Genomic DNA, 56,401 nt, shown 5'->3' with positions numbered 1-56,401 from the left:
CTCGGTGCGCCAGACGGCGTAGTCGGCAGGCGCGCCGGGAACCAGGACACCGGCGTCGTCGCGGCCGATGGCGCGCCAGCCCCCGCGTGTGTGGGCGGTGAAGGCGGCACGGGCGGAGACCCGGTGTTCGGGCGTGCGGTGGAAGGCAGCGGCCCGGACGGTGCCCCAGGGGTCCAGCGGGGTCACGGGACTGTCCGAGCCGAAGGCGAGGGGCACTCCGGCGCGCAGCAGTGCGGCATACGGATTGAGGGTGCGGGCCCGCTCGGCGCCGAGGCGCTGGGCGTACATGCCCTCCGAGCCGCCCCAGGCCGCGTCGAAGGCGGGCTGGACGGAGGCGGTGAGGCCGAATTCGGCGAAGGCGGCGATGGTTTCGGGTGTGAGCATCTCGGCGTGTTCGACACGGTGGCGGGCTGCGCGTACGCGGGCGAGGCCGAGCGTGTCGGCGGCGGCCCTGACGCCGTCGGTGACAGCGGTGAGGGCGGCATCGCCGATGGCGTGGAAACCGGCCTGGAGCCCGGCTTCGGTGCAGGCGGCGACATGGGCGGCGACGGCCGCGGTGTCGAGGTGGGCGGCGCCGGTGTGCGGGGCGTCGGCGTACGGGGCGTGCAGGCAGGCGGTGTGCGAGCCGAGGGAACCGTCGACGAAGAGGTCACCGGCCGCGCCGATGGCGCCGAGTTCGCGGATGCGCTGTGCGTCCTTTGCGCTCGCGACCTGTTCGGCCCAGTAGCCGACGACGCGCGGGCCCGGCTCCGCCTCGGCCAGCTTCAGCAGGGAGGTGAAGTCGTCCTCGTCGGAGATGTCGGGGCCGGCGCATTCGTGGACGGTGCCGATGCCGAGCGAGCCGGCCCTGGCGAGTGCGGCGCGCTGGGCGGCGGCGCGCTGGGCGGGGGTGATCGCGGCGTGGGCGGCGGCGCGTACGGCGTGGTGGGCGGCGGCGGTCAGCGGCGCGTCCGGGTGGTACCCGGCGAGATCGGTGATGCCGGGGACAAGGTCGAGCAGGGCGGTGGTGACCACGGCCGAGTGGACGTCGATCCGGGGCAGATAGAGAGGGCGGCCGCCGGCCGCCCGGTCGAGTTCGGTGCGGGACGGCGGACGCTGCTCGGGCCAGCGCGTGGCGTCCCAGCCGTGACCGAGGAGGACCTTCTCGGCGGAGTGTGCGGCGCTGTGCTCCCGTACCAGATCGAGCGCTTCGACCAGGGTGCGGGCGCCGGACAGGTCGAGGCCGGTGAGGGCGAGGCCGGTCGCCGTGGTGTGTACGTGTGCGTCGGTGAACGCCGGAGTGACCAGAGCCCCTTCCAGGTCGATCACCTCGTCGACTCCGGCGGCGAAGGCGTCGGCGGCGCCTTCCGAGCCCACCCAGCCGATATGTCCTCGCTCGACGACCATCGCGGTGGCGAAGGGGTCGGCGGGGCTGTGGACTTCTCCACCGCGCAGCAGCACGGTGCGGTGTTCGGCCTGGGGGGCGGTGCTGTCGGTCATGGGAACAGCCTAGATACGCGGCGGGCGTGCCTCGTACGGGGTGGAGAGGACGACGGTCGTACGGGTGGAGACACCGGACAGCGAGCGGATGCGGGTGAGCAGGTGCTCCAGCTCGAGCGGGGTCGCGACGCGCACCTTGAGGATGTAGTTCTCCTCGCCCGCGACGCTGTGGCAGGCCTCGATCTCCGGCACGTCGGCGAGGCGTTCCGCGATGTCGTCGGGGGCACTGGGGTCAAAGGGCTTGACCGAGATGAAGGCGGTGAGCGGCAGCCCGACCGCCTCGGGGTCGACGACGGCGGCATAGCCGCGGATGACGCCGCGCTGCTCGAGGCGCCGGACGCGCTGATGCACCGCCGATGTGGACAGGCCCGTGGCCTTGCCCAGGTCGGTGTAGCTCATCCGCCCGTCCGTGACGAGCAATTCCACGATCTGACGATCCAGCTCCTCCATGCGGATCAACCTATTGCCCCAGGTCCCTTCCGGCACAGTCGGCGGCCACACGGAGAGGCACCTGCGGCGGGCATGTGACGAATGCCACAGGTTTGCCGACCGGTCCGTCGTGATCACGCGGTTGCCTGGCTGGCGCGTGGGGAATTGCTTGCTTTGGTCGAGGCCGCAAGTGCCTGGTCGGCCCACCCGAGGGGGAGAATCTCCATGCAGAACCTGAAGAACAGCGGACGTACCGAACCGGAGCCTGTTGATTCGGCCGATCCGGCTGAGATCGACGAGCTCGACGCGTACAACACCTTCGAGATGTACCGGGTGATCTGCCCGGACTGCGCGCAGCCGATCGCACTGCTGGCGGACGAGGACGTCCTGCCGGAGCATGCACTGTGCCCCACCCCGTGGAATCCCTTCGGGTTGACCGTGTGCGCCGGTACGGGGCGTAGGGCCGCCGAGGCGCGTCCCGCGGACGAGACGCTCGAGGTCCAGGAGCAGGACACCGCACTGCTGTTGACGCTCCCTGAGGGGCTCGACTGGCGGACCCAGCCCTTCTCCCATGTCGGCGGTCCGGGCTCGCGTCCGGTCAAGGTGCCGCATATGCGGCGTGCGGCCTGAGCGGTCCGAGGGCGAGGCCCCGGTAGGTCACCAGTAGCTTCCCTGCACCATGGCGGCAAGGCCGGCGTGGTGCAGGATCAGGCTGTCCGGGTCCTTGGACACCTGTACCTCACCGAAGTGGATCTGCCGGCAGGCCACCCGGAGCATGACGATCGCGTGCCGCAGCGCGGCGTAGAGAGTGTGGAACTCCATGTCGCGCGGGCGGTGGCCGGTGAGCTGTTCGTAACGGCGCTCTACGGCCTCGCGGCGCAGGAAGTCGGGCAGGCCCGTTTGGCCGAAGCCGACGGTGAGGTCCTGGAAGAACCGGTGGAGGTAGACGGTCCAGCCGAGGTCGACCTCGCGCGGGGCGTAGGCGGCCATCTCCCAGTCGATTACGGCAGCGGGCTCGAACCCGTCGTAGATGACGTTGCCGATGCGGGCGTCGCCCCAGTTGCGGACCGCCTCGCCCTCGTCCTCGGGCCACTGCGCCTCGAGCCGGTCGAAGGCGCTCTCGATGAGCGGTGAGCGTGGCAACCCCTCCACCACCCAGGCGTAGTACGCCCGTTGGGCATCGACATGGCGGCGCAGCGCGCTGCTCTCCTGTCGTGGGACCGGGTGCTGGTCGTGCAGTCGGGCGATCAGCGAGATCGTGGCCTCTTCCAGCTGGGCGCGCTCGGCGTCGCTCGCGGCATGCAGCCAGTTGCCCTCGTACGTATAGGGCATGACGTCGGGCGGAACACGGCCCTCGACGCGCTCCATCACGAAGAACGGCGCTCCCAGCGCCCCGGGATGCTCCTCCAGCCACAGCACGCGCGGCACGGGTATGTCGGTGTGCTCGGCAACGTCCCGCATGGTGCGGTACTGCAGCGCCATGTCGTACACCGGGAAGATCGTGTACGCGGCCGGGTCGGCGGCGAGCCGCAACGCGCAGGCGCGCACGGGTGGTTCGGGGTGCTCGATGTCGAAGAGCAGTGTCTCGCTGGACATGCCGTTGGACTCGGGGACCCGTACGCCCGAGACCTTGGCGCCGGGCAGCCGGGCATCCAGCCAGGCGGTGAGACGGCGGGCGAGTTCTTCGGGGTCGCGCGTGGTCGTGCGAGGGCGTGGTGCCGTTGCCATGGCGGTACTCCTCACTGTCGGTGCGTCCAATTGCGCTGTGCCGTGGTGAACAGCGCATTCGGCGGTGGCCGTCGCTTCCGCACGCCCTCTTCATCCACTGGCGCCGGCATCCGCCCGGGCGGCTAGCCGGCCACCGAGTCATAGCCGCTGAAGCCGCTCGGGTCGTGGCGGCCGAAGGTGCCGCGTTCGAAGATGCCGTGGCCGGTCCGCCCGTCGAGGGTGAAGCGGGCCGAGTGGTCCGTGACGCCGTAGGTGGCCATCGGGTGGACGGCGGGGTCGGAGAGGTCGTAGCTGCGCCGGTCCCTCCAGCCGCGGCCCTGCCAGGTGCCGTGCTGCCAGTCGGTGGCGGGCGGATAGCCGGCGCCGATGGCGAGCGGTGAGGAGGCGAGGATCTCGACGCCGAGCTCAAGGGGTTTACGGGCCGGGTCGGTGAGGTGGACGACGGCACGTTCGGGGTGGCGGGTGCCGGGGCGGTAGGTGATGTCGGTGTGGGGCCAGCCGAGTTGGATGTCGTGGTGTCCGTCGCGGACGAGGACGGCTTCGCTGAGCGTGCGGTAGCCGTCGGCGTCCTCCTGGGCGATCACCATCAGGAAGCGGTCATCGAAGCGGACGGGGATCCAGAGCCAGTGGAAGCCTTCGGTGCGCAGCTCCTCGGCAGCGCGGCCGCCTTCTTCGCCGGGGATGGGCCGTACACCCCAGCTGCGGTCGCGGGTGCCGGTCCACTCCCCCGCCGCCACCGGTATCTCCTCGCCGGCCGCGCGGATGGTGCCGGTGCAGCTGCCGGCCTGGACGAAACGGCGGCCTTCGAGCATGAGCCGGTCGCCGCGGCGCTGAGTGTGGTGCGGTTCCCACACGGCGGGGAAGTCCGCATGCCAGGTGATGTCGTACGAGAGGGAGCCGGGGTCGTCCGGGTCGGCGTCGCAGTGCAGGGTGAGACGGCGCAGCGGCTCGTCGACGGTGATCCGCAGCGGGCCGACAGTGAGGTTCATCCGGTCGTCGGTGAGTGCGTCGGAGGCGCGTACGGCGTGTATCCGGTCGTCGAGGCGGAGTGTGGCGTAGGCGTCGATGACGCCGGTGTTGGGGTAGACGCCGAGACCGGCCATGAGCAGCGCCCGGCCCTGGTGGTCGAAGACCTGGAAGATGCACCGGTCGTAGGCGTTGCGGTCGCCGGTGACGAGATGCTTCATCGACAGCGGCGCCTGGTGTACGGGGTATTCGTCGAGGGCGATCGGGCGGTCGTCGGACACGGCAGACCTCCTGGGCGGCAGCTGACCTCCTGGACGGCAAGGAAATTGACGGTACGTCAGAAACCTTGCGGGAGGCCAGAGCCCGGCGCCGTACTCGTATTACCGCGGACCGCGTGCGGGTATGGCGCGAACTCGCGCTCGATTCTTCTCGGCGGTAACCCGGCCGGGACGCAGGGCGTTGGCCAGTCATGACCCTGCAGTACGCCACGACAAGTCACGGCCGGCGCCGCCTTGCGACACCCGTTCCGGAAGAATCGGTTCCGCATCCGGCCGATCCGCCCATCTACCGCGAGCTGCTCCGTCAGTGGGCGAGCAAGGGCCGGACGGTGCCGGGGCGCCGCGACCCGGAGTGGAGCAGGCTCGCGGCGCCGCCGGTGTGGAACGGGCGGTTCAGCGCGTCACAGGATCAGCGCGTCTCGGGTCCGGCGAGGTGACGGGCGATGACCATGCGCTGGATCTGATTGGTGCCCTCGACGATCTGCAGCACCTTGGCCTCACGCATATAGCGCTCGACCGGGAAGTCCAGCGTGTAGCCATAGCCGCCGAGCACCTGGACCGCGTCGGTGGTGACGCTCATCGCCGTGTCCGTGCAGAACAGCTTGGCCATGGCGGCCTGCCGGGAGAAGGGCCGTCCCGCATCGCGCAGCCGCGCGGCGGCGAGGTAGAGCGCACGGCCCGCCTCGATCCGGGTGGCCATGTCGGCGAGCATGAAGCGCAGCCCCTGGAAGTCGGCGATGGGCCGGCCGAACTGCTGCCGTCCGGTGGCGTAGGCGATGGCCTCGTCCAGGGCCGCCTGCGCGAGCCCGATGGCGCAGGCGGCGATACCGAGCCGGCCCGAGTCGAGCGCTGAGAGCGCGATCGCGAAGCCCTGGCCCTCCTCACCGATCCGGCGGGAGTCGGGCACCCGTACGGCGTCGAAGTTCAGCTGGGCGGTGGGCGAGCCCTTCATGCCCATCTTCTTCTCGGGTGCGGCGGGGTTCAGGCCCTGCGCGTCGCCGGGGACGAGGAAGGCCGTGATGCCACGGGCACCCTCACCGCCGGTGCGGGCCAGAACGGTGTAGAAGTCGCCGATTCCGCCGTGCGTGATCCAGGACTTGGTACCGGTGATCACCCAGCTGTCCCCGTCGCGCACCGCCTTGGTGCGCAGCGACGCGGCATCCGATCCGGAGGCGGGTTCGGAGAGGCAGTACGCGCCGAGGAGGCCGCCGCCGAGCATGGCGGGCAGATGCTCGGCCTGCTGCTCCTTGGTGCCGTAGCCGGCCAGTGCGTGGCAGGCGAGGGAGTGGACGCTGACACCGAGGCCGACGGTGAGGCGGGCGGCGGCGAGCTCTTCGAGGACCTGGAGGTAGACCTCGTACGGCTGGTCTCCGCCGCCGTACTCGGAGTCGTACGGAAGGCCGAGCAGTCCGGACTCGGACAGAAGAGAGAAGACCTCGCGCGGGAAGTGCCCGGAATCCTCCTCCTCGGCCGCCCGGGGAGCGATCTCCCGCTGGATGATGTCGCGTACCAGGGCGATCAGATCCCTGGACTCCTCGGTGGGCAGTTGACGATCCACCGGCTGCGGGGCGCGATCGGGCATTACGGCGCTCTCCTCCCTGTCGGGCGCTGCGGCGGTCGCGCGCGAAGGGTGTGGGCGCGCCGCCGGTCTTTCTGCCAAGCCGATGCTGCCCTTCCGGATCACGAAAGTGGCTGGACGGCGGCTGTGGCGCGTTGAGTATGCCCGATCAGCGGGCGTGCGTCACGGGCTGCAAGGACTCGTTCCGATACCGCCCGACCGACCGGTGAAATTGGTCCGAACCATTGACCCCACTGGTCTAGTCCTTCTACCGTTCCCCGCAGTGCATGACCGTGTTCATGCCACATAGGCCCGCAGCTCGACAGCACTCCCCACTCGCTCTCCCTCCCCCACGAGGAGACATGATGCTCGGACCACACCGTCCCCGCGCCCGCCTGAGGGCGCTCATCGCCGCCGCCTGTACCGCCGTGCTCGGCGCGACCCTGATCACCGGCGCCCATATCGCCTCCGCGGGCGAGTCCGCCCCCGCCGCGAAGCCCGTATCCGCGCCCGCGGCAGCCGCCGCCGGGAGCAAGGTGGTCGGCTACTTCACCGAATGGGGCGTCTACGACCGCAACTACCACGTCAAGAACATCCAGACCTCCGGGTCCGCGAACAAGCTCACCCACATCAACTACGCCTTCGGAAACGTCACCGGAGGCAAGTGCGCCATCGGTGACTCGTTCGCCGACTACGAGAAGACCTACACCGCCGGCCAGAGCGTGGACGGCGTCGCCGACACCTGGGACCAGCCGCTGCGCGGCAGCTTCAACCAGTTGCGCAAGCTGAAGAAGCTGCACCCGAACCTCAAGGTGCTGTGGTCGTTCGGCGGCTGGACCTGGTCCGGCGGCTTCGGCCAGGCCGCGGCCAACCCGGCCGCCTTCGCCCAGTCCTGCTACAACCTGGTGGAGGATCCCCGCTGGAAGGATGTCTTCGACGGCATCGACATCGACTGGGAATACCCCAACGCCTGCGGTCTGAGCTGCGACACCAGCGGTCGCGATGCCTTCAAGAACGTGATGTCCGCACTGCGTTCGAAGTTCGGCAGCTCCAACCTGGTGACCGCGGCGATCACCGCGGACGCCTCGTCCGGAGGCAAGATCGAGAAGGCGAACTACGCGGGCGCGGCCCAGTACGTCGACTGGTACAACCCGATGACGTACGACTTCTTCGGCGCCTGGGCGGCGCAGGGCCCCACCGCCCCGCACTCACCGCTCACCTCCTACACCGGCATCCCCCAGCAGGGCTTCAACACCAGCGCCGCGATCACCAAGCTCAAGGGTCTCGGCATCCCCTCGTCGAAGCTGTCGGGATCGGCTTCTACGGACGCGGCTGGACGGGCGTGACACAGAAGGCGCCCGGTGGCACGGCGACCGGAGCGGCGCCCGGCAAGTACGAGCCGGGCATCGACGACTACAAGGAGCTCAAGTCCAAGTGCCCGGCCAACGGGACCGTCGCCGGGACGGCGTACGCGCACTGCGGCAGCCAGTGGTGGAGCTACGACACCCCCGCCACCATCGCCGGGAAGATGACCTACAAGAACCAGCAGAGCCTGGGCGGCACCTTCTTCTGGGAGCTCAGCGGTGACACCACGGGCGGAGAGCTGATCAAGGCCATCAACTAGGGCTTGTTGAGAAGTAGCGCCGTCCGCCCGCAGGGCGGGGAGCCGGCGGGCTCCCCGCCCTTGCGCCATGCCGGGCGGCTGTCAGACCAGTCCGAGCTGGGTGACAAGCATGGCCAGGACGACGACAAGGGTCCAGCCGAGAATGTGCTCGAGGACCTTGGAGTCCTCGGGGCCGCCGGTGCGGGTGCGGGGCTCGGCGCGGGCAGCGGTGACGGCGGCGGCGGTCGAAGTCATGGTGCGTCTCGTTCAGTCGTCTGGCGGATGGACGTCCCCCCGTGACCTGACCACAGTGCCAGCGATACCGCCCCCGGGGCAGCGACGTGCGTCACAGCGCCCGGGGCCGGCAGGTGCCTCATCGGATACCGACGGCCTCCAGAGCCCGGCGCTGGGCGGGGGTCGGCTGGGCGTGCCAGTACAGATAGCAGACGCCACCTGTGCCGGAGACCACCTTGCCGCTCGCGTTGTAGCGCTTGGTGCGGAGCCAGATCTTCTCCCACTCGGCGCGCCGGTAGACACGGCGTACGGCGCCGTTGCTGGGCGATGCGGGGTCGTTGGCGATCACATCGCCGTCGGCCGTGAAGCCGATCACGGTCATCAGATGCCCGGAGGTGCCGTAGCCCGCGCCGGTCAGCTCCTCCTTGAGGAAGGACTGAGACGTTATGGCCGGGATTCCGGCCCGGATGAGCGTCTCCAGGTCGGTGAGCGAGGAGAGCCGGGTGACGACCGAGCTCATGTCCTTGAAGGTGGCCGCGTAGGCGGCGTTGAAGGGCCAGTTCCCGCAGCCGTTGTACTGGTAGTCGAAGGTGAAGCGGGCCGCGTGGCAGACCTGCGGGTCGGCGAACGCGGGGTTCACCCAGGCCAGGTCGGCGGCCGACGGCTTCCGGCCCCAGTACTCGATGATCATCTGCGAGGAGGTGGGGCTGCACCAGGCCTCGCCGCCGTTGTCGTACTCCGGGTACTGGCCGACGTGGGTGTTCTGCGAGTAGCGCGGTACGGACAGCTCGCGGGCGAGTCCCGGCGTGGAGGCGGGGACGGTGAACCGGTCCGGGATGTCCGAGGCCATCGCGCCGAGCCGCCACACGGTGGGCGTGAGCCGGGTGCCGGGCTTGCGGTAGAGGGTCAGCCGCAGTTGGTACGAGACCAGCCGCAGCCCGCCGGCCGCATCGTCGATGGAGAAGGTGTCGGTCCAGATGCTGGCCTTGCCGTCGCTCTGGTCGTCGAGGGACGTCCTGCGGATGTCCCCGTCGCCCGCCGCCCAGCGGCCCATCACGAACCAGGGGGACCAGGTGGTGTCGGAGTAGCTGCCGCGCAGCTCGACCTGGAGCCAGGTTCCGGCCGGGGTGTGCGCGTTCCAGGAGGCGATGGCCTCGGTCGCGGGCACCCGCGAGCGATGGACGGGCGAGGTCCAGGTGGCGTACTCCCAGGTCGCGGTGGTGCCGGTGTGCGGATCGGTGTAGTCGGTGCGGCCGGCGGGGGCGGCGATGACGAGTCCGGGGCGGCGGCCGGCGACGGCCCGGGTGCCGGACGCGGTGCCGCAGCGCCAGTCGGTGTACGAGGTCCAGAACTGGTTGTCGACCAGCGGGACGGAGCCGGTGCGGCCGGCCTCCGCGGCCGGTGCGGCGGCCGCCGGTGCGGCGGAGGACAGCGCCCCCGCACCCGCCGCTGCCGCGATCGCGGCGCTCAGCACGGATCTGCGCGAAGTAGGTCTGGGCATGGGACCCCCCAAGTCAGGTGCGCGACAGTGGAGCAACTATCGCGGGTCCCGGCGGACTTCTGCCAGCACTTCGGACCGCGTCGCTCCACCAATATTGGTCTGGTCCACTGACGTGACCTGCGGCGGGGTGCGCCGCACTCACAGGGTGGCGGACCTCTTGGACAGCGGGCCTCCTAGGCTGGCGGGATGGACGACCTCGATCGGCAGGCCACGGCGCTGCGCGCACTTTCACCCTCGTGCGGACCGGTGCGGCTGGTCGCTGTGGACGGCCACGCGGGCTCGGGGAAGAGTACGTTCGCGTCCCGGCTCGCGGCGGCGCTCGGCGACGGCGTGCCGGTGCTGCATCTCGACGACCTGGCCACGCACGAGGAGTTCTTCGCCTGGACGGACCGGATGCTGACCCAGGTGATCGGTCCGCTCTCGCGCGGCAGGACCGCGCACTACGACCCGTACGACTGGAATCTGCGCCGCTTCGGGTCCCCACGCCCTCTGGAGGCGGCTCCTGTCGTGCTGATCGAGGGCGTGGGGGCGGGGCGGCGGGCGTTGCGCCCGTTTCTCGCGAGGCTGTTGTGGATGGAGCGCAGCGCGCAGGAGTCCTGGGAGCGAGGCCGGGACCGGGACGGGAGCGAGCTGTCCGCATTCTGGGACGGCTGGACGATGGCGGAGACACGCCATTTCTTGGCGGACCCTTCTCGTCCGTTCGCGGATGCCCTGGTACGCGAGTGTCAGGAGGGGTACGAGTGGCTCCAGGGTCCTTCTGCGACAGCGTGACCGAACCGGATCATCACGTACAGTTACTGCTTTTACCTGGCATACCGAGCGGTCGGAAATCGCCCTCAAGAGTGCCTCAACTCTGCTTGACCGAGGGGGCGTACAGGTCTTACGTTCTCAATGTGCGGCTTTCCGGAGCCGCCGCAGACGCGAAGCCCCCGGTTGTTCCCCCGTGATCGGGGGCTTCGTTCTGCCCTCTCCCCCTCTTCCCCGGCGCCGCACCCCACTCTCCGCTCACCCTGGGTCACCGTCAGCGGGGCGATTGTCGTGCCCTTAGTCGCACACCCTTTGCGCAGGTACGATGCACCTCGGTGGGGTCAATTCCCGTCCACGGCAAGGTGGTTCAGTACGCTGCCGACGGGCGCCCGCCCGGCGGGACATCACAGGTGCACTTTTTGTGGGGGACCTGATGGACATCGGCACGCAGGGCGCACCGGCCCCGGCCGACCTCGCCTGGGTGCGCGGCGTGGACGCCTACACCATGGGTGCCTATCCGCAGGCGGAGGAGGAGTTCCGGGCCGCGGTCCGGATCGATCCCGAGATGGCCGACGGCTGGCTCGGACTGCACGCCCTGCGCGTCGACACCACCACCGCGCTGCTGCGCATGTACCGCAGCCGCGAGCGCTTCGGCGAGCAGCGCGCCCGCCATCGCCGCACCCTCAACTCCTGGTACTGGCTGGGCTGGTGGGTCCAGCCGGTGCTCGAGAGCCCGCGTGATCTGCTGCTCGCCCACGCCTCCCACTGGCTCGACGGCCGTCATGTGCCGGAGCTGGACCGGGCGCTCGCGGGTCTGCCGCCGGTCGACGCCGACCCCCAGGTGCGCTTTCTGCACGCCTGCCGCGCGTATCTGGTCAAGGACTGGGAGCAGCTCGTACGCCATACCGAACCGCTGATCAACGATCCGCTGCTGGGCATCGAGGCGGGACTCTTCGGCGGGATGGCCCGGGTGCGTCTGGAGATGTACGGGCAGGCCGAGCCGCTGCTCTCCGCCGCTCTGATGCGCTGCCGCAGCGAGCAGCCGCAGCGCAAGGAGCTGCGGTACTGGCTGGCGCGGGCGCACGAGGGCACCGGCCGCAGCGCCGCCGCCCTGCCGCTGTACCGGGCAGTGCACCGGATCGATCCGGCCTTCATGGACACATCGGCGCGGCTGGCGGCGATCGCGGAGTACGACGGGATCGACGGGTACGACGAGTCGGCCGGACTGGCGGCGGTGTCGCTGGCCGGCTTTGGGCAGGACACCGCGGACGCGCAGGCAGAGGGGGACGGTCCGCTCACGGCCGAGGCGCGGCTCGGCCCCGATCCGCAGACCCAGCTCCCGGGTGCCGTGCCGATCGTCCCGCCCGGCGGCATAAGGCCGAAAGCAGTCGTCCCCGCGCAGCCCACTCCGCCGGCGGGCCCGGCGGGCCCCACCGATCCGGTACTGCTCGCCGAGGCGCTCGCGGAGCTGGAGCGGATGGTGGGCCTGGAGCCGGTGAAACGGCAGGTGAAGGCGTTGTCCGCGCAGCTGAAGATGGCTCGGCTGCGCGCCGACCAGGGGCTGCCGGTGCAGCCGCCGAAACGTCATTTTGTCTTCTCCGGCCCGTCCGGCACCGGCAAGACCACCGTCGCGCGCATCCTCGGCCGGGTCTTCTACGCGCTGGGCCTGCTCGGCGGCGACCATCTGGTCGAGGCCCAACGGGCCGATCTTGTGGGTGAGTTCCTGGGCCAGACGGCGGTGAAGGCCAATGAGCTGATCGACTCGGCGATCGGCGGAGTGCTGTTCGTGGACGAGGCGTACAGCCTCTTCAATTCCGGCTACACCAAGGGTGACGCGTACGGCGACGAGGCCCTCCAGGTCCTCCTCAAGCGGGCCGAGGACAACCGCGACCATCTGGTGGTCATCCTGGCCGGCTACCCCGAGGGCATGGACCGGCTGCTCGCCACCAACCCCGGGCTGTCCTCACGCTTCACCACCCGGGTCGACTTCCCCTCGTACCGCCCCCTCGAACTGACCGCCATCGGCGAAGTGCTCGCCGCCGAGAACGGCGATGTGTGGGACGACGAGGTGCGTGAGGAGCTGCGCTCCATCAGCGGCCATGTGGTCGACCAGGGCTGGATCGACGAGCTCGGCAACGGCCGTTTTCTGCGCACGCTGTACGAGAAGAGCTGCGCCTACCGGGATCTACGGCTGTCCGGATATCCGGGCACTCCGACCCGCGAGGATCTCGCCACGCTGCGGCTGCCCGATCTGATGCAGGCGTACGGCGAGGTCCTGTCGGGCCGCGGTCCGGTGGACCGCGACCCGCAGGATCCGCCGCTCTGAGTCGGCGCTACTTCTGAAACACGCCCTCGGCCTCAGCCGACCAGGGCGGTGTCCAGGGCGGCCTCAGGCGCGCGGGGCACCGTCACCCGGTGGGACGGGTCGCGGACCTCGCCGACCAGCATTTCCAGGACGTCCTCCAGAGCGACCAGACCCAGCACTCGCCCCGACGCGTCCGCGACCTGGGCGAGGTGGGTGGCCGCACGGCGCATCACGGTGAGGGCGTCGTCCAGCGGGAGTTCGGCCCGCAGGGTCGCCATGGGTCGCCAGATCTGCTGAGGCACGGCCCGTTCCCTCTCCTCCATGTCGAGGACGTCCTTGACATGGAGATAGCCCATGAACGGGCCTTCGCCCTCCCCGCAGACCGGGAAACGGGAGTAGCCGGTACATACCGTCAGCTCCTCCACCTGGCGCGGGGTGACCGACGGGGCGACCGTCACCAGGGCGGAGCGGGTGATCAGCACATCCGTCACCGGGCGGCTGCCCAGCTCCAGCGCGTCCTCGAGCCGCTCCTGCTCCGCGGGCTCCAGCAGCCCCGCCTGGCCCGAGTCCTCCACCAGACGGTTCAGCTGCTCGATGGTGAAGACCGCCTCCACCTCGTCCTTCGGTTCGACACGGAAGGCCCGCAGCACCAGCCGGGCGCAGGCGCCGAGCGCCGCCGTGACCGGTCGGCACAGCCGGGCGAAGGTGACCAGGCCCGGGCTGAACCAGAGCGCGGTCTTCTCGGGAGCGGCCATCGCCAGGTTCTTCGGGACCATCTCGCCGATGACGAGGTGCAGGAAGACGACCACGGCCAGCGCGATGACGTAACCCAGCGGATGGATCAGCCCCTCGGGCAGATGCGCGGCCTGGAAGACCGGCTCCAGCAGATGCGCCACGGTCGGCTCGGCGACCGCGCCGAGAGTCAGTGAGCAGATGGTGATGCCGAACTGCGCGGCGGCCATCATCTGCGGCAGATTCTCCAGTCCGTGCAGCACCTGCCTGGCCCGCGAGGAGCCCTCCGCGGCCAGCGGTTCGATCTGGCTGCGGCGTACGGAGACGAGCGCGAACTCCGCGCCGACGAAGAAGCCGTTGGCCAGGACCAGGAGTATGGCGAAAAGGAGTTGGAGGACGCTCATCGCACGGCCTCCGGCACGGCCGGGACATCGGCGGTGCGCACCAGGCGCACCCGCTCGGCCCGGTAGCGGTCCACCTGGCGCACCGAGAGCCGCCAGCCGGGGAGTTCTGCCCGGTCGCCGGGGGCGGGGATGCGCCCCAGCAGATCGGCGACGAGGCCCGCCACCGTCTCGTACGGGCCGTCGGGCACATCGAGGCCTATCCGGCGCAGCGTGAGGACGCGGCAGCTGCCGTCGGCCTCCCAGGCGGGGTTGCCGTCCTCCGAGGCCACGGAGGCCAGTTCGGGCTGGGCGTCCGCCTCGTCGTCGTGCTCGTCGCGGACCTCGCCGACGAGTTCCTCGATGATGTCCTCGAGCGTGACGACACCGGCGGTGCCGCCGTACTCGTCGACCACGACGGCGATGGGCTGCTCGCTGCGCAGCCGCTCCAGCAGCTGCTGCACGGGCAGCGTCTCGGGCACGAGGAGCGGCGGGACGGCGACCCGGTCCACCCGGGTGCGCTGCCGTTCGTCCACCGGTACCGCGAGGGCGTCCTTGAGGTGCACCATGCCGACGATCTCGTCGATGCGCTCCCGGTAGACGGGAAAGCGCGAAAGACCGGTCGCGCGGGTGAGGTTGAGGACATCGGCCGCGGTGGCGTCGCTCTGCAGCGCGCTCATCTTCACCCGCGGGGTCATCACATGCTGCGCGGTGAGATGTCCGAGCGAGAGGGTCCGTACGAACAGGTCGGCCGTGTCCTGCTCCAGCGCTCCGGCGCGTGCCGAGTGGCGGGCCAGCGAGACCAGCTCACCGGGCGTGCGGGCGGACGCCAGCTCCGCTGCGGGCTCGACGCCGAGCATCCGCACCAGTCGGTTGGCGACGGTGTTGAGGAGGGTGATGACCGGGCGGAAGACGGTCGAGAAGAGATGCTGCGGGCCGGCAACGAAGCGCGCGACCTGCAACGGCCGGGAAACCGCCCAGTTCTTGGGGACGAGCTCACCGATCACCATCTGGACGGCGGAGGCGAGCAGCATCCCGATCACCACCGCGATCCCGGAGACGGCCCCTTCGGGCAGCCCGGTCGCGGTAAGCGGCCCGCGGAGCAGCCCGGCGAGCGCGGGCTCGGCGAGCATGCCGACGACCAGCGAGGTGATGGTGATGCCGAGCTGGGTGCCGGAGAGCTGGAAGGAAAGCTCCCGCAGCGCCTTGACGACGCGGCGGGCGCGGCGGTCGCCCTCGGCGGCGGCGCGCTCGGCATCGGGCCGCTCCACCGTGACCAGGCCGAACTCGGCCGCCACGAAGAAGCCGTTGGCGAGGATCAGGAGGAACGCTGCCGCGAGCGGCAGAAGAGAGATGATCATGCCGCCGCCTCCTGGGAGGGGGCGGCGCAGGTACTACCGGACGATCCGTCCATTGCTGGAGGGAGTCACTCCTCGTGTCGCAGGTGCCCCGCGGGCCGCTGGGGGCCGGGTGGTGCGGGGCGGGGCGCGCTTGTCGCCACCGTCACCAGAGTAGACAGGTGAGCCGCGGACGCGGCAGGGGCATCGCCGCTCAGTCCTCGTCCGGGCGGGTGCCTCGGCTCTCCGCGAGGGCCCGCAGGGCGCGCGCGTCACTGATGGCGTGCGCCTTGGCGATACCCGGCTGAATGCCCAGTACGGGCAGGCTGGTGCCGTCGCTGAGGTCGAGGAAGACCCAGGGGTCGCCGGGGCGGAGATTCACCCGCAGGATCTCGGCCCACTCCAGTTGGCGCGTACGGGTGAGATTGACGACAGTGACGCCGTTCTCGTCGGCGACGACCTTCGGTCGGCTCAGCAGGGCCAGTACGCCGAAGAAGACCAGGGCGGTGAAGATGAAGCTGCTCCGCTCCCCCGCGCTCAGCTTCTCCAGCAGCAGGGCGATGGCGGTGATCACGGCGAACATCACCACGCCCACGGTCAGCAGAACGACCCGGGTACGGGTCGGCCTGAAGGTGACCGGGAGCGCGGGGACTTGAGGTGCGGCGGCGGGCATGGTTTCCGGCATCCTTCAGAGGCGGCAGGCGTGGATGGCCGTGGTGAGGATCGCCCGTGCGCCGAGGTCGTACAGATCGTCCATGATCCGCTGCGCTTCCTTGGCCGCGACCATGGAACGGACGGCGACCCAGCCTTCGTGGTGCAGCGGCGAGATGGTCGGCGACTCGAGACCCGGGGTGAGGGCGACCGCCTGCTCGAGGTGCTCGACCCGGCAGTCGTAGTCCATCATCACGTAGCTGCGGGCGACCAGGACGCCCTGGAGGCGGCGCAGGAACTGCTGCACCTTGGGGTCGTCGGCGGGCGCGCCGGTGCGGCGGATGACGACCGCCTCGGACTTCATGATCGGCTCGCCGATGACCTCAAGACCGGCGTTGCGCAGGCTGGTGCCGGTCTCCACGACATCCGCGATGATCTGCGCGACGCCCAGCTGGATCGCCGTCTCCACGGCCCCGTCGAGGTGGACGACGGAGGCGTCGATGCCCTCGCCGGCGAGGTGCTTGGCGACGATGCCCTCGTAGGAGGTGGCGACCGTCATTCCGCCGAAGTCGCCGACTCCGGTGGCGGTGCCGGGCTTGGTCGCGTAGCAGAAGGTGGAGCGGGCGAAGCCGAGCTGGAGGATCTCCTCGGCGTTGGCGCCGGAATCCAGCAGCAGATCGCGGCCGGTGATGCCGATGTCGAGCTTGCCGGAGCTGACATAGATCGCGATGTCGCGCGGGCGCAGGTAGAAGAACTCGACCTCGTTCTCGGGGTCGACGAGGACGAGCTCCTTGGACTCCTTGCGCTGCTGGTAGCCGGCCTCATGGAGCATCGCCGACGCAGGTCCGGACAGTGAACCCTTGTTGGGGACGGCGATGCGCAGCATGAGACGGGCTTCCTTTGTTCGCGTGTTCCGTACGGAGTCGGGGGCGGTGCTCAGAGGTGGGCGTAGACGTCGTCGAGGGAGATCCCGCGCGCGACCATCATCACCTGGACGTGGTACAGCAGCTGCGAGATCTCCTCGGCGGCGGCTTCCTTGCCCTCGTACTCGGCGGCCATCCACACCTCGGCGGCCTCCTCGACGACCTTCTTGCCGATGGCATGCACTCCCTTGTCCACCAGCTCGGCGGTACGGGAGGTGGCCGGGTCGCCGTTCTTCGCCTTGAGCTGCAGCTCGGCGAAGAGCTCTTCGAAGGTTTTGTTCGCCATGATGGTCCCAAGCGTAAGGGGTGCAGAAAGGCGGGCGCGCAGCACCTCCGTTGAAGGGTGGTGCTGGGCGGCGGGTGGGCCACTCAGCGCCAGGGTTCGCTGACGGTACGAAGCGTGGTGGCGGTGGCGACGGCGGCGGTGACCGCCTCGTGTCCCTTGTCCTCGTTCGACCCGTCGAGTCCGGCCCTGTCCAGCGCCTGCTCCTCGGTGTCGCAGGTCAGGACGCCGAACCCGATGGGGACGCCGGTGTCGATGGAGACCTGGGTGAGACCCTGGGTGACGCCCTGGCACACATACTCGAAGTGCGGGGTGCCGCCGCGGATGACGACGCCGAGCGCGACGACCGCGTCGTAGCCGCGGCCCGCCAGCACCTTGGCGACCACCGGCAGCTCGAAGCTGCCGGGGACACGCAGCAGTGTCGGCTCGTCGATGCCCAGCTCGTGCAGTGCGCGCAGAGCGCCGTCGACGAGGCCGTCCATGACCTTCTCGTGCCACTGGGCCGCGATCACCGCCACCCGCAGGTCGCCGCAGTTGCGTACGGACAGTTCGGGTGCACCCTTGCCGCTCATGTTTCTCCCTTGACGCTTGCTGACTTACTGGTTGCCGCAGGCGGACGCGCTGGAGGCGTCGAGCCAGGGCAGGTCGTGTCCCATCCGGTCCCGCTTGGTGCGCAGATACCGGAGGTTGTGCTCGCCCGCCTGGACGGGCATCGGCTCGCGACGGTGGACCGTGAGGCCGTGGCGGACGAGCGCGGTGATCTTGTCGGGGTTGTTGGTCATCAGCCGGAGGCTGCGTACGCCGAGGTCCTCCAGGATCTGCGCGCCCGCGGCGTAGTCGCGGGCGTCGGCGGGCAGGCCGAGTTCGAGGTTGGCGTCGAGCGTGTCGCGGCCGCGCTCCTGGAGTTCGTACGCACGAAGCTTGGACAGCAGGCCGATGCCGCGGCCCTCGTGGCCACGCAGATAGACGACGACGCCGCGGCCTGCCTCGGTGATGTGCTCCATGGAGGCCTGCAGCTGGGGGCCGCAGTCGCAGCGCAGCGAGTGGAAGATGTCGCCGGTCAGGCACTCGGAGTGGACCCGTACGAGGACGTCCTCGCCGTCGCCGATCTCGCCGTGGACGAGCGCGACATGCTCGACGCCGTCGACGGTGGAGCGGTAGCCGTAGGCGGTGAACTGGCCGAAGGAGGTGGGCAGATTGACCTCGGCCTCGCGCTTGACGGTCGGCTCGGAGGTACGGCGGTACGCGATCAGGTCCTCGATGGAGATGATCGTCAGTCCGTGCTTGCGGGCGAACGGGATCAGCTCGGGCAGTCGCAGCATCACGCCGTCCTCGCCCGCGATCTCGACGATCGCGCCGGCCGGGCGCAGTCCGGCGAGGCGGGCCAGGTCGACGGCGGCCTCGGTGTGGCCGTTGCGGACCAGCACACCGCCGGGCTTGGCGCGGAGCGGGAAGACATGGCCGGGGCGTACGAAGTCGGACGCCTCGGCACGGCCGCCGGCCAGCAGTTGGAGGGTGGTGGCGCGGTCGGCCGCGGAGATGCCGGTGGTCACGCCGAACGCGGGGCCGGCGTCGACGGAGACGGTGAACGCCGTCCGCATCGACTCGGTGTTGCGCTCGACCATCTGCGGCAAGTCCAGCCGCTCCAGCTCCTCGCCCTCCATGGGGGCGCAGATCAGGCCGCGGCACTCGCTCATCATGAAGGCGATGATCTCGGGCGTGGCCTTCTCGGCGGCGATGACGAGGTCGCCCTCGTTCTCGCGGTCCTCGTCGTCGACGACCACGACGGGCCGTCCTGCGGCGATGTCACGAATGGCCTGCTCCACCGGGTCGAGGGCGAAGTCCTCGACGTTGTCGGTGGAGTACCAGGTGGGTGTCGGCGAGGCGGCGCGACGGGGGTCTCCCCAGGCCGCAGGCTCTGAGGAAGCCTCGGCCGGGGCGGGTGTGGGTGACGGGCGGGAGGTCATGCTGCCACTCCTTCCAGAGCAGGCTTGACGCTCCCGCGGGAGCGCAGCCACCAGTCGCGCATGCCCCACAGGACGAGCGCGAAGTAGACCACGTAGACCAGGCCGGAGAAGGCCAGGCCACTGTTGAAGGCCAGCGGAACGCCGACGATGTCGACGAGCAGCCAGGCGAACCAGAACTCGACCAGACCGCGGGCCTGGGCGACCATCGCGACCAGGGTCCCGACGAAGATGTACGCGTCGGCCCACGGGCTCCAGGACAGCGACGGGTAGAGGGTGAACAGCCCACCGACGGCCAGGGTGCCGACGACCGCACCGGCCAGCAGCACTCCGCGCTCGCGCCAGTCGGCGAAGCGGACGGCGATCGAGCCGTCCTGGGCCTGCCGGCGGCCGCGGGTCCACTGCCGCCAGCCCCACAGGGCAACGCCGATGACCAGCAGCTGCTTGCCGACGCCACCGCTGAGCTGGGCGGAGGAGTACGCGCCGACCAGGATGACGCCAGAGGCGAACTGGGCGGGCCAGGTCCATATCGAGCGCCGCCAGCCGAGCGCGAGTGCGATCAGACCGATGGAGTTGCCGATCATGTCGGACCACATGATGTGCTGGCCGAAGGCCGTGAAGGCCTCTCCGTTGAGCCAGGACAGGGCGCTCACTTGGCGGTCTCCTTGGTTTCTGCGGCGTCCGCGGCGTCCGCGGCGTCTGCGGCGTCTGCGGCGTCTGCGGCGTTCGCGGCCTCGGCGCCGAGCAGTCGCTCGACGTACTTGGCGATGACGTCGACCTCGAGGTTGACGAGATCACCGCTCTGCTTGATGCCGAGCGTGGTCAGCGCGAGGGTGGTGGGGATGAGGCTGATGGTGAAGTAGTCGGGGCCCGCGTCCACGACGGTCAGGCTGACGCCGTCGACGGTGATCGAGCCCTTCTCGACGACATAGCGGGTGAGGTCGGCGGGGAGCGAGATCTTCACGATCTCCCAGTTCTCCGAGGGCTTCCGCTCGACGATGGTGCCGGTACCGTCCACATGGCCCTGGACAATGTGGCCGCCGAGCCGGCCGCCGACGGCCATCGGCCGCTCCAGGTTGACGCGGGAGCCTTCCTCGAGGGCTCCGAGGCTGGAGCGCTTGAGGGTCTCGGCCATCACATCGGCGGTGAACTCGCCGTCGCCGAAGTCCACGACGGTGAGGCAGACGCCGTTGACGGCGATCGAGTCGCCATGCTTCGCGCCTTCGGTGACGACGGGGCCGCGCAGTCGGAAGCGGGAGGAGTCGCCGAGATTCTCGACGGCGGTGACCTCACCCAGTTCTTCAACGATTCCGGTGAACACTCAGCGCTCCTTCGGGGCTTTGGCGGGGGTGGCAGTAACACGCAGATCAGGGCCGACGCGGACGGTCTCCGTCATGTCGAGCCGCAACGCTTCGGTGATCGTGGAGATTCCGGCGTCGGCGAGGGCGGTGCGGCCGGCGCCGAGGAGTACGGGGGCGAGATAACCGACGACCTTGTCGACGGCTCCCGCGGCGACGAAGGCTCCGGCGAGCGTCGGGCCGCCCTCGAGGAGCACGGAGCGGACGCCTCGCTGGTGCAGGGCTTCCAACAGGGCCGGTACGGACAGGCCGTGCGCCTCGCGAGGCAGCCGTACGACATCGAGCAGTCCGGTCTCGGCGTCCCCGGCGACCGCGATCAGCGTGGGCGCGGCGTCGTCGAGGACGCGGGCGCCGGGCTTGACGGCGGTGCCCTCGGTGTCGACGACGACGCGCAGCGGCTGGACGGCGCCTTCGATGCCGCGGACCGCGAGGTGCGGGTCGTCGGCGCGGACCGTGCCGGAGCCGACGATCACCGCGTCGGCCTCGGCGCGCAGCCGGTGGACGTCGGCGCGGGACTCGGGCGAGGTGATCCAGCGGCTGGTGCCGTCCTGCGCGGCGATACGGCCGTCGAGGGTCGCGGCGTACTTCCACAGGACGTAGGGGCGGCCGAGGCGTACGGAGGTGAGCCAGGCGATGTTGCCCGCCTCGGCCTGGTCGGCGAGGAGGCCCTGCTCGACCTGGACTCCGGCGGCGCGCAGCGTGTCCGCGCCACCGGTGGCCTGCGCGTTCGGGTCGCCGACCGCGTACACGACCCGTCCGATCCCGGCCTCGACCAGCGCTTGGGCGCACGGGCCGGTGCGGCCGGTGTGGTTACAGGGCTCGAGGGTGACGTACGCGGTGCCGCCACGGGCACGCTCTCCGGCCTCACGCAGTGCGTGGACCTCGGCGTGCGGGCCGCCGGCGCGCTGGTGGAAGCCGGCACCGGCAGGCTGTCCGGAGGCGTCGAGGATGACGCAACCGACGACCGGGTTGGGGCTGGTGGAGCCGAGTCCGCGGGCGGCGAGCTGGATCGCTCGGCGCATGGCGTCTGCGTCGGCTGCGGTGGCCACCGGGTCCTCCTGCCTCTTCGGGCACGGACTCCGGGGCCTGTCGATGACGACAGAGAGCGGGACAATGATTCACAGCGACGCCGAGGCCGAGCGCACCGATCGCCGAGTACGGCGATCAGCCACTACGGCCGGCGTACCGGAAAGGTCGCCCGCCGCGCACTGCCTCCCATCCGGACTTTCACCGTCGGTCCAGGAATTTCACCTGGTCAACCGGCCGCTGGATGCGGACGGGTCGCGGACTATAACCGCCGGTTCGGAATTACACCGACCCCGGAGTGCGCTGCTGCTGATACAGGGCCAGTGTGCCACGCCCGGCGATGGGCCATGCGAGTGAACAGCTGTGGGCTGACTCACAAGGTCGTGTCGAATGGCTGATTCCGACCTATTGACCACCCTGGTCTAGTCCATTTAATCTCTGCGGCACCTCCGCGGACCGCGGGGTGTCGACCGCCCGGCGGCGGAGTCCAGGCCCTTGCCGCCGCCGGGCTCCCGGGCCGGTCCGACACGCCGGCCCCATGACCTCCATCCTGGTGACGGGCGGTACGGGAACGCTGGGCAGCTCGGTGTCCGAGCGGCCGCGTGAGGGCGGCCACGAGGTACGGGTGCTCAGCCGTCATTCCCGGCCGTACGGCGTCGATCTGCGCGACGGGACCGGACTGGACGCGACGGTCGACGGCGTGGAAGCGATCGTCCACTGCGCCTCCACTCCGCGAGGCGGTGACGACAAGGCGGCTGCGCGACTGCTGGACGCCGCACGCCGGGCCGGCATGGACCGGCTGCCGCTGGGCTGTTACGGCATGAAGCAGCTGACGCCCGAACGGGCTGTCGGCAAGGTCACATTCGAGCGGTTCCTGGCGCAGCGACTGGGTTGATTTCAAGCCTTTCCGGCGATTGAGGACGAACCCGCCGCCGGGCGGGCCCGGTCACAACGATCGCGGCCCGCCGCGCACTTGTGCGCCCGGTGCGAAGAGTTCGTCCTGGGCCGCCTCGCGCGCCGACAGCAGCGCTCCGCTCAGGACCGCGGCGCCGCCGAGCCTTCCCGCCCGTACCTCCGTATGCAGCGGCGAGAGCTCGGCCAGTCGGGCCTCGACCCGGGCGGCCAGCTCCGCGCCGCCCGCATGGCCGACCTCGCCGCCCAGGACCACACAGCCCGGGTCGAGGACGGAGGCGACCGCGGCCGCGCCGAGCGCGAGACGGTCGGCGAGGGCATCCAGGAAGTCGTCCCGGCCGGCCGTCACGGCTGTCCGTACGACCGCCGCGGCCCTCGGTTCCTGGGACTGCGGCACCTCGATGCCGTGCCGGCGGGCGAGCGCGCAGATCGCGGCGGACGCGGCCAGCGAGTGGAAGCCGCCCTCGCAGTCGACCCCGCTCGGCAGTCCCGCCGTGCCGGGTACCGGCAGGAAGCCGATCTCACCCGCGCCGCCCGACGCGCCTCGGCGGAGTCTGCCGTCGAGGAAAAGGGCCGCGCCGATCCCGTGGCCGAGCCACAGCAGCGCGAAGGTGTCGCGGTCGCGGGCCGCGCCGAGGCGCTGTTCGGCCACGGCCGCCAGGTTGGTCTCGTTCTCGACGAGAACCCTCGCAGGCAGCCGCTCCTGGAGCGCGGCGACCAGACGGCGGTGCCAGGCGGGCAGGCCGGAGGTGTCGCGCAGTTCGCCGGTGACCGGATCGATCAGGCCGGGCGCCCCGATCCCGACGCTGTGCAGGCGGGCCGCGCCCGCCTCGCTGGCCGTCCGCTCCAGGAGTGCGACCGCCCGCTCGCCGGCGGGCCCGGTGCCGGTGTCGCCGCCGATGGGCAGCGAGGCCTCGGCGAGGGTGACGCCGAGCAGATCGGCGACTACGACGGTCACACTCTGGGTGCGTACGTCGAGGGCGGCCAGGTGCGCGCGGTCGGCGACGATCCCGTACAGCCGGGCATTGGGGCCGCGGCGCTCGGCGCCCGCCTCGCCGACAACCTGTATCAGACCGGACAGCTGCAGCCGCTCCACCAGATCGGCGACGGTGGGACGGGAGAGTCCGGTCATGGTCTTCAGCTGCCCTGCCGTCAACGGGCCTTCCTGCTGCAGCAGTCGGAGGGCGAGCCGGTCGTTGATGGCCCGGGCGGTGCTCGGAGATGCGGGCATGCCGGAATCCTTCCATCGCTGCCGCCACTATTTATCAGGCAGGTTTCCTGATAGTTTACGCGGGGCTTCTGTGGGGAGGGGCACGGACATGGCCGGCGAAGGGGTCTTCGGACGGAGCCAGTTGAAGCGCGCGCGGTTCGCCGTAGCCGCCGTCTTCTGTGTGCACGGCGCGGTCACCGGCAGCTTCGCCACCCGCATTCCCTGGATCCAGGAGCATGCGGCGGTCGGCGCGGGGCAGCTCGGTCTCGCGCTCGCCTTTCCGGCGCTGGGCGCCTCCGTGGCGATGCCGCTGGCCGGCGCGATCAGCCACCGCTTCGGCGCGCGCAACGCGCTGCGCGGCCTGATCACTCTGTGGACGCTCTCGCTGACCCTGCCGTCCCTCGCCCCGAATCTGCTCTCCCTCTGTACGGCGCTGTTCGTGTTCGGCGCCACGGCGGGCATGTCGGACGTGGCGATGAACGCCCTGGGTGTCGAGATCGAGAACCGCCTCGACCGCTCGATCATGTCCGGGCTGCACGGCATGTGGAGCGCCGGTGCGCTGATCGGCTCCGCGGGCGGCACACTCGCCGCACATCTCGGCAGCGACGCCCGGCTGCACCACGCCCTCGCCGCAGCGGTCCTGACCGCGCTCGGGCTGATCGCCTGTCAGGACGTACTGGACCTGCGCAGCGCGCCCCATGAGGAGCCGCCGCCGCGTTTCACCCTGCCGCCCAAGTCGGCGATCGTCATCGGCGCGGTCGGGTTCTGCGCGGTGTTCGCGGAGGGCGCCAGCCTGGACTGGTCCGCGGTCTTCCTGCGGGACGTACTGGACACCTCGGCCGGTCTCGCGGCCGCCTCCACCACGGCCTTCGCGCTGACCATGGCGGTGGCGCGGCTCGCGGGCGACCGGATCGTGGACCGCTTCGGCCCGGTGCGCACGGTGCGGGTGGGCGGTGTGCTGGCGACCGTGGGCGGGCTGCTGGTGGTCGTGGCGCCTCATCCGGCCGTGGCGATGACCGGCTTCGCGTTCATCGGGCTCGGTGTGGCTGTGGTCGTGCCGCTCGCCTTCGCGGCGGCCGGGCGCAGCGGCCCCAATCCCAGTCAGGCCATCGCAGGCGTCGCCACCATCACGTACACCTCGGGACTCATCGCTCCCTCGGCGATCGGCGCGGTCGCCGACGCGACGAGTCTGGTGGTCTCTTTCGGCCTCGTGACGGCGCTGGCGTGCGGGCTGGTCGCGGGCGCGGGGGTGCTGCGCTCGGCCGGTCGGGAGAGCGCGAGGCCGGGCGTCGCGGACACGGTGACGCGGGCTGATTTCAGCCCCTCCGGCGATTGAGGAGCGGGGTGCGGTGCGGAGCCCCGCCGGCGCGGAACCCCGCCGGTGCGGAGCGCGCGCCGCTCAGCCCGCGATGGAGTCGAGCTGTTCCGCCGCGGGCCGCAGCGCCCAGAGGTCCCCGCCCGGCGGAGTCTCCAGGCGCGGGACCGCAGCCTTGGCCTGCCGGTCACCGGCGTCGGCGGCCGCATGAACCACATCACTCGCCGCGTACCGGTAGAACTCGAGCTCGGGGTGCGGCCAGGCGGCCGCCCCGGTCGCGGCGGGCAGCAGATAGTCGACCGCCTTGAACAGGCTCTGCGCCTGCGGCCCCTGATAGGCCCAGAGGCTCACACCCACGTGCTTGCCGATGGCCGCGAGCCGGGTGTACGCGACCAGGTCGAAGGTGGAGTAGTGCCAGCTGCGGGTCCGGGCGAGCTCCTGCGGCTGACTGCCGTCGGCGGCTATCTGGGGGTCGATCCGCTTGCCGCGGGCGTCGAGGACGACCTTGCGCGCGAGGTCCTTGTCGCCGGTGGCGAGGGCCAGGGCGGCCACCTGCATGTCATGGAACGTGCCGTGGTTGTTCTTGGCCGCCGACTCCTCCTTGCCGAAGGGAGAGTTCACCAGCCAGTCCAGGAAGGACGTGTTCCACGCCCGCATCGCCGTCCGGTCGCCCTTCGACCAGCCGGGCGCCCCGGTGTCGAGGATCGCGATGGCGTCCAGGACGCTGGTGTACTGCTGGGAGAAGTCGATGACGCCGATCGCCCGGCCGTCGTACTTGCAGGGGATGAACTGCCCGTGGTTCAGATTGGGGTTCATCCGGGTCGCCGGGTCCACGAACCAGGTGCGCAGGATCGTCGACGCATGCTCGGCGTACTGCTTCTTGCCCGTGTAGTACCAGGCCAGGCTCAGCGTGCTGACCGAGTTCACGACCTTTCCGATGTCGGGGCGGTCGGTGCCGGTGTCCACCTCGGGATTGCGCTCGCCGTCGCGCTGGACGTAGGGGCAACCCCAAGGATTCTCGGGCGTCTTGGGCTGCGAGGGCCACCAGTAGGGCGCCTGGCTCAGATAGTCGTGGACATCGCCGCCCGGTGCGGGCTTGGGCTTGTCCACGACGGTCCAGGGCCCCTGCCCGAGCCAGCCGTCGGCGCGTGCGACAAGGGCCTGGGCCGCCTTGCGCAGTGCCGGATCGCCGTGGTCGAGGCGCGACTTGGCCTCCTTGAGCTGCTTGCCGTCAATCACCACCGTCTTCGGCACCCGATGCGAGCCGGACGTGGCCGCGGCCTGGGACGACGCGATCGGTACGAGCACGGTGACGCAGGCGGCGACGGCGGTGAGCACAACTCCCAGGCGCCGTCGGGGGCTTCCGGTCATCGAGCGCTCCCATCAGATATGTGAACGTGATTCATGAACGGGACCGTGTGAGCGTAGGGCCGCCAGGTACGAGTGACAATGCCGAGCGCACGATTCACGGATGGGACTCCGGCCCGGCCGCCGCATGACGATTGCGCCGATCATCGAACACCCGTCGAAGTGGAGCGGCCCGTGAACCTCGGCATGCGCTGGACCCTGCACGGCGACGGGCGGACTCCCGCTCCCGGCGCCGTCGTACGCCCCGACAAGCGGCTGTCCTGGCCCAGCACGGCAGGGCTCGGCGCCCGGCATGTGGTGCCCATGCTCGGCGCGTCCTTCGTAGCGCCGGTCCTGATGGGCCTGGACCCCGACCTCGCGATCATGATGCCCGGCGTCGCGACGGCGATCTTCCTGCTTCGAACTCGGCGGTAGCGACAGGAGCCCCTGCTGGATTCGGGCACGTCTACGTACGACACCCAGCCGTAGGTCCTCCGTTCTGGGGAAGCCCCGGCCCGTCACCGTGCCATCCGGCCGTCGGCTGGGACGCTGCCTGCATGGCGCAGATGGAACACTTCGCGACTCGGGCCGATCTCCGCACGTCCCCGGTCGACTCGGTGGTGGAGCGGATGCACGCGCTGCGCGACGACTGGCCGGCCACGGACGGGGTCGCCGTCTTCAACCGGGTCTATCTGGCGGTGACGGAGGAGATTGAACGACGTATCGACGACGGTGAATTCCCCGACCGGCGGGCTGCCGTCACACTGGACGTGCTCTTCGCCCAGCGTTATCTGACGGCCGTGGACGCGGCGGCCGCGGGCCGCCGGGCGCCGGCCTGCTGGCGGCCGCTGTTCCAGTACCGGCGCCATCCCGGCGTACGGCCGCTGCAGTTCGCCCTCGCCGGCATCAATGCGCACATCGGGCACGATCTGGCGCTCGCGGTGGTGGACAGCTGTCGGACGCTCGGCTGCGAACCGGTGGATCTGGAGGGCGAGTTCGATCGCGTCGGTGACATCCTCATCCTGCTCGAGGAGCGCATCCGCGAGGAACTGATGCCGGGTCCCGATCTGCTGGAGATCGCCGATCCGCTGACACATCTGCTGGGTTCGTGGAGCCTGGAGCGGGCGAGGGACGGCGCCTGGTCGGCAGCCCGGCTGCTGTGGGGGGTACGCGAACTCCCTGGCCTGGCCGAGGAGTTCACCGAGCGACTGGACACAGGCGTCGGTCTCGTCGGGCGCTGTCTGCTCACGCCCTGGCGCTGACCGGCCAGGTCTGATCGTTTGATCACCGTCCGGGGCCGGCCGGATCGCGGCCGGCCCCGGACGGCTGGTCTCAGTCCTCCGGCAGTTCGACCGGAGCGATGTCGTCGTAGAGGTCGCCGGGGCCCGGGTTGGACGCATCCGTCGACCCGCCGAGCTGGTGCATCACGCCCCACACCGCGTTCAGCGCGGTCTGCACGGCGCCCTCGGCCCAGCCCGCCGTCCAGGAGATGTCGTCGCCCGCGAGGAAGATGCCGCGCTTGTCCTCGGGCAGCCGGTCCTGCATGAAGTGCGTGAACAGACGGCGCTGGTAGCGGTAGTGGCCGGGCAGGTTCGCCTTGAACGCGCCCATGAAGTACGGCTCGTTCTCCCAGGACACGGTGACCGGGTTGCCGATGATGTGGCTGCGGATGTCGACGTTCGGGTAGATCTCGCCGAGCGACTTGAGCATGACTTCCATCCGCTCGTTCGCGGACAGCGGCAGCCACTTGAGGCTGTCGTCGCACCAGGTGTACGAGAGGCAGATGACGGCCGGCTTGTCGGGACCGTTGTCCAGCAGATACGTGCCACGCGTCATCCGGTCGGTCAGCGTCATCGACATGACGTCCCGGCCGGTCTGCTCGTCCTTGTCCAGCCAGAAGGGCCGGTCGACCGGGACGAAGAGCTTGGACGACTCCATGTAGTGGGTCCGCTCCATCGCCGTCCAGTGGTCGATGGGGAAGAGCGAGTCGTCACAGGCGATCTTGGAGAGAAGCATCCAGGACTGCGCGGTGAAGACGGCCGCCTGGTAGGTACGGATGTCGCCGGAGGCGTCGGTGACGGTGATCCGGTTGCCCGCGGTGCGGTGCAGACGGGTCACGGCCGGCTTCGGCTCGCCGTCGTGCAGCGAGGACAGCGAGGTGCCCTGTGCCCAGTGCACGATCTTCTCCGGTTCGCGCTCCCAGAGCCGCAACGGCAGCTGCTGGCTGCCCTCGACGATGCCGCGGTGGTGGTCGTCGGCCTCGGAGTAGACGACGCGCAGGATCTCCAGGATGGAGTTGGGGAAGTCGGTGTCCCAGCCGCCGGTACCGAAGCCGACCTGGCCGAAGATCTCGCGGTGCCGGAAGGACTTGAAGGCCTCGGACTCGCAGAGGAAGCCGTAGAACGTCTGGTTGTCGAGCTTCTCCACCAGCTTCGCCCAGATCTCGCGGATGCGCGGCACATCGCGCTCGCGCATGGCGCGGTTCATGTCGGAGAAGTCGGCGCCCTCTTCGAGGCAGGCGTTCCAGGCGTCCATCACATCGCGGTAGACCTGCGGCAGGTCGTCGATGGTCTCCGCGTAGTGCGACTCGCCCTTGAGGTCGACGACGGTGGACGGGGTGACGGGGGCGAGCGGGTTGGGGAAGGACTGCGTGGTCAGGCCGACCAGGTCGATGTAGTGCTGCAGCGCGGTGGAGGAGGGCGGGAAGCGCATGGCGCCCATCTCGGCGCTCAGCTCGTCATCGCAGCCGTCGAAGCCGACGGTGCGCAGTCGGCCGCCGATCTGGTCAGCCTCGTAGACGACGGGCTTGAGGCCCATCTTCATCAGCTCGTACGCGGCGACGATGCCGGAGAGTCCACCGCCGATGACCGCGACCTCGGTGCCGTGCTCGGTCGCCGGTATCTGGCCCAGGCCGGCCGGGTGGGCGAGGAAGTCGTCGTACGCGTACGGAAAGTCCGGACCGAACATGGTGATCGGCGGCTGCTCGTCGGTGTGCTGGACAGCAGTGGTGGGCACCGTGGACGTCATGGGGTACGGACTCCTTGCGGGGAAAGCGTGAGCGGCAAGCGGGAAGGGTTCAGACCAGGGAGGTGTACAGGCCGGGGCGGCGGTCACGCAGATACGGATTGCTCTCGCGCGAGGCTCTCAGCAGACCGGGGTCCACCTCGCCGATGACGAGCTCCTCGCCGCGGCCCGCACGGGTCCTTACGGCGCCGTCGGGGCTCGCGAGGCAGCTGAGTCCGACGAACTCGAACTCGCCCTCCGGTCCGGTCCTGTTGACGTACGCGATGTACATCTGGCTCTCGAAGGCCCGCACCGGCACGAGGGACTCGGCGACGAACTGGAAGGGGTGCATCTGGGCGGTGGGCACCAGCAGCAGATCGGTGCCGGCGAGAGCATGCGCCCGGACGTTCTCCGGGAACTCCACGTCGTAGCAGATCAGCATGCCGATCCGGATCCCGCCGAGTTCCGCCTGGACGACCGGCTGCTCGCCCGGAGTGAACCACTGCTGCTCGAAGCAGCCGAAGAGATGGGTCTTGCGGTAGTTCGCGAGGCTTTCGCCGTTGGGGCCGACCAGCTGCGCGGAGTTGAAGATCCGCTCGCCGTCTCGCTCCGGGTATCCGTACATCACCGCGATGCCGTGGCGCGCGGCGATCTCCGCGACGGACCGGGCGCCGGGGCCGTCGGCGGGCTCGGCCAGCACCGGGACCTGGTCACCGATCGCGTACCCGGTCAGAAACATCTCGGGGCAGATCAGCAGCCGGGCGCCGGCGGCAGCGGCATTGCTCGCGGCATCGTCGAGCACCTTGAGGTTCTCGGCGACCGAGCCCGGTCGGCCGGAACTCTGGAGCAGTGCGGTGCGCAGCGGGGGCATGAGCAACCTCGGGGGGCGATGTATGCGGGGTGAAGAAGACGTTAAAAACGGTACGGTCCGGACTCCCGCCCGGACAAGGCGGGACCGTTGCGCGTCGCTGGTCGATCCATTGCGCGATGTGCACCCGCGGCGGTGATTCGTTGCGTGCGCCGGGATCAGACCACGGTCGGAGACGAACGGGGTGCTCCCCCGCCGGGCGGCGGAGCACCGGTGCAGCCTCTGGCTCGATGTGCCGGGAAGCCGCCGCCGGAAGAGTGGTGGGCGTTGGATCACCTGCAGAAAGGGCCTGTCATGAGCCGCATCGCTCACCGTCGTACGAAGATCGCCGCCATCGGGGGCGCGCTGCTGATCACCGCCGGGGCCGCGGGCTCCGCCGTCGCCTCGGGGGATGGCGACGGCGGGACCCGCGAGGCAGCCGTACTCACCGGCTCCGCGAAGCTGTACCGGTCGCTCGGCGACGACATCACCTTCACCTTCGACGCACATCTGGCGGCGAAGGACAACGACGACCCGATGAAGGCGACCGGCACCTTTCGCTTCAGCCACTATCTGAACGGCAAGGGCGCCTTCGCCGAGGCCAGGGTCGACTGCCTGCTGACCGGCGGCAAGGTGGCCGTGGTGAGCGGTGTCATCACCACGTCCGACCTGGAGGGCGCGAAGGGCAAGCGGGTCGGTATCACGGTCCACGACCTGGGCAGGAACGACCGGCTCGGCTACAGCTGGGCCTCCACGGGAAGTCCCGTGGAGACTGAGGACCTGCCCAAGTGCGTGGGCTCGGCGCCGTTCGAGAAGGTCAAGGCCGGGACGGGCGACTTCAAGGTGCTGCCCTGGCACCCCAAGCTCTGACGGCTCACGCGGGCGCGCCCGACGAGAACCGTCGCAGCAGCGGGGAGAGCACCAGCACCGACTTGGTGCGCACCACGAACGGCTCGCCCGCGATCCGCTCGAGCACTCGCTCGAAGTGGCGCATGTCGGAGGCGAATACCTGGACGATCGCGTCCGCCTCACCGGTGACGGTGGAGGCGGACACGACCTCTGGGTAACGCTCCATGCCCCGGCGGATGGCGTCGGGCGAGGTGTTGTGGCGGCAGTAGATCTCGACGTAGCCCTCGGTCTCCCAGCCGAGCGCCGCCGGGTCCACCCGAACGGTGAATCCGGTGATGGCGCCTTCGGCGCGCAGCCGGTCGACCCGTCGCTTGACGGCGGGCGCGGAGAGGCCGACCTCGGAGCCGATGTCCGCGTAGGAGCGGCGGGCGTCCTCGGCGAGGGCGTGGACGATGCGTTCGTCGAGATCGTTCAGTCGCACTGCGGGTGGATCACTTCTCTGCTGTGGCAAGTCGGGAGCGGCGCATGCCGTATCCGAAGTAGAACACGAGGCCGACGATCATCCAGCCACCGAAGACCATCCAGGTGGTGCCCGGCATCGTGTACATCAGGTAGCCGCAGAAGATAAAGCCGAGGATCGGGGTGACCGGGAACAGCATCACCGTGAACGTGCGGTTCATGTCGGGGCGCTTGTAGCGCAGGATCACCACGGCCACGTTGACCAGCGCAAAGGCGAAGAGCGTGCCGATGCTGGTGGCGTTGGCCAGCTCGCCCAGCGGGATGAAGGCCGCAAGGGCCCCGCAGAAGAGCGAGACGATGACGGTGTTGGCGCGCGGGGCACCGGTACGCGGGTTCACCTTGGCGAACAGCTTGGGAACCAGGCCGTCGCGGGACATCGCAAACAGGATGCGGGTCTGGCCGTAGAGCACCGCGAAGACCACGGAGGCGATGGCGACGACCGCGCCCGCGGCGAGCACAACACCCCAGACGCTCTGGCCCGTGACGTCCTTCATGATCTGGGCCAGGGCGGCCTCGGTGCCCTCGAAGTCCTGCCACGGCATGGCGCCGACGGCGACGAGCGCAACCAGGCAGTACAGCACGGTGACGATCAGCAGCGACAGCATGATCGCGCGCGGGAGGTCCCGCTTGGGGTTCTTGGCCTCTTCGCCGGCGGTGGAGGCCGCGTCGAAGCCGATGTACGAGAAGAAGAGGCTGGCCGCGGCGGCGCTGATCCCGGTCACGCCGAGCGGGGCGAGGGGGGTGTAGTTACCGGCCTTGATGCCCATGAAGCCGATGCCGATGAAGAGCAGCAGCGTCACGATCTTCACGCCGACCATGATCGTGTTGACCCGGGCGCTCTCCTTGGCGCCGCCCATCAGGAAAGACATGGCGAGCAGCACGACGACCAGCGCCGGCAGGTTGATCAAGCCACCCTCGCCCAACGGGGCGGAGATCGCTGCGGGGATGGTCACACCGATCGTGCCGTCGAGCAGCTCGTTGAGATATTCCCCCCAGCCGACGGCCACGGCCGCGACCGAGACTCCGTACTCCAGGATCAGACACCAGCCGCAGATCCAGGCGACGATCTCGCCCATGGTGGCGTACGAGTACGAGTACGAGGAGCCGGCAACCGGGATCGATCCGGCCAGCTCGGCGTAGGAGAGGGCCGAGAACAGAGCGGTCAGACCGGCGATGACGAACGAGATCGCGACGGCCGGGCCGGCCAGCGGCGTGGCCTCGCCGAGCACGACGAAGATGCCGGTGCCGAGCGTCGCACCGATGCTGATCATGGTCAGCTGCCACATCGTGAGCGAGCGACGCAGCGAGCCGCCCTCGCCCTGGCCGCCCTCGGCGACCAGCTGCTCGACGGGCTTGCGCCGCATCAGCCGGGCACCCAGGCCCTGGCTCCGGGCGGGGGACGGCGCGGTCGCGGGTGGGGCTTCGCCGTGGTCAAGCACTCCGGGGCTCCTTCATGGCTGCGGGTCGGCGGCGGGGTGACCGGCGGCCCGCGGGCATGGCGGAGAAGCCCGCGCATGAGGGGAGGAACCGCCGAGCAGACGGTCACCGCCACTCCTGGTACGGAGAGTGAGCCTACGAGGCTCTCGCTCATGCCCGTAATGCAGGGTTGTTGCGCATCTGCGAACGATCATTGCGCGATGACGGACGGCACGGGGAAACATTGCGCACCGGTGAACGAATGCCTCACAGCTCCCGAAGGCGGTCGACGATTTCGCGCAGCAGCTCCGGGTCGTTCAGACCCTCGTGGGTGACCGGAGCGGAGACCCGGATCAGTCCGGCCTCGACCAGGTCGGCCAGCAGGACGCGTACGACGGTGAGGGGCAGATCCGCGTCGGCGGCGATCTCGGCAACAGGGCGCGGCTCGCGGCGCACCAGCTCGAGCAGCGAGCTGCGGGCATGATCGAGCCGCGGCTCGGATCCGGTCGGGTCCACAGCCGTGACCTGCGACATCAGATCGATGCTGTGCTCAGCGGCGGGACGGGTCCGGCCGCCGGTCGCGGTGTACGGCCGCACCAGAGGGCCGGTCTCGTCCTCGTACCAGTGGTCGCTCACGGTTTAGGTGTCGGTGGCCTCGGGGGCCGAGCGCGTGGGGACGGCCATATGCCGACCCACCCGCCTGACCAGCAGCGACATTTCGTGGGCCAGCTGTCCGACGTCGGTCTCGGGGTCGGAGAGCACCGCAAGCCGGCTGCCGTCGCCGGCCGGAGTGATGAAGAGGAAGGCGTGGTCGAGCATCACCATCGTCTGCCGCACGGACCCGGCCTCGAAGCGGTCGCCGGCCTCCTTGGCGAGGCTGTGGAAGCCCGCGCAGACGGCGGAGAGATGTTCGATGTCCTTCCTGGCCATGCCTTTGGAGGCGCTGCTGACCAGACCGTCCGCGGTCAGCAGCACCGCCTGGAGTACATGGTCGGTCCTGGCCAGTAGATCGTCGAGCAGCCAGCCGAGGCCCGCCGGGTCGCCCGTGGGTTCGTCAGCCATCATCGTCCGTCCCTTCATCGGTCGTACGGGAGCGCGGCTCGGCCCCCGGCGACGCGGTTCCTGCGGGATCGCCCTTGCGGCCGCGGTCGAGACCGCGCTGGAAGGCTCCGAAGATCGAGCGCATCTCTTCCGGGGACACCTCACGGTCGGGGTCCTCGGCCGCTGCGGAGGGTGCGTCGCGCAGCGGGGCGGCGAGCGATGCCTGGCGCACCCGGGTCGGCAGTCCGAGCAGCGGCGGGCCGGGCTCGGGCGGCTGCGCGGCGGGCTGCGCCTGCGGCTCCTCCTTGGCGCGGTCGTGCGTCGGCTGCACGACTTCCAGCGCCCGGGGTGCGGCTGTCGGCAGGGCCCGGACCGGGGCGGGCTGCGGCCTGCCCGCCGGCTCCTTGGCCCGGGCGGGCGGGACCGGCTCGACGGGGGCGAGGATCGGGTGGGGCAGCAGCACCACGGCCGTGGTGCCGCCGTACGGCGAGCGGGTGAGGGTGACCCCGATACCGTGCCGCTCGGCGAGCCGGCCGACGACGTACAGGCCGAGGCGCTCGTCCTGTGCCGGGTCGAAGTCGCGGGGCCGCGCCAGCGTCTGGTGCGCCTGGTCCAGTTCGTCCGCGTCCATACCGAGGCCGCGGTCGTCGATCTCCAGCACGAATCCGTTGCGGGCCTGGCCGGTGCGCATGGTGACCTGGGTGTGCGGCGGGGAGAACACGGCGGCGTTCTCGACAAGCTCGGCGACGAGGTGCACCACGTCGGCGACAGCCTCCGCGCTGATGCCCACGGCCGGCATCGGCGGCACCACGACCCGGGTGTAGTCCTCGATCTCGCCGACCGCGGCGGCCACGATGTCCACCACGGGTACCGGCTTGCGCCAGCGTCGTCCCGGCGTGGCACCGGAGAGGATGATGAGCCCCTCCGCATGGCGTCGCATCCGGGTCGTCAGATGGTCGATCCGGAACAGGTCCTCGAGCGTGTCCGGGTCGGTGGTGCGACGTTCCAGAGTGTCGACGAGCTTCGACTGCCGGTGCACCAGCGCCTGGTTGCGGCGGGCGATGTTGAGCAGTACGGCGAAGACGCCGCGGCGCAGGGTCGCCTGTTTGACGGCGGCCTCGACGGCTGCCAGCCGGGCGGTGTTGAGTGCCCGGCCGACCTGACCGATCTCGTCAGGACCCTTCTCCTCGTCGCCGAAGTCCAGCGGCGGTGCGGCAGCGGCCGCATCCACCTCCTCGCCCGCGCCGAGCCGTTCCATCACATCGGGCAGCTGCTGAGTGGCGAGCACGTCGGCGGCGTCGCGCAGCTCCTCCAGGCGGCGCGAGATGCGCCGGCCGCTGGCGACCGAGAACCAGATCGACAGCCCGACCGCGATCAGTCCGAGCAGACCCACGACCGCGGCCTTGACCATCTCCCGGTAGGCGAAAGCCCGGCCGCGGTCGGCGGTGTTCAGCGCCGAATCGGTGCACAGCAGCATGTACCGCTTGACCGCGCGGTCCGTCGTGGTCCGCCAGGAGTCGGCGGCCATGGCCTTGCCGGCATCGGACGCGCCGGCCCGCAGCAGAGCGTCCTCGCCGGCCGTCAGCGCCCGGTACTCGTCGCTCGCCTCGAAGTCCGTGAACAGCTTCCTGGAGTCGCCCGGGAGGTCGGGGACGTACGTACGGTGAAAGACCCGCCGGTCCTCGATGGTGGCGGTGAGCGCGTCGTACTGGCCGTCGGTCAGACTGCCCGCGGCACGCGCCCCGGCGACCAGGGCGTCCTCACGGGAGACGAACTCCCGCACGCGCACCAGCTCGATGACGACCTGCCCTTCGCGGGCGAGCTGGCCGGCCTGCAGGGCGGTGAGCGTGGACTGCACGTCGAAAGTCGGCTGGACGAGGACGGTGTACGCGTCGACGGCGTCGTCCCAGGAGATCGTCCGGGCCAGCACCCGCTCACGCAGGTCCTCCAGGCTGTCGACGGCGCCGGCCATCGCGTCGAGGGACTGCCGCTGGCGTTCGGAGAGGTCCGCACGCCGCTCCCGGTCGCCGATCGCGTCACGCATGGCGCCGACGGCCCGGTCGGTCGAACGCTGCTGCGCGGTCAGGGCCGCGACTGCGGCCGAGCCGTCCTTCCGCCCCGCTCCCAGATACGCGGCGGTGAGCCTGCGTTCGATCTGGATCTGCCCCACAGCGGTGTCGACCGGGGTGCCGAAGTCCTCGTACACACTCTGGACCCGGATCAGGGCCCGGAGGTCGCCGGTGACCGAGACCATGGCGAAGGTCCACAGCCCCATCAGAGCGATGACGGGTATGACCGTCAGAGTCACGATCCGGCCGCGGATCGTGGGGCGGCGGAATCGCCGGCGCATGGTCTCCCCAGAGCACATAGAACAACGGATCGGGGGCAACTGATCGGCAGGTGGTTACCCCCCGGTAAGCGCAGTCAAGCTACGCGATTTGGCATGCGCAACGCAATGTTCCTGCAGGTAACGGCGGGGAACGCCGGAGCGGTCCGATGCCGAACTCCATTGATACCTCGTCGTGTCTGCCGCATGGTGCCGCACCGGAGTGGACAGCGTTGGACTGCACGGTGTTGGACCGGACAGTGATCGTGCGGTTTCCGCACCCGACCTTGGGAGGCCCGCGTGACCTGGCTCGACCCCGGACCCTTTCTGCGAGGCGTGGCCTGGCTGGACCGTGGGCGCGCGGTGCGCGCGGACCCGGCCGATCTGGCCCGGCTGGCGTGGGACGCCGGCGAGCGGGCCGCACTGCCGATCGGCGTACGGCTGGAGTTCACGGCAGACGGCGCGGACGCGGTCGAGATCCGCTACCGCGCCACCGTGCCGGGTCCGACCGACGCGCTGCGGGATCTCGCGCACTGCTTCGCGCTCTGGCAGGGCGGCGGCTGTGTGTCCGAGACCTTCACCGACCCGGCCGAGGAGGCAGTCGTCACGATCAGCCTGCCCGGCGGCACCAGTGGCCCGTTCACCGTCCATCCGCCCGAGGCCCAGTCCCCCGTGATCCTGGGAGTACGAGCGATCGGTGGCACGGTCGCGCCCGCCGCGCCACGCCCGCGCTGGCTCGTCCACGGCGACTCCATCACCGAGGGCTGGTGGTCCACCCGCCCAGCCCACTCCTGGCCCGCGGTCGCCGGCCGCATCCTCGGCCTGGACACGGTCAACCTCGGATACGCGGGCGCGGCCCGGGGCGAACTGGCCACGGCGCAGCAGCTGGCGGCAGCGCCCGCCGATGTGATCACCCTCGCCTTCGGCACCAACTGCTGGACCGGCATCCCCTGTTCGGTCCCGCTGCTGTACGAGACGACGCGCGCGTTCATCGAGCTCGTACGCCAGGGACATCCGGACATCCCGCTCCTGCTGGTCTCCCCCGTACTGCGCCCCGACGCCGAGCAGACCCCGAACCCGCTCGGAGCCACTCTCGCCGAGCTGCGTACGGCAATGGAGGAGGCCGTCCGCGACCGCATCGGCGACGGGTCCGGCGACCAGCGGCTCACGCTCCTGCCAGGACGCGATCTGCTCGGTCCCGGGCAGCTGGCCGACGGGGTGCACCCCAATGACGAGGGCCATGCCGTGCTGGCCGCCGCGGTCGCCGACGCGCTCCGGGCGGCGCTCCCGTCAACCCAACCGTCCGATAGTTAAAGAACATGGGCTGAAGAGCGACATCTGGGGTATGCGAGCGGTGATGAACGCAGAGCCGCATGTGGTGATCGAGGATTCGCCACACAGAGACAGCTCGGGAGCCCGCCGCGCGACCGCGGACTTCCTGCTGCATTACTGCCCCTGGGCCGACGGGGACGCAGTGCTGCTCGTCGTCTCCGAGCTGGTCGCCAACGCGCTGCGGCACACCGCCGGCTGGTGGCGGCTGCATCTGACAGCGGGGCAGGACACGCTGGTGGTGGAGATGGACGACTCCAGCCCGCTGCCGCCCGTACCGCGCGAGCCCGATTTCACCGGCGGCGGCGGATTCGGCTGGCACATGGTGCTCCGGCTCGCGGGCCAGGTGGAGGTCCGCCCGCTGCCGCACGGCAAGCGGGTGCAGGCGACCTGGATGCGGCCGGTGTCGCCTCAGTCCAGCTGCTGATCCCAGAGCCGACGCTGCTGATTCCCGGACCCGGAGCACACGGTCCCGGAGCACGCGGACTGGAGCACGCGGACTGCAGCACACGGAATCGCGCACGCCGAAGACAGCAGGCGAAAGCGGCGTCCCGGTGGTCGGGACGCCGCTTCTCCCGTGGGGGGAATGGTGATGCGTGGGGTGGAGTCTCACTCCACCACAAGCAGGCCCTCACGCAGCCGTGAGGTGATGCGCGTCAGCAGCCTGGACACATGCATCTGGGAAACGCCCAGTTCCACACCGATCTCCGACTGGGTCATCTCCTCTCCGAAGCGCATCTGCAGGATCCTCTTGTCGCGGTCGTCGAGTTCCTCGATGAGGGGCTTGAGCGCCTGGACGTTCTCCGCGATCTCCAGATCGGCGTCGGGCGCGCCGAGCCGGTCGGACAGCGGCGTCGACGCGTGGTCGGACGCGTCATCCACGGGCATGTCGATCGAGCCGGCCGTGTAGCCGTTGCTGGCGACCACGCCTTCGATGATCTCTTCCTCGTCGAGCCCGAGGTGCTCGGCCAGTTCGGCGGTGCGCGGCGCGCGGTCGAGCTGCTGGGAGAGTTCGTCGGTGGCCTTCGCCAGATCGATCCGCAACTCCTGCAGCCGGCGCGGCACATGCACGGCCCAGCTCGTGTCGCGGAAGAACCGCTTGATCTCACCGACGATGTACGGGATGGCGAAGGTCGCGAACTCCACCTCGCGGCTCAGCTCGAACCGGTCGATCGCCTTGATCAGGCCGATGGTGCCGACCTGGACGATGTCCTCCATCTGCTCCGCGCGGTTACGGAACCGGCCGGCCGCGTACCTGACGAGCGCCAGGTTGAGTTCGATGAGTGTGTTCCGTACGTATTGATGCTCGTGCGTTCCCTCCTCCAGCGAGGCGAGCCGAACGAAGAAGAGCTTCGAGATCTCACGTGCGTCCTTGGGTGCCACCTCCCCCGGGTTCGCCACGTCCGGAAGATCCAGCTCCGCCATGTTCGGGCGCTGTGTTCCAGGCTGCGTGCGTTCGGCCGGGACCGTGCTCGCCGTGGACACTTCGTCCTCCCCTGCTCCGTTGTCAGTGCAGAGCGCGTATACCCCGGCTTGCTCCACACATGCCTGGGGAAAGCGAGTTGATGCCAAAACACCGCCGGCCCGCGCGGCGAGCGCACGGGCCGGACACGGATGGAAGTTGTCAGCTCCAGCTGGCGTGCAGGGGCTGGCCCTCGGCATAGCCGGCGGCACTCTGAATGCCGACAATCGCCTTCTCGGCGAACTCCTCGAGCGAGCCGGCGCCGGCGTAGGTGCAGGAGGAGCGGACGCCCGCGATGATCGAGTCGATCAGGTCCTCGACACCGGGCCGGGTCGGGTCGAGGAACATCCGGGAGGTGGAGATGCCCTCCTCGAACAGTCCCTTGCGGGCCCGGTCGTACGCCGACTCCTCGCTCGTACGGTTACGGACGGCGCGGGCGGACGCCATGCCGAAGGACTCCTTGTACAGACGCCCGTCGGCGGTCTGCTGGAGGTCGCCCGGCGACTCGTACGTACCGGCGAACCAGGAGCCGACCATGACGTTGGACGCGCCGGCGGCGAGCGCCATCGCGACGTCGCGCGGGTGGCGCACACCGCCGTCGGCCCAGACGTGCTTGCCGAACTTCTTCGCCTCGGCGGCGCACTCCAGCACGGCCGAGAACTGCGGCCGGCCCACGCCGGTCATCATGCGGGTGGTGCACATGGCGCCGGGGCCCACACCGACCTTGATGATGTCCGCGCCGGCCTCGATGAGGTCGCGTACACCCTCGGCGGCGACGATGTTGCCCGCGACGATCGGCACCTGCGGGTCGAGCGCCCGGACCGCCTTGATCGCAGTGATCATCGACTCCTGGTGGCCGTGCGCGGTGTCGACGACGATCGTGTCGACGCCCGCGTCGAGGAGCTGCTTGGCCTTGCCCGCCACATCGCCGTTGATGCCGACGGCGGCGGCGATGCGCAGCTTGCCGTCGTTGTCGACGGCGGGGCTGTAGAGGGTCGCGCGCAGCGCGCCCTTGCGGGTGAGGATGCCGGCCAGCCGGCCGTCCTTGTCCACGGCAGGGGCGTAGCGACGGTTGGCGGCGTCGAGCTTGTTGAAGGCGTCGCGCGGGTCGATGTCCGCGTCGAGCAGCAGCAGGTCCCTGGACATGACCTCGGACAGCTGTGTGAAGCGGTCCACGCCGGACAGGTCGGCGTCGGTGACGACGCCGATCGGCCGGTGGTCCGCGTCGACGACGACGCCCGCGTCATGCGCGCGCTTCGGCAGCAGGGACAGCGCGTCGGCGACGGTCTGTCCGGGGGCGAGCACGATCGGGGTGTCGAGCACGAGGTGGCGCGTCTTGACCCAGGAGATGACGTCGGTGACGACGTCGATCGGGATGTCCTGGGGGATGACGACGAGGCCACCGCGGCGGGCGAGCGTCTCGGCCATACGGCGGCCCGCGATGGCGGTCATGTTAGCGACGACCAGCGGGATGGTCGTGCCGGTGCCGTCGGGAGCGGAGAGGTCGACAGCCTGGCGGGAGCCGACGGCGGAGCGGCTCGGCACCATGAAAACGTCGTCGTACGTGAGGTCGTACGGCGGCTTCAGGTCATTGAGGAAACGCACGTGCTGATCATCCCAGTCGATCGGAGTTGGCCCCCGGTCATTTCAGCCGGGGAAATCGCACGTACTTCATTGTCCCATGCCCATGCGCATGTGTGGCCTGGGAGAAAAGTCCAGCTCACGGCCGTGTGGTCGAGAGGATCCTCCAAACGCGTCCGCCGTGGGTGTCCGGGTGCGGGACCGAACGCCTGCGACGCGGCCGAACGGCGTGCACCAAGGCTGTGGGAGGCATGAATGGGCACAGGCGGATCGGACAATGAGCCCAGGACGGTGCTCTGCACGACATGGGTGACCCGGTCGGCCGCGTCACTCTCGTTTGGGGGCGTGCCTCCGTCTGCCCAACGCCTTCTCACAGTCCGGCAGTTACGCACTGGACCCGGTCGGAGACACCGTTCAACCCGGTGCACGAAGCGCGGCCGTGACTCGGGCTGCCGGCCCCCGACGGCGGGGCCGGCAGTCGTCCTGCGAACCGTCCCATCAGTCGTCCGGGTCAGCCCGGTCGAGTGCGGGCCGCGGTCCGGGCGGGGCCATCAGCAGCTGGTCGGCTGCCGCGGTGTCCGTCACCAGGCTGGTGACCAGGCCGGAGCGCAGCACGGCAGCGATCGCCTCCGCCTTGCGCTGGCCGCCCGCGATCGCCACCACCTCGGGGATACGGCGCAGCCGGTCGGCCTCGACCGTGATGCACCGCTCGCCCAGGTCGCGGCCGACCCGACGGCCCTCCGCGTCGAAGAGGTGGGCGGACATCTCGGCGGCGACGCCGAGCGAGGCGTAGTGCGCGCGCTCCTCGTCGGTGAGCATGTCGTGCACGGTCGAGATACCCGGCTCCCAGGAGCCGATGGAGACCGCAGCGACGGTGACCTTGTCGAAGTACTCGAAGGCGCGGGCGATCCCGGTCTGGTTGCGCAGCGCCGCGGCGGTCGCCGGGTCGGGCAGCAGCATCGGGGCATAGATGGGGTGGGCCTCGCCGCCGGAGACCTGCGCGGCACGCCGTACCGCCTCGACGGAGCCGCGCTCGGCGGTCCCGGCGTCGTACACGCCCGTGAGCTGGACGACCGTGCACGGCGGCAGCCGGTCGAGCGCGGCCGCCATATGGATGGTGGACCGGCCCCAGGCCAGACCCAGCACATCGCCCTCGTTCACCAGCTCGCCGAGCAGGTCGGCGGCCACCTCGCCCAGGTTCTCCGGGTCGGGCGACTCGTCCTCACCCTCCGCCGGGGACTCCACCACGACCGCGTGCCGCAGGCCGTAGCGGGCGCGGAGCGCGTCGGAGCGCTCTGCGTCCAGCTCGGCGGGTACGCGGATCTCGATCCGTACGAGATCACGCTCGAGCGCCGTCTCCAGAACCCGCGCGACCTTGAAGCGGCTGACGCCGAACTCCTCCGCGATCTGGATCTTGGATTTGCCCTCGAGATAGAAGCGGCGGGCCATGGCCGCCGCCTGCACCAGCTCCGCGGGTCCCATCCGCATGGCTGACCGGCCCGTCGACACCGCGATCTCCTCACTGCTGTACACACTCCGGATCCGTCATCCTGTCAGATCCGCCGGTCCTTGATCGGCCCTGATGGGCCGAGTTCACTTGCTTGTGGCTCAGTGGTTGCAAGCCCAGGCCGCCGAGGTGACGGTCTGCTGCGCCTTGCCGCGCAGTGCCCGCACCGCCTGCGCCGGGTCCTGCGCCCCGTACACCGCGGAACCGGCGACGAAAACGTCCGCGCCCGCCTCGGCACAGCGCTCGATCGTCGCCTCCGAAACCCCGCCGTCGACCTGCAGCCACAGCTCGAGGCCGTGCTTGGAGATCAGCTCCCGGGTGCGGCGGATCTTGGGCAGCATGATGTCCAGGAACGCCTGGCCGCCGAAGCCGGGTTCCACGGTCATGATCAGCAGCATGTCGAGCTCGGGGAGCAGGTCCTCGTACGGCTCGATGGGGGTGGCGGGCTTGAGCGCCATCGACGCGCGGGCGCCCTTGGCCCGGATCTCGCGCGCCAGCCGTACCGGAGCGGCGGCTGCCTCGACATGGAAGGTGACGGATCCGGCCCCCGCCTCGACGTACTGCGGGGCCCACCGATCGGGGTCCTCGATCATCAGATGGCAGTCCAGCGGGGTGTCCGTCGCGCGGCTGAGGGATTCCACGACCGGCACGCCCAGGGTGAGGTTGGGCACGAAGTGGTTGTCCATGACATCGACATGGAGCCAGTCGGCGCCCTCGACGGCTCTGGCCTCCTCCGCCAGACGGGAGAAGTCGGCGGAGAGGATGCTGGGAGTGATCTGAACGGCCATGGGCCAAGCCTGCCACGTTCCGGGGCGCTTCCCCTCCCCAGTAGGGCTCCCGGTATGGACCAGAGGCTCCACGAATCAGCACAGTCCGTGCAATCCCGGTGATTCGGCCCGGCACCAGGGGTAATTGGGGGCGTCATGGCGGACGCGCACAAGGGACGGGCACGCGGACAGCGACGACCCCTGGTGATCATCACCGACGCACCACAGGCCCCTCGACAGGACGGCAGGAGGGCGGTGCTCCCGGCCGCGGAAGAGTGCGGACCGGGAGAAGCGCCGCGCCGGACTGGCGCAGGAAACGCCGTCAGCAGGCGGTCGTGCCGCGGACGGCGTCAATGAGTGCGGTCGATGCACCGGAAGATGTCTTCATGATCGCGGTGACCTCCCCACAGCCTCCCCGCTTCTGATGGACGGGGCCCGCGTACTGGGTGAAAGCGCCCGAGTCCTGGGTGCATCCGTCGGCGATGATGTTCGAACACAGCTTGAGCTCTGTGCACTTGGCCGAGCTCGTGTTGTTGTCCAGGATGGAACACACGGGCTGGTTGTTGGCCGCACCAAAGCCCGACCCTCGCTGATCCAGCCACTCTGATGTGGCGTGAAACATGCGGTTCATCGTAACGAGAAGTCATGCACCGAGAGGAATTCCGGACCTTGTTCGCGTCCGTAAGGCAGCGAATTGAAGTACACCTCCGGCTGGCTGGGCTGGCTGTACGCCTCAGGCCGTACGGCGCAGCAGCGCGAGATACATCGCGTCCGTGCCGTGCAGATGGGGCCACAGCTGTACGTCGGGTCCCTCGCCCAGCGCGGGAACGCCCGGGATCAGAGGCCGCGCGTCGAGCAGTTCGGCTTCCACGGCCGGGCCCCCTCGGCCCCTGAGCACGTCGTCCACGACCACCCGGGTCTCCGCGAGATGCGGCGAGCAGGTCGCGTATCCGACCACTCCCCCGACCCGTACGGCACTCAACGCCTCGCGCAGCAGCGCACGTTGGAGCGGCGCGAAGCCCTCGAGGTCCTCGGGGCGCCTGCGCCAGCGGGCTTCGGGCCTGCGCCGCAGCGCGCCGAGCCCGGTGCACGGCACGTCCATCAGTACGCGGTCGAACGAGCCGGGCAGCCACGGCGGCCGGGTGCCGTCGGCCGTGATGACCTGGTACGGGCCGGGGTTGCCGGCCAGCGCCCGCTCCACCAGCCGGGCCCGGTGCGGCTGCTTCTCGGAAGCCAGCAGCGACGCACCCCGCTGCGCGGCGAGCGCGGCCAGCAGCGCCGCCTTGCCGCCGGGTCCCGCGCAGCCGTCGAGCCAGCGCTCGTCGGGACCGTCCAGCGGCGCGTTGGCCAGGGCGATCGCGACAAGCTGGCTGCCCTCGTCCTGGACTCCGGCCCGCCCCTCCCGTACGGCGTCGATGGCGCCGGGCTCGCCGCCCTCGGCCAGCCGCACGGCGTACGGCGACCAGCGTCCCGGCAGCCCCGACTCCTCCCCCAGCGCCTCGAGCAGCTCATCGGCCGTGGAACGTCCCGGCCGGGCGACGAGCGTCACCTCGGGCCGCTCGTTGTCGGCCTCCAACAGGTCCTCGATCCCGGCGCGCCCGCCGCCGAGTGAGTCCCACAGCGCGGAGACGATCCACCGCGGATGCGAGTGCACCACGGCCAGATAGTCCTCGGCGTCCTCGTCGTACGGCGGCGCGACCCGCTCCAGCCAGGCGTCGAGGTCGTCCTGGGCGATCTTCCGCAGTACGGCGTTGACGAACCTCGCCCGCCCGTCGCCGAGCACCACCCGGGCCAGCTCCACGCTCGCCGAGACCGCGGCATGCGAGGGGATCCGCGTCCCGAGCAGCTGGTGCGCACCGAGCGCGAGCACATCGAGCACCGGCGGGTCGACCTCGCGCAGCGGCCTGTCGATGCAGGTCGCGATGATCGCGTCGTACGTACCCTGGCGGCGCAGCGTCCCGTACACGAGCTCGGTGGCGAGCGCCGCGTCCCGCCCGTCGAAATCGTCCTTCTCCCTGGCCTTCTTGAGCAGGGGCGGCAGAACGAGATTCGCGTACGCGTCCCGCTCGTCGACGGCCCGCAGCGCCTCGAAGGCGAGGATCCGCACGGGATCCTTCTTGGGGCGGCGGTACGGCTTCGGGGGACGGCGATGTGCCTGCTCGTTCAAAGGTGCTCCGCGATTGAAAGGGTCGAACCCCTCTCAGCTGAAAGGGTCGAACCCCCTCAGCCTACGTCCGCGGCTCCCACCCGCTCGCCCGGGGCGATCCGCACCCCGCGCGCCCAGTCGGCGGCCCGCATCGGCTTCTTGCCCTGCGGCTGGACCCAGAGCAGCTCGAGGGCGTGCGATCCGGTGCCGACGTACACATTGTTCTTGCCGGCCGAGAGCTGTCCGGGCGCGAGGGCCGTGCGGTCGGGCAGCAGCGCCGCCTGGATCAGCTTGAGCCGCTCGCCACGGAAGACCGTCCAGGCACCGGGAGCGGGCGTGCAGCCGCGTACGAGGCGGTCGAGGCGGAGCGCCGGAGCCGTCCAGTCCAGGTGGGCGTCCTCGACGTTGATCTTCGGCGCGAGCGAGATGCCCTCGGCCGGCTGCGGCACGGCCTGCAGGTTGCCGTCCTCGATGCCGTCCATGGTTGCGACAAGCAGCCCGGCGCCGGCGAAAGCGAGCCGGGTGAGCAGATCGCCGCTGGTGTCGGTGGACCGCACCTGCTCGGTGATCACCCCGTAGACCGGGCCCGAGTCCAGCCCTTCCTCGATCAGGAAGGTGGAGGCGCCGGTCACCTCGTCCCCGGCGATGATGGCGTGCTGGACGGGTGCGGCGCCACGCCAGGCGGGCAGCAGCGAGAAGTGCAGATTGACCCAGCCGCGGGCCGGCACGTCCAGCGCCACCTTCGGCAGCAGCGCACCGTAGGCGACGACCGGGCAGCAGTCGGGCGCGATCTCGCGCAGCCGCGCCAGGAACTCCTCGTCCCGCGGCTTGACCGGCTTGAGCACCTCGATCCCGGCCTCCTCGGCCCGCTGGGCGACCGGACTGGCGACCAGATGGCGGCCGCGCCCGGCGGGGGCGTCCGGCCTGGTGACGACGGCGGCCACTTCATGCCGGTCGGAGGCGATCAGTGCGTCCAGGGCGGGTACGGCGACCTCGGGGGTGCCTGCGAAGACGAGCTTCATCGGTGGCTGACTGCCTCTCAGGCTGATACGTGCAGGTAACTGGCGTGCATGCGGTGCGGTGACGAGCAGCGCACCAGTCTATGCGCGGGGCAGCAGGGGGCGTACGGAGGACTGTGCGCCCCGCGCACATACGCATACGCCCCCGCAGCGTGACCACATCGCCGGGTTGAGCGTTGGTCAAGAGAGATTGACCGAAAGCGGGCCGCCACGATGCTGCCCGGCCCCTTTTCAACGCCGGTTCGAGAGGCTTGTCCATGGCCGACCACGCAACCCACGACGCCCAAGCCCGGGCAAGCCTGCATCTGTTGGTGCGGGACATCGAGCGGGTCCGCCGGCAGGTGGATGCTCTGCGCACGCTCACCGCCCAGCTGGGCAATGTCTACCGCCCGCGCCGCTCAGGCCCTTCCACGGGCTTCGTCGTCTACGGCAGGGCCCCGGCTCCGACCGTCCGTCTCGCACAGGAGCTGCGGGACAGCGTCGAGACTCTGGTGACCGCCGCGGTGGACTTCGACCGTTCGCTGGGCTTCTCGTGGGACGCGGTGGGCTCGGCACTCGGGGTCACCAAGCAGGCGGTGCACCGCCGTTACGGCGCGCGGCGGGCCGCGCAGCAGGCGGGTCCGGCCGATCTGGACCACGGCGCGGAGACGGCCACCACCCATGCCCTGGCGGTCGGCCCGGGACTGCCTGCCGTGCCCGCCGCCCGTGCGATGCCGCCGCAGCCGACGGTCAGCAGCCAGTCCCTCCGCGAGGAGGTCCGCCCGAGCGCCTTCCCCGGCCCGCGCAACGGCTGACCTTCCGCCGGCTGCCCCTGCCCCCTTCGGGGCGGGGGCAGCCGCTTCCAGTACGGGGTCCTGCCCTCGTTGGCGGGGACTTCCCGCCGTCAGCCTCAGCCGATGTCCGGCGGGTCGATTCTGATCCGTACCGGCTCGCCGCCGCCGCGTGCCGTCCTGGCCGCCTGTGCGGTCTTCAGCGCGGCGGCGAGCGCCGAACCGCTGCCCGGCGGAACCCTCAGCAGCACCCGCTCCCACACCTCACCCAGCGGGGGATCACCCGGCCTGCGGGGCCTGCCGGGGTCGGTGGCCGGCACCGGAACAGGGCCAAGCACCTCGGCGTCGCCCGGGAGCTCGGCCGTCGCCAAGAAGGCGGCGATCGCCTCCCCCCGGCCGGTCACCGCGGCCATCCGAGACACCGGCGGGAATCCCAGCTCGGCCCGCTCGCCGAGCTCGCGCTGCGCGTGTCCCACCGGGTCCCAGCGCACCAGAGCCTGCACGGGCCGCAGCGTCGGCTCGGCGACGATCACCACCGTGCCGCCCTCGCTCTGCCCGCGCACCAGCGAGGCAGCGTCCATCCAGCGCCGCAGCGCATCCTCGCCCGCCCGTAGATCGGGCCGTCCGAGCATCGCCCAGCCGTCGAGCAGCAGCGCCGCCGCGTATCCGCCGTCCGCGACGGGCTCCGCGCCGGGCGTGCTCACCACCAGCGCGGGGCGCCCCGGCACGGTGTCCAGCACATGGTCCCGGCCCGATGTACGTACCTGGACGGCGGGGAAGGCCCGGCCGAGCTCCTCCGCCGTGCGCCGTGCACCGACGATCTGGGCGCGCAGCTTCGTACTCCCGCACGCGACGCAGTGCCAGTCCGGCGCACCGCGGCCGCACCAGCCGCACTTCAGATCGTGCGCGTCCGGCGCTTCCAGGGGTCCTGAGCAGTGCCGGCACCGGGCGGGCGTCCGGCATCGCTCGCACGCCAGCCTCGGCACATAGCCCCGCCTCGGCACCTGCACCAGCACCGGCCCGCTCTTCAGCCCGTCCCGTACGGTCCGCCAGGCCAGACTGGGCAGCCGCGCCGCCCGCGCCGCCTCGTCCCGCGCCAGCTCGCCGTCCCCGACGGTACGCACCAAGGGCGCGGCGCTGCGCACCTGCTCCCGGTCGGCGATCAGCGGCAGGGCCCACCCGCTCGCCACCAGCTGGGCGGCCTCCACCGTGCAGCTCGTACTCCCCAGCAGAAAGCCGCACGAGTCGTGCCTGGCCCGCAGCTCGAGCACCTCGCGCACATGCGGGAACGGTGCGTTCTCATCGCTGTGGCTCGAGTCGCCGTCGTCCCAGATCGCGACGAGGCCGAGATCCTGGACTGGTGCGAACATCGCGGCCCGGGTGCCGACGACGGCCCGCACCGACCCCCGGCGCACGGCGAGCCACTGCCGGTACCGCTTCTCGGGCCCGGACTCGGCGGTCAGCACCGCATGCCGCCCCTCCCCCAGCAGCGCGATCACTGCGGTATCGACCCGCGCCGCGCGCCGCCCGTCGGGCACGACCACCAGCGCGCCCCGCCCGGAGGCCAGCGTTGCCGCGACGGCCCGCGCCAGCTCGTCCGGCCACTGCGGCCCGGGGAGCGCGGTCCACACGGCCCGCGGCGCGCCACCACTCGCGAGCGCCTCCAAAAACGCCGCCCCACGCCCGTACCGCCCCCAGCTACCTGCCTCCGGCGCGGCCGGCGACGGCAGCGGCTCCGGCGAGGGCTTCGACTCGGCCCGCCCGTTCCTGGGCGGGACGGCGAGCTGCAGCACATCCGCCAGGCTGCCGGCGTACCGATCGGCGACCGCGCGCGCGAGGGCAAGCATCTCGGGGCTGAGCACCGGCTCGGGCGAGACCACGTAGGCGAGCGCCGCGAGCGCTCCCGCGTAGTCGGACTCCGCGCGCCGCTCGATGAGAAACCCGTCGATCAGCCCGCCGCCTTCACGCCGGCCTTCCCGCACCCGGTGCGCCCCGGCCCCGAACCGCACCCGCACCCGCACTCCGGGCTGCGCGTCCGCGTCCAGCTCCTCGGGCACGGCGTAGTCGAAGTACTGGTCGAGATGGAGCACGCCCTTGTTGACCATGACGCGCGCCACGGGCAGTTCCTTGGCCAGCGCGGCCCCACGCCAGGTCCGCGGCTTGGCCTTGGGCACCTTGGCCTTGCGCACGGTCTCCCGGATGAGCGCAAGCTGCTCCGGCCCACCGGCGGCGGGCTCTTCGGGCTGCTTGTTGTCGCTGCTCACAGCCAAATTCCTACCAGACGCCACTGACACGGCCGCCCGCCCGAACCCCGGTACGCGCGACGGCCCCGGACCTTTGCGGTCCGGGGCCGTCACATGGGCGTTGTGGCTTACGGAGCCCTACAGCCCCGCGGCCTTGCGCAGCGCGTCCACGCGGTCCGTGCGCTCCCACGTGAAGTCCGCGAGTTCGCGGCCGAAGTGGCCGTACGCCGCGGTCTGTGCGTAGATCGGGCGCAGCAGGTCCAGGTCGCGGATGATGGCGGCCGGACGGAGGTCGAAGACCTCGGCGATGGCCTGCTCGATCTTGTCGACCTCGAGCGTGGCCGTGCCGAAGGTCTCGACGAAGAGTCCGACCGGCTCGGCCTTGCCGATGGCGTACGCGACCTGGACCTCGCAGCGTGCCGCGAGGCCGGCGGCCACCACGTTCTTGGCGACCCAGCGCATCGCGTACGCGGCCGAGCGGTCCACCTTCGACGGGTCCTTGCCCGAGAACGCGCCGCCGCCGTGGCGGGCCATGCCACCGTAGGTGTCGATGATGATCTTCCGGCCGGTCAGGCCCGCGTCACCCATCGGGCCACCGATCTCGAACCGGCCCGTCGGGTTGACCAGCAGCCGGTAGCCGTCGGTGTCCAGCTTGATGCCGTCCTCGACGAGCTGATTCAGCACATGCTCGACGACGAACTCGCGGATGTCGGGGGCGAGCAGCGAGTCCAGGTCGATGTCGGACGCGTGCTGCGAGGAGACGACCACAGTGTCCAGCCGCACGGCCTTGTCACCGTCGTACTCGATGGTGACCTGGGTCTTGCCGTCGGGGCGCAGGTAGGGGATGGTCCCGTTCTTGCGGACCTCGGAGAGGCGGCGGGAGAGCCGGTGCGCCAGGTGGATCGGCAGCGGCATCAACGCGGGCGTCTCGTCGCAGGCGTAGCCGAACATCAGGCCCTGGTCGCCGGCGCCCTGCTTGTCGAGCTCGTCCTCGTCGCCCTCGACGCGCTTCTCGTACGCGGTGTCGACGCCCTGCGCGATGTCCGGCGACTGCGCGCCGATGGAGACCGAGACGCCGCAGGACGCGCCGTCGAAGCCCTTCTTCGAGGAGTCGTAACCGATCTCAAGGATCTTGTTCCGCACGAGCGTGGGGATGTCGGCGTACGCCTTGGTGGTCACCTCGCCGGCCACATGCACCAGGCCGGTAGTGATCAAGGTCTCCACGGCAACGCGGGAGGTCGGGTCCTCCTGCAGAAGGGCGTCGAGAATGGTGTCGCTGATCTGGTCAGCGATCTTGTCGGGGTGACCCTCGGTCACGGACTCCGAGGTGAAGAGACGGCGGGACACATCGCTCCCTGGGGTTGCAGCGGCTGCTGGCTGATCATTTTTGGACCGGCCGGGGGCTGCGCCCCGCGACGTTCCACGAGCAGTTTATCGGTCGCCCTCCCCCGCCGGACCACCCGTCTCGCTCCGTGGGAGCTCTGTGACCTGTGACTCGGCTGAAAACTGTAGGCCGATCAGCCCCAATTCGCGAGGGTTTCGCTGGCTTTCATGGGGTTTCATACATCCACTGGGCGAATCCAAGAATTCACCCGAGTCGCGGCACAACAAGGTCCCACACGGTGTCCGCGAGGGATTCCTTGGGTCCGTGAGGCACCTGCGTCTCGCCGCCGTCCGCGGCGAGCACCACGGCTTCGTTCTCCTCGGAGCCGAAGGTCTTGCGCTCCCCCACCTCATTGACCACGAGCAGGTCGCAGCCCTTGCGGCGCAGCTTGTCGCGGCCGTTGGCGAGGACGTCGTCGGTCTCCGCGGCGAAGCCGACGATGACCTGGACGGGGCGGGCCCGTTCGGTGGAGATCTCCGCCAGTATGTCCGGGTTGCGGACCAGTGCGATGGGCGCGGGCTCCTGGCCGTCCTTCTTCTTGATCTTGCCTTCGGCGTACGCGACGGGGCGGAAGTCCGCGACGGCCGCGGCCATCACCACGGCATCGGCAGCCGCAGCCGCCTTGAGCACGGCCTCGCGCAGCTGGACCGCTGTGCCGACGTGGACCACGTCGACGCCCGCAGGGTCCGGTATCCCGGTGTTCGCCTCGATGAGCGTGACCCTGGCGCCGCGGGCCGCCGCGGTGCGCGCCAGGGCGTACCCCTGCTTGCCGGAGGAGCGGTTCCCCAGGTAGCGGACCGGGTCGAGCGGCTCGCGCGTGCCGCCCGCGCTGACGACAACATGGCGGCCGACGAGATCCGGCGCGGCGACACCGCGGGCGAGCACCCGGCGGCAGACCTCGAAGATCTCGCCCGGATCCGGAAGCCTGCCCTTGCCGGTGTCCACACCGGTGAGCCGCCCCACGGCCGGCTCGATCACAACGGCTCCACGGCGGCGCAGCGTCGCCACATTCTCCTGGGTGGCCTGGTGCTCCCACATCTCGGTGTGCATCGCGGGCGCGAAGACCACCGGACAGCGGGCGGTCAGGAGCGTATTGGTGAGCAGGTCGTCGGCGAGGCCGTGGGCCGCCTTGGCGAGCATGTCGGCGGTGGCGGGCGCGACGACGACCAGATCGGCGTCCTGTCCGATCCGTACGTGCGGCACCTCGTGGACGTCGGACCAGACCTCGGTCGAGACGGGGTGGCCGGAGAGCGCCGACCAGGTCGCCGCGCCGACGAAGTGCAGTGCCGACGCGGTCGGCACCACCCGTACGTCGTGACCCGACTCGGTCAGCCTCCGCAGCAGCTCGCACGCCTTGTACGCGGCGATGCCTCCGCTGACCCCCAGAACGACCTTCGGCTTGTCCAGTGACACTGCTGCGTCTCCCCGCATTCGGATGCGTACCCTCCCCATGACACACCACAGACCCGGCGGACGCTCCGCCGGGCCTGTGGTGAAGGAACAGAATGTGCCTACTGAGCCGGGCCCTCAATGGCCTCCGAGGTCAGCAGACCCGCGTTGATCTCACGCAGGGCGATCGAGAGCGGCTTCTCGTGGACGTGGGTGTCCACCAGCGGACCGACGTACTCGAGCAGACCCTCGCCGAGCTGCGAGTAGTACGCGTTGATCTGGCGCGCGCGCTTGGCCGCGTAGATCACGAGGCTGTACTTCGAGTCAGTGGCCTCGAGCAGCTCGTCGATCGGCGGGTTGATGATGCCCTCGGGCGCAGTGATGGAAGAGGACACGCTAAGCCTTCCGAAGAACGTGCAAAATGTTCGGACAAAGATCAAACACTGGGGGTCCGGGGGCCAACGGTGTCAACCGCTGATGTTTCAGTCCCCAGGAGACAGCTGCATCAAGGCTAGCAGCTCACGGGCCACGTCCTCGACGGAGGTATTGACCAGGGTGGTATCGAACTCCGACTCGGCGGCCAGCTCGACCTTCGCGGCCGCCAGCCGGCGCTCGATGACCTCGTGAGACTCGGTGCCGCGGCCGGTGAGCCGACGGACCAGTTCCTCCCAGCTCGGCGGGGCCAGGAAGACCAGCTGCGAGTCCGGCATGGACTCCTTGACCTGCCGTGCGCCCTGGAGATCGATCTCCAGCAGCACGGGCTCGCCCGCCTCCAGGCGTTCGAGGACCGCACGGCGCGGTGTGCCGTAGCGATTGCCCGCGAACTCGGCCCATTCCAGCAGCTCGCCATTGGCGATCAGCTTGTCGAACTCTTCGTCGCTGACGAAGAAGTACTGAACGCCGTGGCGCTCGCCGGGGCGCGGCTTTCTTGTGGTGGCCGACACCGAGAGCCATACCTCGGGGTGGACCTTGCGCATATGGGCGACGACCGTGCTCTTACCGACCCCGGAGGGGCCGGAGAGCACGGTCAGCCGCGGACGTACCTCTGCTGCCATGCAGCGATTATCCAGGTTCCCGGGAGTGCCCGAGAACGTCAGGCGGCACCGCCGCCGAACTCGCGCTCAAGTGACGCGATCTGGTTGGAGCCGAGACCGCGCACACGGCGACTCTCGGAGATGCCGAGCCGCTCCATGATCTGCTTGGCGCGGACCTTGCCCACGCCCGGCAGGGACTCAAGAAGAGCGGAGACCTTCATCTTGCCGATGACGTCGTTCTCCTGGCCCTGCTTGATGACCTCGTGGAGCGAGGCGCCGGAGTGCTTGAGTCGATTCTTGACCTCGGCCCGCTCCCGGCGAGCCGCGGCGGCCTTTTCGAGCGCGGCTGCGCGCTGTTCAGGGGTAAGGGGCGGAAGAGCCACGCCTACGTCACCTCGGATGTCGAACTGTCGGATACGGACCGGTGAGGAAGCTAGTCGCCCCACACCAGGCGAGCAACGCGCAACGCAATGCACCTGCGCTGCACGTTTACTCCTCGACGGAGACTAGCGGCCAGGACCGCTCCAGTCAGCGAGAACAGACGAAAAGTCCTGGTCAGCATCGACCGACTGGGACATTTCTGGCGAAACGACCGACTTTTGGGCCGAGATTCTGTCATTGGGCAGGCCGCGGAGGATTCCGAAGCTGCCCAGGCAGGGCCGCTGCCCCACCTGGGACCACAGCTTTGGTCGCGCCTGCGCCCGCAGCGAACAGGACCCCCGCGCCCCGAGGCCCGGGTTCAGGCCCCGGCGACCGCCGAGCGCACCTCGTCCGCGAAGCGCGTCGCCGACTCGCGCAGGGCCGCCACATCCGGGCCGTGCCGCAGCACGCCACGGCTCACGCTCGGGACCACATTGCCGACCGCCGCGCCGAAGACACCCGGAAGGTCCGCGGGCGTCGCGCCCTGAGCGCCGATGCCGGGGGCGAGCAGCGGGCCGTTGATGTCAAGGTTCACACCGGCGTCGCCCAGCGTCGCGCCGACCACCGCGCCGACCGAGCCGAGCGGCTCGGCGCCCGCGTTCTCGGCCGCCATGTGGTCGAGCATCAGCTGGGCCAGGGAGCGGCCGTCCGCGGTCGTGGAGCGCTGGACCTCCGCGCCCTCCGGATTGGAGGTGAGGGCCAGCACGAAGACGCCCGCACCCGACACAGCGGCCGCGTCCAGCGCCGGGCGCAGCGAGCCGAAGCCGAGATACGGGGAGACGGTCACCGCGTCCGAGAAGAGCGGCGAGTCCTTGTCGAGGTAGGTCGCCGCGTACGCGCCCATCGTCGAGCCGATGTCGCCGCGTTTGGCGTCCATCAGGACCAGCGCACCCGCCGCACGCGCCTCCTCCACCGCCTTCTCCAGTACGGCGATGCCCCGAGAGCCGAAGCGCTCGAAGAACGCCGACTGCGGCTTGAGCACGGCGACCCGGTCGGCCAGCGCCTCCACGACCGTGCGCGTGAAGCGCTCCAGGCCGGCGATGTCGTCGTTCAGGCCCCACGCGGTCAGCAGGGACGCGTGCGGGTCGATGCCGACGCAGAGCGGTCCACGGGTGTCCATGGCGTGGCGCAGGCGTGCGCCGAAGGGCGCCGTGGTCTGAAGGGGGGTCATGCGGTGGCCTTTCGGGTCTCGGCGCCGACAGCATCGGCGAGCGTGTCGTACGGGCCGGCCGCGAGCCGCGCCGCCAGGCCCTTGTGGATGGCGCGGGCGTAGACGGGACCCTCGTAGATGAACGCGCTGTAGCCCTGGACCAGCGTGGCGCCCGCCAGGATCCGCTGCCAGGCGTCCTCGGCGTTCTCGATGCCCCCGACGCCCACGAGCGTGATCCGGTCGCCCACACGCGCGTACAGCCGCCGCAGGACCTCCAGCGAGCGGTCCTTCACGGGCGCGCCGGACAGGCCACCCGTCTCCTTGACCAGGTCCGGTTCGGACTTCAGGCCCAGGCCGTCCCGCGCGATCGTCGTGTTGGTGGCGATGATTCCGTCGAGGCCCAGCTCGAGGGCGAGGTCCGCGACCGCGTCGACATCTTCGTCCGCGAGGTCCGGCGCGATCTTGACGAGGAGCGGGACGCGGCGGTCCTGCACACTCCGGTCGGCGGCCTCGCGTACGGCGGTGAGCAGCGGGCGCAGCGACTCGGTCGCCTGGAGGTTGCGCAGACCGGGCGTGTTCGGCGACGAGACGTTGACGACCAGGTAGTCGGCGTGGCGCGCGAGTCGCTCGGTGGAGGTGACGTAGTCGCCCACGGCCTCCGCCTCCGGCACGACCTTGGTCTTGCCGATGTTGACGCCGACCGTGGTCGCGAAGACCGCCTTGCGGGCGCCCAGGCGCTCCGCCACGGCCGCCGAGCCCTCGTTGTTGAAGCCCATGCGGTTGATCAGCGCACGGTCCGCTACGAGCCGGAAAAGCCGCTTCTTGGGATTGCCCGGCTGCGGCTGTGCGGTGACCGTGCCGATCTCGATGTGGTCGAAGCCGAGCATCGACATTCCGTCGATGGCGACGGCGTTCTTGTCGAAGCCTGCGGCGAGGCCGAAGGGACCGTGCATCCGCAGGCCGAGCGCCTCGGTGCGCAGTTCCTTGTACCGGGGCGCGAGAGCCGCGGCGACGAACGTACGCAGTACGGGGATGCGGACCGCGAGGCGGATCCAGCGGAAGGCCAGGTAGTGGGCCTCCTCCGGATCCATCCGCTTGAAGACCAAATTGAAGAAGAACTTGTACATGGAGGCGTCCTCACGCTGTGTTTTCTGGGGGACACCCCCAGACCCCCGGGAGGGGACACCGTTTCCGGTGTCCCCTCCCCGATTACTGGTCGCGGGCCGCGGTCAGATGTTCCGCGTGTTCCTGGAGTGAACGGACGCCCACATCACCGCGGTTGAGCGCGTCGATGCCCTGGACGGCGGCGGCGAGTGCCTGGACCGTGGTCAGGCACGGCACGGAGCGCGCCACGGCCGCCGTACGGATCTCGTAGCCGTCGAGGCGACCGCCGGTGCCGTACGGGGTGTTGACGATGAGGTCGACATGGCCGTCGTGGATCAGCTGGACGATGGTCCGCTCGCCGTTCGGGCCCTCGCCCTGGCTCTGCTTGCGCACGATGGTGGCGTTGATGCCATTGCGCTTGAGTACCTCGGCCGTGCCGGATGTGGCGAGCAGCTCGAAGCCGTGGGCGACCAGCTCACGCGCCGGGAAGATCATCGAGCGCTTGTCGCGGTTGGCGACGGAGATGAAGGCGCGGCCCTTGGTGGGCAGCGGGCCGTAGGCGCCGGCCTGCGACTTGGCATACGCCGTCCCGAAGACCGAGTCGATGCCCATGACCTCGCCGGTGGAGCGCATCTCCGGGCCGAGGACGGTGTCGACGCCGCGCCCGTGGATGTCGCGGAAGCGCGACCACGGCATCACGGCCTCCTTGACGGAGATCGGCGCGTCCATCGGGAGCGTGCCGCCGTCGCCGTTCGCGGGCAGCAGGCCCTCCGCGCGCAGTTCGGCGACGGTCGCGCCGAGCGAGATACGGGCGGCGGCCTTCGCCAGC

At 70.4% G+C, this 56,401-nt stretch carries 51 protein-coding genes, 3 pseudogenes and 1 riboswitch (2 of these 55 cut by a window edge); of the genes and pseudogenes, 12 read left to right on the top strand and 42 right to left on the bottom strand.

The window, feature by feature from the left end:
- Together AB0D12_RS11170 and AB0D12_RS11165 are read right to left on the bottom strand one after the other, a co-directional pair.
- Positions 1-1,479, bottom strand: the 5' portion of a protein-coding gene (locus tag AB0D12_RS11170; RefSeq protein ID WP_362679582.1) for an amidohydrolase. It extends 162 nt beyond the left edge of the window; only the first 1,479 of its 1,641 coding nucleotides appear in the window; its start codon is at positions 1,477-1,479; its stop codon lies beyond the left edge, outside the window.
- Positions 1,480-1,488: 9 nt separating this feature from the next.
- Positions 1,489-1,929 carry an Lrp/AsnC family transcriptional regulator gene (locus AB0D12_RS11165; RefSeq protein WP_327322224.1) on the bottom strand — a complete coding sequence of 147 codons (441 nt, stop codon included), beginning with the start codon at positions 1,927-1,929 and terminating at the stop codon, positions 1,489-1,491.
- Between the two features lie 204 nt (positions 1,930-2,133).
- Here AB0D12_RS11165 and AB0D12_RS11160 point away from each other — a divergent pair, with 204 nt between their 5' ends.
- On the top strand, positions 2,134-2,538 hold the full coding sequence (locus tag AB0D12_RS11160; protein WP_362679579.1) for a hypothetical protein: 405 nt from the start codon (positions 2,134-2,136) through the stop codon (positions 2,536-2,538).
- 27 nt (positions 2,539-2,565) lie between these two features.
- On the opposite strand, the gene AB0D12_RS11155 is transcribed toward AB0D12_RS11160, so the two are convergent.
- The 3 genes from AB0D12_RS11155 to AB0D12_RS11145 all read right to left on the bottom strand — a co-directional run bounded on the left by AB0D12_RS11155 (position 2,566) and on the right by AB0D12_RS11145 (position 6,462).
- Entirely contained in the window at positions 2,566-3,636 is a 1,071-nt protein-coding gene (locus tag AB0D12_RS11155; protein ID WP_362679577.1) for a phosphotransferase family protein, read from the bottom strand.
- Between the two features lie 122 nt (positions 3,637-3,758).
- Positions 3,759-4,883 carry a hypothetical protein gene (locus tag AB0D12_RS11150; protein ID WP_362679574.1) on the bottom strand — a complete coding sequence of 375 codons (1,125 nt, stop codon included), beginning with the start codon at positions 4,881-4,883 and terminating at the stop codon, positions 3,759-3,761.
- Positions 4,884-5,289: 406 nt separating this feature from the next.
- Positions 5,290-6,462, bottom strand: coding sequence for an acyl-CoA dehydrogenase family protein (locus tag AB0D12_RS11145; RefSeq protein ID WP_362679571.1), 1,173 nt, complete (start codon positions 6,460-6,462; stop codon positions 5,290-5,292).
- Between the two features lie 341 nt (positions 6,463-6,803).
- Between AB0D12_RS11145 and AB0D12_RS11140 the strand changes: the two are divergent.
- Positions 6,804-8,062: pseudogene (locus tag AB0D12_RS11140) on the top strand (glycoside hydrolase family 18 protein).
- Positions 8,063-8,143: 81 nt separating this feature from the next.
- On the opposite strand, the gene AB0D12_RS11135 reads toward AB0D12_RS11140, so the two are convergent.
- Entirely contained in the window at positions 8,144-8,296 is a 153-nt protein-coding gene (locus tag AB0D12_RS11135; RefSeq protein ID WP_327322229.1) for an SCO1431 family membrane protein, read from the bottom strand.
- Positions 8,297-8,414: 118 nt separating this feature from the next.
- The gene (locus AB0D12_RS11130; protein WP_362679568.1) at positions 8,415-9,776 is read right to left on the bottom strand and encodes a peptidase C39 family protein; all 1,362 of its coding nucleotides are present in this window, start codon (positions 9,774-9,776) and stop codon (positions 8,415-8,417) included.
- A gap of 186 nt (positions 9,777-9,962) precedes the next feature.
- On the opposite strand from AB0D12_RS11130, the gene AB0D12_RS11125 reads away from it, so the two are divergent.
- Together AB0D12_RS11125 and AB0D12_RS11120 are read left to right on the top strand one after the other, a co-directional pair.
- Positions 9,963-10,547, top strand: a complete 585-nt coding sequence (locus AB0D12_RS11125; RefSeq protein ID WP_362679565.1) for a hypothetical protein — start codon at positions 9,963-9,965, stop codon at positions 10,545-10,547.
- A 409-nt stretch (positions 10,548-10,956) separates the two neighbouring features.
- Positions 10,957-12,849: an AAA family ATPase gene (locus AB0D12_RS11120; protein WP_362679737.1), complete on the top strand. Its 1,893-nt coding sequence runs from the start codon at positions 10,957-10,959 to the stop codon at positions 12,847-12,849.
- 32 nt (positions 12,850-12,881) lie between these two features.
- Here the strand turns inward: AB0D12_RS11120 and AB0D12_RS11115 are convergent, their stop codons facing one another.
- From AB0D12_RS11115 to ribD, 10 genes are all read right to left on the bottom strand, one after another.
- Complete coding sequence (locus AB0D12_RS11115; protein ID WP_362679562.1) at positions 12,882-13,964, bottom strand: hemolysin family protein; 1,083 nt, start codon at positions 13,962-13,964, stop codon at positions 12,882-12,884.
- Entirely contained in the window at positions 13,961-15,301 is a 1,341-nt protein-coding gene (locus AB0D12_RS11110; protein WP_362679559.1) for a hemolysin family protein, read from the bottom strand. The genes AB0D12_RS11115 and AB0D12_RS11110 overlap by 4 nt, the downstream gene beginning before the upstream one ends.
- A 190-nt stretch (positions 15,302-15,491) precedes the next feature.
- A complete protein-coding gene (locus AB0D12_RS11105) occupies positions 15,492-15,950 on the bottom strand; it encodes a PH domain-containing protein (RefSeq protein WP_362679556.1) in 459 nt (152 codons plus the stop codon).
- Between the two features lie 15 nt (positions 15,951-15,965).
- Positions 15,966-16,814, bottom strand: a complete 849-nt coding sequence (hisG, locus tag AB0D12_RS11100) for an ATP phosphoribosyltransferase (RefSeq protein ID WP_362679553.1) — start codon at positions 16,812-16,814, stop codon at positions 15,966-15,968.
- Between the two features lie 50 nt (positions 16,815-16,864).
- Positions 16,865-17,137: a phosphoribosyl-ATP diphosphatase gene (locus tag AB0D12_RS11095; protein WP_142215995.1), complete on the bottom strand. Its 273-nt coding sequence runs from the start codon at positions 17,135-17,137 to the stop codon at positions 16,865-16,867.
- 83 nt (positions 17,138-17,220) lie between these two features.
- Complete coding sequence (ribH, locus tag AB0D12_RS11090; RefSeq protein WP_327322236.1) at positions 17,221-17,706, bottom strand: 6,7-dimethyl-8-ribityllumazine synthase; 486 nt, start codon at positions 17,704-17,706, stop codon at positions 17,221-17,223.
- 24 nt (positions 17,707-17,730) lie between these two features.
- Entirely contained in the window at positions 17,731-19,101 is a 1,371-nt protein-coding gene (locus AB0D12_RS11085; protein WP_362679550.1) for a bifunctional 3,4-dihydroxy-2-butanone-4-phosphate synthase/GTP cyclohydrolase II, read from the bottom strand.
- Positions 19,098-19,751 carry a nicotinamide mononucleotide transporter family protein gene (locus tag AB0D12_RS11080; RefSeq protein WP_362679546.1) on the bottom strand — a complete coding sequence of 218 codons (654 nt, stop codon included), beginning with the start codon at positions 19,749-19,751 and terminating at the stop codon, positions 19,098-19,100. The genes AB0D12_RS11085 and AB0D12_RS11080 overlap by 4 nt, the downstream gene beginning before the upstream one ends.
- Complete coding sequence (locus tag AB0D12_RS11075) at positions 19,748-20,419, bottom strand: riboflavin synthase (protein ID WP_362679543.1); 672 nt, start codon at positions 20,417-20,419, stop codon at positions 19,748-19,750. Before AB0D12_RS11075 ends, AB0D12_RS11080 begins: the two co-directional genes overlap by 4 nt.
- Positions 20,420-21,505: a bifunctional diaminohydroxyphosphoribosylaminopyrimidine deaminase/5-amino-6-(5-phosphoribosylamino)uracil reductase RibD gene (gene ribD, locus AB0D12_RS11070; protein ID WP_362679540.1), complete on the bottom strand. Its 1,086-nt coding sequence runs from the start codon at positions 21,503-21,505 to the stop codon at positions 20,420-20,422.
- 152 nt (positions 21,506-21,657) lie between these two features.
- Positions 21,658-21,788: riboswitch (FMN riboswitch) on the bottom strand.
- 232 nt (positions 21,789-22,020) lie between these two features.
- On the opposite strand from ribD, the pseudogene AB0D12_RS11065 reads away from it, so the two are divergent.
- A pseudogene (locus AB0D12_RS11065) lies at positions 22,021-22,269 on the top strand (NAD-dependent epimerase/dehydratase family protein); the annotation flags it as partial.
- A gap of 159 nt (positions 22,270-22,428) precedes the next feature.
- Here AB0D12_RS11065 and AB0D12_RS11060 read toward each other — a convergent pair.
- Positions 22,429-23,625, bottom strand: a complete 1,197-nt coding sequence (locus AB0D12_RS11060; protein WP_362679537.1) for an ROK family transcriptional regulator — start codon at positions 23,623-23,625, stop codon at positions 22,429-22,431.
- An 88-nt stretch (positions 23,626-23,713) separates the two neighbouring features.
- Here AB0D12_RS11060 and AB0D12_RS11055 point away from each other — a divergent pair, with 88 nt between their 5' ends.
- Complete coding sequence (locus tag AB0D12_RS11055; RefSeq protein ID WP_362679534.1) at positions 23,714-24,940, top strand: MFS transporter; 1,227 nt, start codon at positions 23,714-23,716, stop codon at positions 24,938-24,940.
- A gap of 63 nt (positions 24,941-25,003) precedes the next feature.
- Here AB0D12_RS11055 and AB0D12_RS11050 read toward each other — a convergent pair whose 3' ends face one another.
- The gene (locus AB0D12_RS11050; RefSeq protein WP_362679531.1) at positions 25,004-26,290 is read right to left on the bottom strand and encodes an alginate lyase family protein; all 1,287 of its coding nucleotides are present in this window, start codon (positions 26,288-26,290) and stop codon (positions 25,004-25,006) included.
- A gap of 171 nt (positions 26,291-26,461) precedes the next feature.
- On the opposite strand from AB0D12_RS11050, the pseudogene AB0D12_RS11045 reads away from it, so the two are divergent.
- Both AB0D12_RS11045 and AB0D12_RS11040 read left to right on the top strand, forming a co-directional pair.
- Positions 26,462-26,695, top strand: a pseudogene (locus AB0D12_RS11045) (nitrate reductase); the annotation flags it as partial.
- A gap of 128 nt (positions 26,696-26,823) precedes the next feature.
- On the top strand, positions 26,824-27,528 hold the full coding sequence (locus tag AB0D12_RS11040) for a DUF5995 family protein (RefSeq protein WP_362679528.1): 705 nt from the start codon (positions 26,824-26,826) through the stop codon (positions 27,526-27,528).
- A 70-nt stretch (positions 27,529-27,598) separates the two neighbouring features.
- Here AB0D12_RS11040 and AB0D12_RS11035 read toward each other — a convergent pair whose 3' ends face one another.
- A complete protein-coding gene (locus tag AB0D12_RS11035) occupies positions 27,599-29,293 on the bottom strand; it encodes an NAD(P)/FAD-dependent oxidoreductase (RefSeq protein ID WP_362679525.1) in 1,695 nt (564 codons plus the stop codon).
- Positions 29,294-29,342: 49 nt separating this feature from the next.
- Positions 29,343-30,140, bottom strand: coding sequence for a carbon-nitrogen hydrolase family protein (locus AB0D12_RS11030; RefSeq protein ID WP_362679522.1), 798 nt, complete (start codon positions 30,138-30,140; stop codon positions 29,343-29,345).
- Between the two features lie 291 nt (positions 30,141-30,431).
- Between AB0D12_RS11030 and AB0D12_RS11025 the strand changes: the two genes are divergently transcribed.
- Positions 30,432-30,986 carry a Repetin gene (locus AB0D12_RS11025; RefSeq protein ID WP_362679520.1) on the top strand — a complete coding sequence of 185 codons (555 nt, stop codon included), beginning with the start codon at positions 30,432-30,434 and terminating at the stop codon, positions 30,984-30,986.
- A gap of 4 nt (positions 30,987-30,990) precedes the next feature.
- On the opposite strand, the gene AB0D12_RS11020 is transcribed toward AB0D12_RS11025, so the two are convergent.
- The 5 genes from AB0D12_RS11020 to AB0D12_RS11000 form a co-directional block, all read right to left on the bottom strand.
- Positions 30,991-31,446 carry an Lrp/AsnC family transcriptional regulator gene (locus tag AB0D12_RS11020; protein WP_327322248.1) on the bottom strand — a complete coding sequence of 152 codons (456 nt, stop codon included), beginning with the start codon at positions 31,444-31,446 and terminating at the stop codon, positions 30,991-30,993.
- Between the two features lie 10 nt (positions 31,447-31,456).
- On the bottom strand, positions 31,457-32,923 hold the full coding sequence (locus AB0D12_RS11015; RefSeq protein WP_362679517.1) for an amino acid permease: 1,467 nt from the start codon (positions 32,921-32,923) through the stop codon (positions 31,457-31,459).
- 244 nt (positions 32,924-33,167) lie between these two features.
- Positions 33,168-33,536: a DUF742 domain-containing protein gene (locus AB0D12_RS11010; protein ID WP_362679514.1), complete on the bottom strand. Its 369-nt coding sequence runs from the start codon at positions 33,534-33,536 to the stop codon at positions 33,168-33,170.
- Between the two features lie 3 nt (positions 33,537-33,539).
- On the bottom strand, positions 33,540-33,962 hold the full coding sequence (locus tag AB0D12_RS11005) for a roadblock/LC7 domain-containing protein (RefSeq protein ID WP_327322251.1): 423 nt from the start codon (positions 33,960-33,962) through the stop codon (positions 33,540-33,542).
- A complete protein-coding gene (locus AB0D12_RS11000; RefSeq protein ID WP_362679511.1) occupies positions 33,955-36,291 on the bottom strand; it encodes a nitrate- and nitrite sensing domain-containing protein in 2,337 nt (778 codons plus the stop codon). The genes AB0D12_RS11005 and AB0D12_RS11000 overlap by 8 nt, the downstream gene beginning before the upstream one ends.
- A gap of 276 nt (positions 36,292-36,567) precedes the next feature.
- Between AB0D12_RS11000 and AB0D12_RS10995 the strand changes: the two genes are divergently transcribed.
- Entirely contained in the window at positions 36,568-37,581 is a 1,014-nt protein-coding gene (locus AB0D12_RS10995; protein WP_362679508.1) for a GDSL-type esterase/lipase family protein, read from the top strand.
- 43 nt (positions 37,582-37,624) lie between these two features.
- Complete coding sequence (locus AB0D12_RS10990; RefSeq protein WP_362679505.1) at positions 37,625-38,023, top strand: ATP-binding protein; 399 nt, start codon at positions 37,625-37,627, stop codon at positions 38,021-38,023.
- A gap of 182 nt (positions 38,024-38,205) precedes the next feature.
- Here AB0D12_RS10990 and AB0D12_RS10985 read toward each other — a convergent pair whose 3' ends face one another.
- The 7 genes from AB0D12_RS10985 to fmt form a co-directional block, all read right to left on the bottom strand.
- Positions 38,206-39,021 (bottom strand): RNA polymerase sigma factor SigF, encoded by an 816-nt coding sequence (locus tag AB0D12_RS10985; RefSeq protein ID WP_362679735.1) that lies wholly within the window; start codon positions 39,019-39,021, stop codon positions 38,206-38,208.
- Positions 39,022-39,220: 199 nt separating this feature from the next.
- Positions 39,221-40,684, bottom strand: a complete 1,464-nt coding sequence (locus tag AB0D12_RS10980; protein ID WP_362679732.1) for a GuaB1 family IMP dehydrogenase-related protein — start codon at positions 40,682-40,684, stop codon at positions 39,221-39,223.
- A 453-nt stretch (positions 40,685-41,137) separates the two neighbouring features.
- Positions 41,138-42,172, bottom strand: a complete 1,035-nt coding sequence (locus AB0D12_RS10975; protein ID WP_362679502.1) for a sugar-binding domain-containing protein — start codon at positions 42,170-42,172, stop codon at positions 41,138-41,140.
- Between the two features lie 75 nt (positions 42,173-42,247).
- A complete protein-coding gene (rpe, locus tag AB0D12_RS10970) occupies positions 42,248-42,934 on the bottom strand; it encodes a ribulose-phosphate 3-epimerase (RefSeq protein WP_362679499.1) in 687 nt (228 codons plus the stop codon).
- Positions 42,935-43,235: 301 nt separating this feature from the next.
- Positions 43,236-43,535 (bottom strand): hypothetical protein, encoded by a 300-nt coding sequence (locus AB0D12_RS10965; protein WP_362679496.1) that lies wholly within the window; start codon positions 43,533-43,535, stop codon positions 43,236-43,238.
- 111 nt (positions 43,536-43,646) lie between these two features.
- Entirely contained in the window at positions 43,647-45,080 is a 1,434-nt protein-coding gene (locus AB0D12_RS10960; protein WP_362679494.1) for a transcription antitermination factor NusB, read from the bottom strand.
- A gap of 56 nt (positions 45,081-45,136) precedes the next feature.
- Positions 45,137-46,081: a methionyl-tRNA formyltransferase gene (gene fmt, locus AB0D12_RS10955; RefSeq protein WP_362679491.1), complete on the bottom strand. Its 945-nt coding sequence runs from the start codon at positions 46,079-46,081 to the stop codon at positions 45,137-45,139.
- 254 nt (positions 46,082-46,335) lie between these two features.
- Between fmt and AB0D12_RS10950 the strand changes: the two genes are divergently transcribed.
- Positions 46,336-46,872 carry a hypothetical protein gene (locus AB0D12_RS10950; protein ID WP_362679488.1) on the top strand — a complete coding sequence of 179 codons (537 nt, stop codon included), beginning with the start codon at positions 46,336-46,338 and terminating at the stop codon, positions 46,870-46,872.
- A gap of 95 nt (positions 46,873-46,967) precedes the next feature.
- On the opposite strand, the gene AB0D12_RS10945 is transcribed toward AB0D12_RS10950, so the two are convergent.
- From AB0D12_RS10945 to carB, 9 genes are all read right to left on the bottom strand, one after another.
- Positions 46,968-49,112: a primosomal protein N' gene (locus AB0D12_RS10945; RefSeq protein WP_362679485.1), complete on the bottom strand. Its 2,145-nt coding sequence runs from the start codon at positions 49,110-49,112 to the stop codon at positions 46,968-46,970.
- A 117-nt stretch (positions 49,113-49,229) separates the two neighbouring features.
- Positions 49,230-50,438: a methionine adenosyltransferase gene (gene metK / locus AB0D12_RS10940; protein ID WP_362679482.1), complete on the bottom strand. Its 1,209-nt coding sequence runs from the start codon at positions 50,436-50,438 to the stop codon at positions 49,230-49,232.
- A 241-nt stretch (positions 50,439-50,679) separates the two neighbouring features.
- Positions 50,680-51,882 carry a bifunctional phosphopantothenoylcysteine decarboxylase/phosphopantothenate--cysteine ligase CoaBC gene (coaBC, locus tag AB0D12_RS10935; protein WP_362679729.1) on the bottom strand — a complete coding sequence of 401 codons (1,203 nt, stop codon included), beginning with the start codon at positions 51,880-51,882 and terminating at the stop codon, positions 50,680-50,682.
- Between the two features lie 104 nt (positions 51,883-51,986).
- Positions 51,987-52,259 carry a DNA-directed RNA polymerase subunit omega gene (gene rpoZ / locus AB0D12_RS10930; protein ID WP_005319902.1) on the bottom strand — a complete coding sequence of 91 codons (273 nt, stop codon included), beginning with the start codon at positions 52,257-52,259 and terminating at the stop codon, positions 51,987-51,989.
- An 87-nt stretch (positions 52,260-52,346) separates the two neighbouring features.
- Positions 52,347-52,919, bottom strand: coding sequence for a guanylate kinase (gene gmk, locus AB0D12_RS10925; protein ID WP_362679479.1), 573 nt, complete (start codon positions 52,917-52,919; stop codon positions 52,347-52,349).
- A gap of 38 nt (positions 52,920-52,957) precedes the next feature.
- The gene (locus AB0D12_RS10920; protein WP_005319887.1) at positions 52,958-53,281 is read right to left on the bottom strand and encodes an integration host factor; all 324 of its coding nucleotides are present in this window, start codon (positions 53,279-53,281) and stop codon (positions 52,958-52,960) included.
- Positions 53,282-53,637: 356 nt separating this feature from the next.
- Positions 53,638-54,489, bottom strand: coding sequence for an orotidine-5'-phosphate decarboxylase (gene pyrF, locus AB0D12_RS10915; RefSeq protein WP_362679476.1), 852 nt, complete (start codon positions 54,487-54,489; stop codon positions 53,638-53,640).
- Positions 54,486-55,595, bottom strand: a complete 1,110-nt coding sequence (locus AB0D12_RS10910; protein ID WP_362679473.1) for a quinone-dependent dihydroorotate dehydrogenase — start codon at positions 55,593-55,595, stop codon at positions 54,486-54,488. Before AB0D12_RS10910 ends, pyrF begins: the two co-directional genes overlap by 4 nt.
- An 82-nt stretch (positions 55,596-55,677) precedes the next feature.
- Positions 55,678-56,401, bottom strand: the end of a protein-coding gene (gene carB / locus AB0D12_RS10905) for a carbamoyl-phosphate synthase large subunit (protein WP_362679470.1). The gene runs 2,588 nt beyond the window's last position; 724 of the gene's 3,312 nt are visible here — the last part of the coding sequence; its start codon lies off the right edge, out of view; the stop codon is at positions 55,678-55,680.

The organism is Streptomyces sp. NPDC048479, from assembly GCF_040651435.1.
In the GTDB taxonomy this organism is placed as follows: domain Bacteria; phylum Actinomycetota; class Actinomycetes; order Streptomycetales; family Streptomycetaceae; genus Streptomyces.
Note: the sequence above shows the minus strand (reverse complement) of the source record. Positions and strands in the feature narration are given on the sequence as shown.

Coding starts and splice junctions, on each gene's coding strand:
- AB0D12_RS11165 (WP_327322224.1), bottom strand. CDS start 1,929: ATGGAGGAGCTGGATCGTCAGATCGTGGAATTGCTCGTCACGGACGGG.
- AB0D12_RS11160 (WP_362679579.1), top strand. CDS start 2,134: ATGCAGAACCTGAAGAACAGCGGACGTACCGAACCGGAGCCTGTTGAT.
- AB0D12_RS11155 (WP_362679577.1), bottom strand. CDS start 3,636: ATGGCAACGGCACCACGCCCTCGCACGACCACGCGCGACCCCGAAGAA.
- AB0D12_RS11145 (WP_362679571.1), bottom strand. CDS start 6,462: ATGCCCGATCGCGCCCCGCAGCCGGTGGATCGTCAACTGCCCACCGAG.
- AB0D12_RS11135 (WP_327322229.1), bottom strand. CDS start 8,296: ATGACTTCGACCGCCGCCGCCGTCACCGCTGCCCGCGCCGAGCCCCGC.
- AB0D12_RS11130 (WP_362679568.1), bottom strand. CDS start 9,776: ATGCCCAGACCTACTTCGCGCAGATCCGTGCTGAGCGCCGCGATCGCG.
- AB0D12_RS11125 (WP_362679565.1), top strand. CDS start 9,963: ATGGACGACCTCGATCGGCAGGCCACGGCGCTGCGCGCACTTTCACCC.
- AB0D12_RS11120 (WP_362679737.1), top strand. CDS start 10,957: ATGGACATCGGCACGCAGGGCGCACCGGCCCCGGCCGACCTCGCCTGG.
- AB0D12_RS11115 (WP_362679562.1), bottom strand. CDS start 13,964: ATGAGCGTCCTCCAACTCCTTTTCGCCATACTCCTGGTCCTGGCCAAC.
- AB0D12_RS11110 (WP_362679559.1), bottom strand. CDS start 15,301: ATGATCATCTCTCTTCTGCCGCTCGCGGCAGCGTTCCTCCTGATCCTC.
- AB0D12_RS11105 (WP_362679556.1), bottom strand. CDS start 15,950: ATGCCCGCCGCCGCACCTCAAGTCCCCGCGCTCCCGGTCACCTTCAGG.
- hisG (WP_362679553.1), bottom strand. CDS start 16,814: ATGCTGCGCATCGCCGTCCCCAACAAGGGTTCACTGTCCGGACCTGCG.
- AB0D12_RS11095 (WP_142215995.1), bottom strand. CDS start 17,137: ATGGCGAACAAAACCTTCGAAGAGCTCTTCGCCGAGCTGCAGCTCAAG.
- ribH (WP_327322236.1), bottom strand. CDS start 17,706: ATGAGCGGCAAGGGTGCACCCGAACTGTCCGTACGCAACTGCGGCGAC.
- AB0D12_RS11085 (WP_362679550.1), bottom strand. CDS start 19,101: ATGACCTCCCGCCCGTCACCCACACCCGCCCCGGCCGAGGCTTCCTCA.
- AB0D12_RS11060 (WP_362679537.1), bottom strand. CDS start 23,625: ATGCCCGCATCTCCGAGCACCGCCCGGGCCATCAACGACCGGCTCGCC.
- AB0D12_RS11055 (WP_362679534.1), top strand. CDS start 23,714: ATGGCCGGCGAAGGGGTCTTCGGACGGAGCCAGTTGAAGCGCGCGCGG.
- AB0D12_RS11050 (WP_362679531.1), bottom strand. CDS start 26,290: ATGACCGGAAGCCCCCGACGGCGCCTGGGAGTTGTGCTCACCGCCGTC.
- AB0D12_RS11040 (WP_362679528.1), top strand. CDS start 26,824: ATGGCGCAGATGGAACACTTCGCGACTCGGGCCGATCTCCGCACGTCC.
- AB0D12_RS11035 (WP_362679525.1), bottom strand. CDS start 29,293: ATGACGTCCACGGTGCCCACCACTGCTGTCCAGCACACCGACGAGCAG.
- AB0D12_RS11030 (WP_362679522.1), bottom strand. CDS start 30,140: ATGCCCCCGCTGCGCACCGCACTGCTCCAGAGTTCCGGCCGACCGGGC.
- AB0D12_RS11025 (WP_362679520.1), top strand. CDS start 30,432: ATGAGCCGCATCGCTCACCGTCGTACGAAGATCGCCGCCATCGGGGGC.
- AB0D12_RS11005 (WP_327322251.1), bottom strand. CDS start 33,962: ATGGCTGACGAACCCACGGGCGACCCGGCGGGCCTCGGCTGGCTGCTC.
- AB0D12_RS11000 (WP_362679511.1), bottom strand. CDS start 36,291: ATGCGCCGGCGATTCCGCCGCCCCACGATCCGCGGCCGGATCGTGACT.
- AB0D12_RS10990 (WP_362679505.1), top strand. CDS start 37,625: ATGAACGCAGAGCCGCATGTGGTGATCGAGGATTCGCCACACAGAGAC.
- AB0D12_RS10985 (WP_362679735.1), bottom strand. CDS start 39,021: ATGGCGGAGCTGGATCTTCCGGACGTGGCGAACCCGGGGGAGGTGGCA.
- rpe (WP_362679499.1), bottom strand. CDS start 42,934: ATGGCCGTTCAGATCACTCCCAGCATCCTCTCCGCCGACTTCTCCCGT.
- AB0D12_RS10965 (WP_362679496.1), bottom strand. CDS start 43,535: ATGTTTCACGCCACATCAGAGTGGCTGGATCAGCGAGGGTCGGGCTTT.
- fmt (WP_362679491.1), bottom strand. CDS start 46,081: ATGAAGCTCGTCTTCGCAGGCACCCCCGAGGTCGCCGTACCCGCCCTG.
- AB0D12_RS10950 (WP_362679488.1), top strand. CDS start 46,336: ATGGCCGACCACGCAACCCACGACGCCCAAGCCCGGGCAAGCCTGCAT.
- gmk (WP_362679479.1), bottom strand. CDS start 52,919: ATGGCAGCAGAGGTACGTCCGCGGCTGACCGTGCTCTCCGGCCCCTCC.
- pyrF (WP_362679476.1), bottom strand. CDS start 54,489: ATGACCCCCCTTCAGACCACGGCGCCCTTCGGCGCACGCCTGCGCCAC.
- AB0D12_RS10910 (WP_362679473.1), bottom strand. CDS start 55,595: ATGTACAAGTTCTTCTTCAATTTGGTCTTCAAGCGGATGGATCCGGAG.